The sequence below is a fragment of the Vibrio sp. Isolate33 genome (assembly GCF_022397895.1).
GTDB classification, from domain to species: domain Bacteria; phylum Pseudomonadota; class Gammaproteobacteria; order Enterobacterales; family Vibrionaceae; genus Vibrio; species Vibrio pomeroyi.
Genome location: NZ_JAKEUP010000001.1, coordinates 346,029 through 403,699 on the forward strand (window position 1 = coordinate 346,029; position 57,671 = coordinate 403,699).

Consider the following 57,671-nt stretch of genomic DNA (forward strand, 5'->3'; position numbering starts at 1 on the left):
CTGCTCTGGCGTTAATGTATATGTTCCATCACCGTTATCCGTGACTTCTACCGCGTCGCTTGCGCTAGTCACATTCACCACAGACAGCTCATCGCCTTCAATGTCTGTCGCTTGTGCTAAGAGTTCAGCTTCGGTAATGGTAATGGCTTGACCGTCTTCCGTAGTGAAAGACATGTCCGGAACATCTGGCGCATCGTTGATAGGGTTTACGGTTAGGTTCAGGTCGGCTGCGACTGTCTCAATCGCATCTGTTACATCGTAAGTGAACTCAATCTCACCAAAGAAGTCTGCGCTTGGTGTGATAGTGAAACTACCATCGGAGTTTTCTACGATAACCGCATTTGGATCGTTGGTCGCTAAGTTAACCGCTTCAAGGTTGTCGCCATCGACATCCGTTGCGTTCGCTAACAAGTCCTCTTGAGTAATGGTTATTGAGCCATCTTCATCAACCGCCGCTTCAATTGGACCGCTCACTTCAGGGCCTTCGTTGACAATCTCAACGTCAACTCTTGCAGTGCTTGGTGCGCTTGCTTGACCATCACTGATATCGAAGGTCAAGTTCACTTCACCATAGAAGTTCTCAGCAGGTTCGAAGGTAAATGTGTTGTCGCCATTGTCTGTTAGCGTACCTTGCGTTTGGTCTGCAAGTAATAGATTTTCGACATGGAGAATGTCACCATCGACATCTGTAGCGCCAGACAATAGGTCTTTCGCTTCGATGATCATGGAGCCGTTTTCAAGCATTTGGGTGTGTAGCGGCTCACCTGGAACTGGAACATCGTTAACAGGCACAACCGTTAGGTCTAGGTGCGTTGCCACTTCATCGGTACCATCGAACACCTTGTAATCTATGTCGATTTCACCATTGAAGTTTTCATTCGGCATGAAGGTAAATGTACCATCGCCATTGTCGACTAAGTCACCGTCATCACCACCGTAAGTGATGTCAGAAATGGATAGCGTATCACCCTCTACATCTGTGGTGTTCGCCAACAAGTCATCAGCGCTGAACGTGATACCTTGGTCTTCGTCTGTCGATAGAACAATTGGGCCAGAAACGATTGGCGCATCATTCACCGACTCGAAGTTGATGTTGATGATGTTGTCGTCAGTTAGCTCACCATCACTAACTTGGTAACCGAGCTCAATTTCACCGTAGAAATTTTCATCCGGTGTTACTGTCCAAGTGCCATCACCGTTATCTGTTAGTGTTGCATGCTCTGAATTTTCACCCACCAACTCTAGATTCTGAATATCAAGATCATCGCCATCAATGTCTGATGCCTGAGCTAGCAGTTGTTCTTCAGTAATCACAACAGAAGCAAACTGAGCTGAACCTTCAGTATCGATAGTGATATTAGGAAGATCAGCCGTTAGTTCGATTTCGTTGTCACCCGCATGGATGTTCAACTCAACCGTTTCAGTGATTTCAGAACCGTCTACACCAATCGATGTAAACACGGCTTCATCATGACAAGTTTGTGACACTGTCATGTTTTGCACAACATAAGTACCATTACCTTGCACTGTACCCAGTTCAAAGTAAGACACAGGTTGGTCAACGGTTAGCGTGTAGTCTGTCTCGAACGTACCACGGTCTTCTTTGTGGTAAGTCATCGAGTCAATCATGTCACCGTCTTCATTGAAGGCTCGAATTTCAACCTCAGTAAAGTGGCGCGACTCTTCCATGAACCAGCCACCCAAACCATCTAGGTGGAAGCTGATTTCATTGATGTCTTGACCTTCAACCGAGATAGTCAGTTTTTCATCACCACTCAAGCCTTGACGGTCGGTATCACCGATACCATGACCAATGTGCGTATTACCATTCCACGCACCAAGCGGATCATCGTTACTTTGAACCGTAACCGTTAAGTCGCCATCCGAGAACTCACGCGTGTATGGGTCAACTTCTGTGCCCCAGTCATCAACGCTCGCGTTATCATCGAAGGTACCAATTTGCGTGGTATGTGTGCCCTCAGCTAAAGCGTCTTCACTTGGTACAAAGCGCACTTCTGTGTCGGCAGGTACTTCTTGCCCAACTTCGAGTACTACCCATTCATTATCAAGATTTGCTTCGATGATGCCGTTTTCTGGCGCTTGATCCAGACGTAGTGCTGGCTCTTCACGAAGCGTCACACCAACCGTTTGGTCTTCTTGCGCTTGAATGAAGATCTCTTCGCCTGCTTCTGGCGCATCATTAACTGGATTAACGGTTAGATCGAGTGTGGTCAGAACTTCGTTGTCACCATCACTGATGCTGTATGTGAAGTCCAATTCGCCATTGAAGTTCTCTGTGTGCGTGATAGTGAATGAACCATCGTCATTCGCCACAATCGTCGCGTCAGGATCGTTGGTTTGAAGATTAGACGCCGTTAACTCATCACCTTCAACGTCGGTCGCATTTGCAAGTAACTGCTCTTGAGTAATAGTGATTGAATTATCTTCGTCGACTTCTGCCTGAATACCAGACGTTTCAGGACCGTCATTCACAGCAATAACATCAATGCCTGCTGTAGTAGTCGCCGTTGCACCATCTTCGTCAACGACAACAACATCTAATGAGATGTCACCGTCGAAGTTTTCATTTGGTGTGAAGGTGTATGTGCCATTACCGTTATCAACGAAGGAGCCATCGTCACCAGTGTAACTAACACTTGATAGTGAAACATCGCCTTCAACATCGGAAGAGTTCGCTAATAGCTGCTCATCACTGATAGTGATTTGGCCATCTTCTTGCACTGTGTAAGACGTTGAGCCCACAACTGGCGGATCATTCTCTGGCGTTACGCTAACATCAATAACAGCAGGTGTTGAACCTGCACCATCAGAGACATCGAATGAGAATTGAACATCACCATTGAAGTTCTCGTTTGGTGCAAAGCTGTATGTGCCATCACCATTGTCACTCAGTACACCGTCTGCACCTGTGTAAAGCACATTTTCAATCGATAGCTCATCACCATCAATATCCGATGCTCCAGCAAGTAGGTCTTCATCGGTAAACAGTAATGTGCCATCTTCTTCAATTGTGAACTGTTGATCTTGCGCTTGTGGCAAGTCATTCAGTGGATTAACAGTAATATCGAGACCAACTTGAACCTCACCACCATCGTTATCGATGATATCGAAGCTTAGGTCTAGGTCGCCGTTGTAATCAGCGTCTGGTGTAATGGTGTAGCTGCCATCCTCGTTTTGTTGAATGGTCGCGTTTTCATCCGTCGATAGATTAATCGCTTCTAGATTATCGCTATCGATATCGCCCGCTCGTGCTAACAATTGATCTTGTGTCAGCGTGATTGAGCTGTCTTCGTTAATCGTGTAAGCCAAGTCACCAGATACCGGTGGATCGTTAATTGGCAGTACATCAACATTAATGTGCGTTTCAACCGTCGCGCCACTTTCATCTTGAATAGTCACATCCAGTTGAACCTGACCATTGAAGTTTTCGTTTGGCGCGAAACTGCATGTGCCATCACCATTGACGGTAAAGATGCCGTCTGACCCGTCGTAGTTGATACCGACAAGCTCAACATCACCTTCAACGTCTGAAGCATTCACTAGAATCTGAGATTCACTGAACGTTAGAACAGAATCTTCATCAATGGTGTAAGACGTAGGCCCTGCAACAGGTGGATCGTTTACTTCAAGAACGGTAATGCCCGCGGTCGTTTCATCAATTGCACCCTCTTCATCTGCAACAATCACATCAAGGCTGATATCACCGCTGAAGTTTTCATTAGGAAGGAAGGTGTAACTGCCGTCGCCGTTATCTTGGAACACACCATCGGTGCCGCTGTAAGTCACGCTATCAACCGACACTGCACCTTCAATATCCGAAGAGTTTGCTAGTAATTGCTCATCAGAAATAGTGATCGCATTGTCTTCGTTCACCATGTACGAAGTGGAACCCGCAACTGGCGGATCATTCTCAGGCGTCACACTCACATCGATGTTTGCGCTAACCGTTTCTGTGCCATCAGAGACATCGAAACTGAAGTTCACATCACCATTAAAGTTCTCGTTTGGTGCAAAAGTATAAGTACCATCACCATGCTCTGTTAATACACCGTCACCACCTGTGTAGCTGATGCCTTCTACTGTGAGGTCATCGCCATCAATATCGGTGGCACCAGTAAGCAGGTCAGCGTCAGTGAATTGCAGCGTACCGTCTTCTTCAATGCTGAATTGTTGATCTTGTGGGACCGGCAAGTCATTAACAGGATTAACGGTTAAGTCGGCAGTAGCTTGAACCGTGTCAGTGCCATCTGTAATGTTGAATTGGATATCAACGTCACCGTTAAAGTTCGCATCTGGAACAATGGTGAAGCTACCGTCATCATTGACGGTTACTGTCGCGTTGCCATCAACCGTTAGGTCACTCGCCGTTAGGTCATCGCCCTCAACATCCGATGCTTGAGACAGTAGTTGTTCTTGGCTCAAGGTGATTGAACCGTCTTCGTTGACGTTATAAGCCAAATCACCCGATACTGGTGCATCATTGATTGGCAGAACATCCACGTTGATGACAGTATCAACTTCTGCACCGTCTTCATCACGAATGGTCACATCAAGTTGAACTTGGCCATTAAAGTTCTCATTCGGTGCAAAGCTACAAGTGCCGTCACCATTGACTGAGAAGATGCCATCTGGGCCGTCGTAGCTAATGCCGACAAGCTCAACATCGCCTTCAACATCAGAAGCGTTAAGCAGTACTTGTGACTCACTGAATGTAAGTACAGAGTCTTCATCAATGGTGTAAGACTTTGGGCCAGCAACTGGCGGATCGTTCACTTCAAGTACGGTGATACCCGCGGTTGTCGCATCTGTCGCACCCTCTTCATCTGCAACCACTACATCAAGAGCAATTTCGCCGTTGAAGTTCTCGTTTGGCGAGAAGGTGTAAGTACCGTTACCGTTGATTTCAAGAACACCGTCACTACCTGAGTAAGTCACGCTGTCTATTGATACATCTCCTTCGATATCAGAAGAATTCGCCAATAGTTGTGCATCAGAAATGGTAATCGAGTTGTCTTCATTCACCGTGTAAGACGTAGAGCCTGCAACAGGCGGATCGTTCTCTGGAGTTACGCTGACATCGATATTTGCAGATACGGTATCGATACCATCAGACACATCAAAGCTAAAGTTAACGTCCCCATTGAAGTTTTCATTTGGCGCAAAGCTGTATGAGCCATCACCATGGTCCGTCAGTACCCCATCCGTCCCTTCATAACTGATACCTTCAACCGTTAAGTCATCACCTTCAATATCAGTTGCACCGGTTAGCAGATCTGCATCAGTAAACTGCAGCGTGCCGTCTTCTTCAATGCTGAATTTTTGATCTTGAGGAACTGGCAAGTCATTGATTGGATTAACGGTTAGGTCTGCCGATGCTTGAGCCGTGTTAGTACCATCGGAGATATCGAAGCTGATATCGATGTCACCATTGAAGTTTTCATCTGGCGTGATAGTAAAGCTGCCGTCTTCGTTTTGAGTAACAGTTGCATCACCATCAACGGTTAAGCTGCTTGCTGTGAGGTCATCACCTTCAACGTCAGATGCTTGAGACAACAGCTGCTCTTGGCTTAAACGAATCGAACCGTCTTCATCGACCGAGTAAGCTAAGTCACCTGACACTGGCGCATCATCAACCGCAGTTACGCTGACATCGATGTTCGCAGATACAGTATCGGTACCGTCAGACACATCGAAGCTGAAGTTAACATCGCCATTAAAGTTCTCATTTGGCGCGAAGGTGTACGTGCCATTGCCGTTGTCGGTAAGAATACCGTCACCGCCATCGTAGGTAACGCCTTCAACTGAAAGGTTGTCGCCTTCAATGTCTGTCGCACCTGTTAGAAGGTCAGCATCGGTGAAGATTAGCGTCCCGTCTTCTTCAACACTGAATTGTTGATCTTGAGGAACTGGCAAGTCATTAATTGGATTTACAGTTAGATCGGCAGATGCTTGAACCGTATTCGTACCATCTGAGATATCGAAGCTGATATCAATGTCACCATTGAAGTTCTCATCTGGCGTAATAGTAAAGCTACCATCCACGTTTTGAGTAACGGTTGCGTCACCATCAACCGTTAGGCTGCTTGCTGTTAGGTCATCACCTTCAACATCGGATGCTTGCGACAGCAGTTGCTCTTGGCTCAAACGAATCGAACCGTCTTCATCTACTGAATAAGCTAAATCACCCGACACTGGCGCATCATCAACCGCAGTTACGCTTACATCAATGTTTGCTGAAGCCGTATCGGTACCGTCAGATACATCGAAGCTAAAGTTTACGTCACCATTGAAGTTCTCGTTTGGCGCAAAAGTGTAAGTACCATTACCGTTGTCGGTAAGAATACCGTCGCCACCATCGTAGGTAACGCCTTCAACGGTTAAGTTGTCACCTTCAATGTCTGTCGCACCTGTTAGCAGGTCAGCATCGGTGAAGATTAGTGTCCCGTCTTCTTCAACACTGAATTGTTGATCTTGAGGAACTGGCAAGTCATTGATTGGATTAACGGTTAGGTCAGCGGACGCTTGAACCGTATTCGTACCATCTGAGATATCGAAGCTGATATCGATGTCGCCATTGAAGTTCTCATCTGGCGTGATAGTAAAGCTGCCATCTTCATTTTGAGAGACTGTTGCGTCACCATCGACCGTTAGGCTGCTTGCTGTAAGGTCATCACCTTCTACGTCAGATGCTTGCGACAGCAGTTGCTCTTGGCTCAAACGAATCGAACCGTCTTCATCGACAGAGTATGCTAAGTCACCCGATACTGGCGCATCATCAACGGCTGTTACGCTTACATCAATGTTTGCTGAAACCGTGTCCGTACCGTCAGACACATCGAAGCTAAAGTTTACATCGCCATTGAAGTTCTCATTTGGCGCGAATGTGTAGGTGCCATTGCCGTTGTCGGTAAGAATACCGTCACCGCCATCGTAAGTAACACCTTCAACGGAAAGGTTGTCACCTTCAATGTCTGTCGCGCCTGTTAGCAGGTCAGCATCGGTGAAAACAAGTGTGCCATCTTCTTCAATTTCAAAGGTTTTATCTTCTGGTACAGGCGCGTCATTAATAGGACGAACTGTTAAATCGATGGCGCTGCTTATGGTTTCTTGGCCATCACTGATATCGAAAGTAAGGTCAAGTTCGCCATTGAAATCTGCGGAAGGAACAACGGTAAAAGTACCGTCGCCATTATCTTGAACCGTAGCGTCAGCACCGACTTGAACGTTTGAAGCGACCAGCTCATCACCATCGACATCACTTGCGTATTCGAGTAATTGTTCTTGAGTGAATGTGATGGAGCCATCTTCATCCATGATGTAAGCCAGATCTTGTTCCGCTTCTGGTGCATCATTTTCGCTTTCTACTTTGATTTTGAATGTTTCACTTACCGTCTCTGAATCAAAGTCATCTTCGACTTCACTGATGGTCTCTTCGTCCGAAGCTTGAACATCAACGGCGAATGTCTCTTCAACCGTTTGTGAATCTAAATCATCGCCCACTGGTTGTTCGTCAGAGCCAGAAGAATCCGCATTAGGTGCAACTGACGTTCTCGCTGCTTGGCCCTGCTCTTCATTACCTTCAGCATCTGAACCACCTACAGAAGCGGTACTCTCGCCACCACCTACAGCTTGTGCACCGGCACCTGAACCGCCGCCACTGCCTGCTGCACCACCTGCACCAGCGTCTGAAGCTGCACTGTCTACAACGTTTGATTGAGCAGCATCTGAATCACCGCCACTTTCTGCGGTGTCCTCTTGAACCGCACCACCTGAAGCCGCTGCTTCTTCTGAATTACCAGCGCCACTTGGGTTGTCTTCTAACGCTTGGTTAATTTCGTCTGCTGCGTCAGTGTTTTCAGCACCCGTCGCTATCGTAGACGCAATCGTATTCTGTTGGTTTTGTTGATTCTGCTGCTGGGAGGGTGTACCCGCGTCGTTCGTGTCCGTTTGTTCTACCGCGTCATTTAGATCTTCATTTTGGTTGTTTTGGTTATTTTCGCCTGCCATTACAGCCTCCGTTGCTACTAGCTAACTGATCGTATTTAGAGGCATTAAAGGACACCATTTTGGAAAACCAAGTTTTTATACAACATTTTTCATATTTTTATTTTTGTGCATAAAGAATCAAAAAAAATTTGAAAACTGTCTTTAAAGATCCTTAGTTATTGTGATTAAAGCAATTAAGGCAGTGGAATGATGATAGACATGACGAATTTGTTGCGTTCAATCGACAACAACCACAAAGGGCTGCAATTGCTATTAGGCGACTTTTATAAGGACTTTTCAGACGCTGCAATCAACATAGAGACGCTTCATAAGGGTAATCGTTTTGACGAGCTCAACAACTACTCAAAAAAACTGAAGACCATCTTAACCTTGCTGTGTGACCAAGACCTACCGCCCAAAATGGCCAAATTGGAACATTTAAGTAAACACGAGTTTCCTGCTCCAGAAGAGCTTTTAGAGGATGTAAAAACTGAACTACAAAACGTCAATCGACAAATCAATCACCTGTTGGATATTAAAGAGGTGGTTGATGAGAAGTCATCGAGGTAGGTCATGAGCAATAACCAAATAGAGCATCACCTCAGAAAAGCACTCGTATCCAATAACGAGGCGTCTAAGGTCACAGCGGATGACACTATCGTACTTGCGAGTGCCATGACGAGCGTTCATAAAACCTTGCTCATCATATTCCTACTTGCTTTGGTTGCTATCGCCGTGGCGTCACAGGCACGCATCGATATTGTGGTTTCTGTGCGTGGTGAATTACTACTGGAGTCTGACGTAGAGAAAGTTCAACACTTAGAAGGTGGCATTTTAGAAGAGTTATTGGTGAGAAAAGGTGAAGTGGTATACGAAGGCCAACCTATCGCGCGAATCCGCTCACTCGACCGTAATACTCAGCTCGATACCGTGAACACGGAGATCGTTCAGCTTGAGCTCGACAAGATTCGTTATGAAAGTTTGCGCGACATGCTGGAACCCAATTTCGCCACTTTCATTGAACAGTATCCAGAACAAGTGCAGACCAACATGAACACATGGCGACAAGAGTTCTCTAAGAACCGCTCAAACGAGGAGCTCATCACTCACGATATTAAGCACAAGAATTCCCTCATCAGTTCTATGCTGAAACGCCGCAAAAGTTCAGAAAATCAGCTGTCCCTGATTCGTAAACAACTCAACATCAAAAACACCCTCTATAAAGAAGAAATGGCCTCTTACGTCGACGTTCTCAATATGAAAGTACAAGAATCCAATATGGTTCGTGAGATTGAAAACCTTGATGAGTCAGTGATGAATGAACGCTTTCAGCTAGATAAGTTAGAAAAGCAACATCGAGATTTGGTTGAGAATCGTAACTCTGAATATCAAGCGCAAATCATTCAAGCGAATAAAGATCTTAAGCTAAAACGAATCCTACAACCGCAGCATTCTGACAAGGTTGACCGCCTGATCGTCTACTCACCAGTGGATGGTGTGGTCGACAAACTGCACTTCAACTTCCGCTCTGCGGTAATACCACCAGGCGAGAGTATCGCTGATATTGCACCAATCAATAATTCCTTACACGGTGAAGCGAAGATCCCACGTAAAGACATGGGCTTTGTTGAAATTGGCCAAGCGGTGAAAGTAAAAATGGATACTTATAACTTCGCAAAATACGGATTTGTCGAGGGAACCATCGCCTCAATCAGCCGTTCGTCTTATGAAGAAGAAGATGCCGAGTTCTATTTAGCAGAGATTGAAATTGACCAAAACTTTCTTGAGCGAGGAGGCACTCAATACAAGTTATCACCTTATATGGAGTTTACTGCCGACGTGAAAACGGGCTCACGCCGTGTGATCGAATACGCAGCGAAACCTGTGATGTCAGCCATCGAAGATGCGTTCGATGAGAGGTAATCAATGAGCGGAAAACCTTCTTACAATATTTCCGTACCTGCTTTGCGACTCAGCATCTTGTTTACCGTCGTACTGGCCGCTCTCGCTTTCTATCTATACTTTTCTTGGTCGAAAGTAGATTCTGTTGCACAAGTGCAAAGCGCCCCACTTCTCATACAAGCTCAAGAACTCAACCAAACCATAGAGCTTGATATCCAAACCTTGCAGCATTGCTTAAAAGCGAACAACTGCAGCAGCAATGAGTTGAACCTATCAACGCTGAAAAGTGAAATCGACGAGTTTCGATCATTGGCGTCATTAAACAAAACCGAGTTCAGTCTGGTTGGCGCAACCGAATACACACAACTTGAACTAGCGATAAATCGCTTTTCTGACAGCGCTAAAACACGCAACGACGTACTCGATTTATACCTGTCACTGACTAACAACTACCTGCAAATGGACGACAACTACCGCACCATGTTTAACAACCATGCCAGCGACCTGATGTCTGAGAAAAACGAGTTCTTTGTCTGGTTGTTTATGGTGGTCGTAATACTAACTGTGATTGCAGTTCTGTCGAACTTAGTGGCCATATTGAAACTAAAGAAATCCAGCTCCAATGAGCGCGAAATCGACTATGAATTCGATGCTTTGTATCAAGAGTTGAAACAGCTCGATTTACAAAGACTTGAAGAACTTCTCAATGAAGTGAGTATCAATCCAAAACAGCGCCAGATCTACTCTCACCTCAAGCTGATCTTCAGTAAATTGGAAGACCAAAAACGCAATAACGATCTCTATAAACAACTATACGCACTGATTGGCTACGAGATTCGCGGTATCACCAACACCATCAACGGCGGTGTTCAGTACCTAGTTCAAGAGACCGACGAAAGCGGTGTGTTAATGGCGAAGGACATTACCTCGGCTTCTAATACCCTATCGGAACTTGCAGAAAACTATAACCGTCTGATTTCTCAGGGAACGGAAAGCAAATCGAAAGAGTTCTCGTTGCTCAGCGTCTTATCAGAATTGATGATTCACATTAGCGCTAAAGTTCAGCGAAATGAAGGCGAACTCGACTGTTTTATCTCTGATAATTTACCGAACCGTGTTGCAGGCCAATCCACCAGCCTATTCTGGATTTTGTTTCTGCAGCTTTCGAATGCTATTCAACTCAAGTCGAATAAGAAGCTATTTGTCACGATTGAATCAGGTGCAGCTTCAGATATGGAAAACACCCGTGTCACCATCAACCTCAACTTCTTATCAACACTGGATGTCTCTGTTGCCAAGCTCAATAAACTTCACTGGAGCACACATAAAGATCACACGGCTAACACAGACGATTTAGCGAAAAGCGTTTTGAAAGATTACGGCTATTACGAAAGCCATTGGTTCCAATCGGGAGCGCAGGAACGCTTTCAGATTGAGCTCGACCTAAAAGCCAAGAACTTCCACACAGAGAAAACACGCTTCGATGGCAAGCGATTACTGCTGTGCGCGAATACTCAAGTTCGTATCGATGTAATGAAGAAAATGCTCAGCAATTTGGGGCTGGATATCACTGAAATTCGCACCGCTAATGAGCTGTTCTCAGCCGCGAAAACATTTGGTGAATACGATGCAATCATGCTGACCGATACCTTTGAACCCAACAAGTTGCCTTCACTCAGCAAGACGGTCAAGTCCCAGCTTAAGAATCACCCTAATACCAAGTTGTTGCTGTCGGTGACTAATACGCAGCAAGCGCAAGAGTGCCATAGCTTCGTCGATAAGATCATTAACTCCCCTGCGATTCCTTATGAGTTTATTCCAAACCTACTCACGATTATGGAAGCGGAAGCATCAGAAGAGCAGATGGAGAACAGTTCGTTCCTAATCGTAGAAGATGATCGAGTTCAACAAATCTTACTCAAACGAATTTTGACCAAACAAGAGTACGAACCAGACACAGTCGGTGACGGTGCTGATGCCGTGAAGCACTTCATGAATCAACGTTCTGACATCATCTTCATGGACTGCATCATGCCGGGTATGGGTGGTATTGAGGCAACAAAACGGATTCGCCAGTTTGAACAAGAAAACGAGAAAAACCCTTGTACCATCATAGGTGCAACCGCATTGACCAGCAGTAACGAACACCAGGCTTGTATAGAAGCCGGAATGGATTACGTGATCAGCAAACCTTATAAAAGCGACGAAATCATCAAGGTGATCAACAAGTATGTGGCGGTACAGAAACTTAACTAGCAGCATCATCGCTGCGCTTACATTAAGCACGACACCTTCAGCATCGGCGACTACCCTGCTTGAGGCGGTAGAACTCGGTCTGCAGAACAGCCTCTCCCTTCGCGCGAGTGATAAAGGAGTTGAAGAAAACGAATACAACATTGGTATCAGCCGATCTAAGTTTCTTCCCTCTCTCAATGGTGCTGCCGATACCACATGGAATGAAAATGAAACCTTGCTATCAAGTGTGCCTGATGAAACTTCAAGCTATAACTCGAACAGCTACAGCCTTTCTCTTTCCCAATCGATCTTCAATCTCGGCGATATTTTTAAATATGGGACGGCAAAACTCGACTTCAATATTGAAGAGATTAAACACGAGAACAAAATCCAAAGCACTATTTCAGAAATCGGATCTCAATACTTTGAGTATTTGAAAAACAACGCACAAATCAAAGCGACCAAGGTAGAGCTTAAGTCGTCTGAGACACGTGAGCATCAGATGCGACGCAATGTGGAGCTCGGCAATACAGCCGCCAGTGAGCTTTACGAAGTTATCGCTCAAAAAGAAGGTGTATCGAATCGATTGAGAACCTTACAGAAAGACCGCCGTGTCATTCTCAACGGGCTATCGATTCAGATTCAATACCCTATCACTCCGTCGCAAGATATTTACGAAAGTGTGCCTCTTAAAGAGATAAACGAAACCGAACAACGCTCAATCATGGATCAAGCGTTAAAGCTCAACAACGACTTACTAGTAGCCAAGAAAAACGTCGAGAGAAGCCGACGAAGCTTGAAAGAGAGCGGTTCGAACTTCTTACCTACCGTGTCGCTTTCCGCCAGTTATCGTCATGATGACGCCAATAACTACGACAAAACCGACATCACGGCGACAGGTGAGAGTAACTCAACAAGTGTTGGCTTAAACCTAGCGGTGCCGATCTTGTCCGGTGGCTCTGATTACTACGGTTATCAAAAATCATCAACCGCCATCGAGCGTACCGAACTGCTTTACCAAGACTCCCTTTATACAACACGTAACAGCGTGAATACCGCTGTGCTCAACATTAATGATTTCTCGCAATCTATCAGCAGTTACGAAAACATCATTCGCGCCAACTATGCGTCTTACAAAGGGATTCAAAGGGCTTACCAGCTAGGAACGCGTACCATCACCGATCTACTTGCCGCGGAAAGTAAATTGTTCAGCGCGTTAAGAGACTACGAAAGCGCACGATACGACTACATCATAGAGACCATTAAGCTTGAACAAACAAAAGGCGTACTCTCGATTAAATCTATCGAAAGCATCATGCAATTAATGAGTGATATCGAAGGTCGCGACAATCAAGAACTCGTGCCTAAACACCTTCTTTCAACGGATTCATTGAAGAAAGGAGGCCGTAATGCAAACTGAGCAGTTTTCTCAAAAGATCAATATGGCAGATAAGTGTTATCTGACTTTCTCTACAATAATTTCTACTTTGTTTGGCTTGGTGTTGCCCTTCTCTATTCTGATCATTTTTGACCGAGTATTACCCAACCAAGCACAAGACACCTTGTTCTTATTGTTCGCGATTATCTTGATTTCTATCTTCCTCGACTACCATCTGAAAAACCAGGAAGAGAAGATATCTTCTGTCATCATGAGGCAGTTTGAAACCAACCTAACCAACAAGGTATTCCAATCTATTTGTTTAGCGGAAATCTCTAAATTCCGTCGTTTAGAACCGGGCGAATACCTAGAACGAATCTCAACCATTCCTGAGTTGAAAACCTTCTTTGGTGGCGAATCGGTTCGAGCGCTGATCAACCTGGCTGTCAGTGTGATTACCATCCTCATTATTGGCCTAATCAACATATGGGCTGGTGTGACACTTCTGATTGCCTCTCTGATCTTAGCCATTTTCGCGTGGAGCCTTTCTAAACAGAAGATAGGTAGCTTACAAAATAAGTCAGATATCGAAGGCTTAACCACATCCAAAATCATTGAGATCATTTCTAGTCCGCTGGATATCAAAGCTCGAAACATGGAATACCGCGTTGAAAGCTTAATGACTCAAATGGTTGAAGAGCGTGAAGTAGAGAACATCAAATATGAGCAGATTGAATCGAACTTCGGCCTAATATTAGCGTTGATTCAACAGCTTTCTATTGCTTGTGTGGTTGTCGTTTTGGCGACGGCCGTAATCAATATGGAATCTAGCCAAGGCATCATGGCTGCGATCATCATGCTGACCAACCGTTACTTCGCACCCTACCAACAAGTAATGCGTACCGCGAGCCGATGGGAGCTAAACAAGCTCCACATACAACGTATCGCCGAACTTCTTGAACTGGCAGCGTCTGTTGAGCACCAGCATGAGACAACAGAGGTTGAACGGATTTCTGTTAAGTACTCGGAAAAGCAGCGTATCGAGTTCGAACTCGGCCAAGCTTATTTGCTGACAGGGAAAAGTGGTTCAGGTAAGACCCACCTTGCCAACTGCATTACAAGGCAGAACAGTGATAGCAAGCTGGACATCATGATTAACGACACGCCTCTCGATGATGTTAACTATAACGTTTGGCGTAACAGTGTGCTGATGGTCGATAAAACAAGTTCGTTCGTCGAAGGAACCATTATTGATAACCTAACCTGTTTCCGCCCAAGCTTGAACAATACTGCTTTTGCCTTATGTGAAACCATGAATATCAAGGCTCAAATTGATGGGTTGCCTGCAGGTTTCTATACCGAACTCAAAGGTCACATGCGTAACCCATTCTCACGTCAAGTTGGCTACGCGCTGTTATTAGTACGTGCTCTGCTCGCAAGTAAACGTGTATTGATATTCGATGACATTGATTGCGTCTTTGATGAAGAGTTTGCACGTGTTGTTCTCACCAGTACCGCCTATCGTGCCAACGATAAGATCTTAATCATCGCCAGTAACAAGATGGATAAACTTAACCACCGCCTCAAACGTGTCAAACTTACGGGAGGTGACCAATGAGTATCCTAGTTGACTTCAACAACGTGCCACAGCGTGTCTTAGATTTCGAAGCGAGCGGATATGATGAACGCTACAGTCAATCGCCTCTAATCCGCGGTTTGGCTTACACCTTGATAGCACTGGAATGGGAAGGTACGCCCGCTATACTCAGTGACGCTTTCATTCCGAAACCAAAAGACGGTGACAGTTTCACAGCAACCATCGAACGCCTTGGATACCGTTGTGACGTAACCAAATTAAAAACACTCGAAAACATCGATAAGCACCCTCACCCATGCTTTATCGAGATAGAAAACCTCAGTGCTATCTTCTTGGGTACCAAAGACGGAAAACTGCTTCTGTTTGATTACACGAACAACAACACCATTGAATATCCAATGTGTAAGAAGCCCTGCTTGTTGATTGCGATCAGCGAATATTCTCGTTTGTTCCGCGAACCACCGCCGGAGTCGCAAGACAGAAGTAACTGGATTAAATACGCTTTCTACCGCTACAACAATGAATTGAAGAGTCTGATTATTCTCAGTTTCGTAATCAGCATCTTAGGTGCGTTGCAGCCATTCTTCATCATGAGTGTCTATAACTTCGCACTGACTTCGAGCTCTCAAGCCACGCTCTATTGGCTCACCTTATTTGCCGTGATTGTCGGCTTCTCGGAATACTTCTTCAAGAAGATGCGAGTCAACATCATAGCCACTTCGGGTAAAGATCTCGCGGTACACATATCTCAAGCCGTAATATCGAAACTGCTTTGGCTGCCCTACGCAATGACCTCAACTGCAGGGGTTTCATCTCAGTTGGCTCGTTTGAAAGATATCGATACCTTTCGACGCTTAGTGACCGCAGAATCGACCCTTAGTTATTTTGATATGCCGTTTGTGATTGTCTTCATTATTGCAATTGCTCTGATGTCTGGTACCGCAGCACTTGTGGTGATGGGCGGCTTAATCTTGATGTTGGTGTTCTGTGTCTACTCTCGTTATATCTACTCACAAGCCACATCCAAAAGCTCACGCGCCAACGCTATGGTCTCTTACCAATGGAATGAAATCCTCCGTGGTATCAAGACCATTCAAGGCTTGCCGCTACTACGTGTCGTACAATCTCGATTTAGCGCGTCACACTCACAAAGTACTAGCGATGCCGAGAACGTTGCCGTTACCAACAGTAAAATTCAGGCTGCGGGCGGCAGTTTAATTCAGGTAATTGGTACGGCAAGTATCGTGACTGCCGTCATTGGCGTAATGGAAGGCACCTCAGATGCAGGTGCCATGCTCGCGACCGTTATTCTGGTTTGGAAAGCATTAGGCCCAATTATGGGCATCTATAATTCAATTTCTAAGTTTCAATCCATCAAGGCTTCATCCGCACAGATAAACAACTTGATGTCGATGAACGACGATAAGCTGACCTTAGAGAAAAGCCCACCGATTCGCCTATTCCAAGGCAGCATTGTGGGAAGTGGTGTCAGCCATCGTTACACAGGCGCAGCAACCGGATTAACCAATCTTGGTTTCAAGATACCGCCAAGTGCAAAAGTGGTGATTTGTGGCCCAACTGGCTGCGGAAAAACCACGCTCATATCGATCATCGCTGGTTTAGAAGACCGTTATCAGGGTGCTGTGTCTGTTGATGGCTATAACATCAAACAGTTCAACAGTTATCGCTATCGAACTTCAATTAACTACATCCCTTTCAATCTGCACATTTTTGAAGGCTCTTTGGAGACCAATTTCATTCTGCACAATGGGTTAATCCCTACTGAAAAGATGCAAGAGATGGTGAGCTTCTTCGAGTTAGATGAATGGCTACCAGATGGCTTGGCAACTCAATTAAGTGTCGACAAATGCAAAGGTCTTCCCAATGGCATTCAGCAAAAGCTGCGTTTGGCGCTTGGCTTAGGTAACTGTGAGCAATCTCTGATAATCATTGATGAACCCTTCAACGGGGCTGAAAATGAAAACGCACAGTACTTCAACCGTTTGTTCAGCGATAAGTTGCTGAATAAGACCGTCATTTTTTCGACCAATGATCCCGGTTTGATCGCAACTTCTAACATGAGTTTGGTTCTCGAACCTGATGGGAATTTGAAATATTTTGGCTTAACAGACAAATACTTAAACAGTTTAAGTTAAACACGACAACGCTTATTCACAAATTACTCGTTAGATAAATGGATGTAATTGACAAAAACATAAGTGAGAGAGATGATTCGACCTAGAATCACCGATAACAAGGAAGCAAATGTACACATTCGTTGCAGACAAGCTTGATGTAGCCTACTTATCCGCAATTCCTGAAAACCACCAACTTCAGGAGTGCGATGTACCTGAAGAAGAGATCGAACTCCGAGAGATCGTTGAGGTTTGGTATGAGTGTGCCTTCCTACCCGCTTTCAATCTTCAAAAAATCGATATCGAGAACAAAGCAGAACTGACCGTTGTGCAAATGCATGTATTAAGCAATGACACGAGTACACTCGCCTTTTTGCTCAAAAACAGAGTATACCGCGCGGCATTGAATAGAATGCTTGGTGTTTGGACGTTAGAACCTTCTGCGAAAACCGTGTTAGAACAACTTCTGTTTGAATTAAGTCTCGATAAAAAACGCCCCCATTAGCGCGTCTTTTAAGTTATTCATCAATAAGCATAAAAAACAAACCGACTATCAATCGCTATAATTTGCTACAAAGAGAACCTATTTCAAAATAAGCTCTGGAATCACAAGAACTTATACCCCTCCCACACTTCCACTAAATTTACAGTTTCAAAGTTTCCATATCGGCATTTTTATTCTACTGTTTTTATATAAAAACAGTTGGATGGATCCTTATATGGCGATTACGGTCTGGAATAACCTTTCAGTCAAACATAAACTCTTTGGCTTAGTTCTACTTCCCATTTCACTACTGCTCTTCCTTGCTGGCAGACAAGCTTATATCTTAACGACCCAGTTAACCGATTTTGAACGAACCAATCAGTTATCTGTGTATCTGCAAGATATTTCTGTCTTGTATCGGAGTACTCTGGCTTCAAGCCCTGAAGAATTCGCAACGCAAAGCAGTCGGGTAAAGGCAGAGTTAAAAACGCTGTCACCCATCATTTTTTTAGACGCTTCTGATGATATGAATCAACTGGTGGCAGACTTCAGTGAAGCGACCCTATCCACGATGGAAGCAACTGACACTTACGATAAATTGGACGCCCTTGAATGGCAGAGTGATTTATACAAGCAGCTGTTACTTGAGATAGAAAAAGTCCCATTCGAAAATACCAAGCGTGAAATTCAACAACACCTCACCGCATTACAACAACTCGAATGGTTGATGTTCTGGTCAAACGAAGAGTTCAAACTGGGTACCTCACTGATTGAGATATTCCAAACTAGCCAAGAATACGACCCAGAACTTGCTGAACAGATCGAAACCTTGAGTGAAAGACAACAACTGTTCCTTGAACGCTTTGTATCGTTGAATGCCAACGAACACCAAGTATCACTGATGGTTGAGGTATTTAGAAACGATGTGTTTGCTCAGAGCCAAGAGATCAGAAACGCACTACTTGATCTCAACGCTATTAGCCAACTGACGCCTCAAGAGGTTTCTATTGGATTAGAAGCGATGAGTGCTCGACTCAGCTTATTACAAAGCCTCGGTAATGTTATCAAACAAGAGTTCCAACAAGAGGTTGAGCAAGCGATCTCAGACGCACAAGTACAACGAACACTGTTTATCTCCATCGTTGCCCTACTCGCCACCATTGTTATGGGGTTAACTCTAAGCTTGGCAAGACAAGTCACCAACAACCTAGGCTTGGTACTTAAGTTCCTGAAAAGTGAAAACGATGAAAAACGCCCTTCTTTAGACAAGCTGATTCAGGGTAAAGACGAACTCAGCCTATTTGCTCAACAAGTCGAACGCCTAACCATTGAAAGAGAACACGCAAAGGAAAGGTTAACGCTTGCTAAAGAAGATGCAGAGCGCGCCAAAGAAGACGCGGAAGAAGCGAAAGACCACGCGATACAAGCCAGTAAGGCCAAAAGTAGCTTCTTGGCTAATATGTCACACGAAATTCGTACCCCATTGAACGGGGTTATCGGTATTTCAGAAATCCTGTCAGATACTCCACTTACCCCAACACAACGCGATTACGTCGATACCATTGAGACCTCATCTCAACTGCTACTCAGCCTTATTAACGACATTTTGGACTTCTCTAAGATTGAATCTGGCATGTTGTTGATCAGCCCACATTCAGCGTCGATTCGAGAATCCATTTACGACATCGCTTCGATTGTTGCGCCTAAAGCCAAAGAGCAGAAAATATCAGTCAACGTCGATATCAGCCCTGATACCCCTGCTCGTGTGATGATCGATGACCACCGCTTAAGACAGATCTTGATGAACTTTATGTCGAATGCAGTGAAGTTCACGGCCGAAGGTGGTGTAACGCTATCAATCAAGACTCTCGAACAGTCTGACGACAATGTCACCATTCGATTTGCAGTGCGCGATACCGGTATTGGTATCGACAAACAGCAACAGAAACAGATATTCGAACCGTTCGCTCAGGAAGATGATTCAACGACCAGACAATTCGGTGGTACCGGCCTTGGTCTTGCTATCAGTACTCAGCTTGTTGAACTTATGGGTGGCCAGATTCAACTCGATTCAGTCAAAGGTGAAGGCAGTTGCTTCTACTTCGACCTAGCGCTCCCTGTTGATTTACCACTTCCAAAACCGAGCACCGCAACGGCGAACATCTACATTCTGGGTAACGAGAACACGCTTTCTGAACGTATAGAAAGCGACCTTAACCTGTATGGTTTGAAAGTCACTCAACAAACGAACAGTGCAGACTCCATCAATGATCAAATCTCAGAAAAAAAACACGACAAACCAATCACGGTCATTTTTGCTGAAGACGATTCATTCCAAGCGAGTGACCATTCAGACAGTCTAGATAAGCTCCACAAAAGTGGCGCGACGATTTGTTTAATTCGCTCGTTCCTAAGTGACCCCGCCGATATTGGCCACTGCATTACAGCTCAAGTATCACAGCCCCTACTCGGTTTACGCTTGATAAAAGCAATTGAACTGTGTGATACACAAGGCTTAGCTGAGCTGTCAGAAGCCAACCAACAAACTACGACCATTCAACATAAAATTCTTATCGTAGAAGACAACAAGATCAACCAGAAGATTGCTGGGCTTCATGTTGGAAAAAGTGGCTTCGAGTTTGAGTTTGCGAATAACGGCCAAGAAGCCGTGGACATGTTTACCGCGAACCCTCATTACGCCGCGATTCTTATGGACTGCATGATGCCCGTTATGGATGGCTTTGAAGCAACAGGTAACATTCGCCGAGTTGAAAAAGCAACCAATGCCACGCGCCGTATCCCTATCATCGCCCTCACAGCCAGTGTGATTGATGACGATATTCAAAAGTGTTTCGACGTGGGTATGGACGACTACGTGCCAAAACCATTCAAGTTCGAGATGTTGAAAGAGAAAGTGCTTGCAGCTGTAGAAGCGATGCCACTGCCAGCTACGCATACTGCGCCAGCAGCATCAACAAGCTCAACGGTTACCCCTATTCATAGCGCACAAGCAGCCAAGCAAACACTACCAGAGCAAGCTGAGCTTAACGTCGTGCCGAGCAAGTCTGAGAAGATCCTTTTGGTTGAAGACAATCGCGTAAACCAGAAAGTTGCTTCAGTCATGCTCAAAAAGGCCGGCTACGCCTTCGAGATTGCGGACAACGGCCAAATAGCCGTTGATATGTATCAGAATGACAGCAGCTTCGACATTATTTTAATGGACTGCATGATGCCGGTGATGGATGGCTTCACCGCCACTAAGGAGATTCGAGAACACGAGAAAAACCTAGGCTTAAGCAAGACTCCTATTATCGCGTTAACCGCCAGTGTTATCGATGATGATATTCAAAAGTGCTTTGATTCCGGAATGGATGGTTACGTAGCGAAGCCCGTAAGAAAAGAAAAACTATTCCACCAAATAGAAAGTGCGACTTGTTAGGAGAAACCAATGGATTGGATCAAAACAATTAAAACACTCTCGAGCAGAGCGCTGTTACCAACAGTGATAGGGTTGTTAGGAAGCTTGCTTCTTCTCAGCCCCGCTCATGCTGCAGAAGATTACGCCATATTCTCTTTAGACTCAGGGTTTGAAGAGATATCAATCAACAAAGCGAGAAAGCTATATCGAGGTAAAACCAAACGTCTCAACGGCAAGCGTGTAGAACTCTCTGATTGGCCTGAAAACAGCGCCGAAAGAGAGGCATTTTATCAGCTTCTACTTGGGAAGAACGCCGCTCAAATGAACGCACACTGGGCTGGTTTATCTTTTTCAGGAAAAGCTCGTTATCCAAGAGAAATCAAAACGGCTTCAACCGACAGTTTAGTCGACTGGCTAGACGACAAACCAAACCGTATTGGTTACTCCCCACTCTCTTCGGTTCCTCAAAATGCCAACGTTCTCTACGTTGTAAGTTCGGAGAAATAATATGAAAAAAATAATTACGTCAGTGCTATGTGCTTCGATTGCCTCTCCGGCCTTTGCCATTATTGAACTTACCGATAACCTATCCTTAAGTGGTTTTGGTTCAACATCTTGGGCAACGTCAGATAACGACAACCCTTTAGTCATCAATCGCGGCTTTACCGATGAGAACTGCTACGACTGTGATACCACGTTTGGTGTTCAACTCGACTACTTCTACAACTCATTTAAAGCGTCGGTACAAGTTGTTAAAGCACCCCAGTTTGATTGGAGTGATCCACAGTTAGAATGGGCTTATCTCGGCTATGAGTTTAATGACTTCGATGTGAGTGTTGGTCGATTAAGACTTCCGCTGTTTCTTGCCTCTGAGTACTACTATGTCGGCCAAGCCTACATGACAGCAAGGCCGCCTACAGAGGTGTATAACGCTGTATTGGGTATTACCGCTTTCAACGGCATCAAAGTGAGTTGGACTCACGATGTAAGTGACGAAGCGACGTTATTGCTTACTCCGTTTTTCGGAATAAAAGACAACAATGAAGTCGATTTTAATTCAAGCACAGAGCTAGAGTTTGAAACCAATCGAATGTTCGGTGCCAACCTTCAGTTGAGTGGAGAAAATTATCGTTGGAACTTATCCTTCCTCGATTCAAACTTCGATCAAACAGTGAAAATTAAAGGGATTCCTCCTCTACCAAAGGAAGATAACCAACATATCCAACTTTGGTCGTTAGGCGCTGAGTACGAATTTGGTCAAGCAATACTGGCCAGTGAAGGTCAAATCAGTGATTTCTCCTCTTCAATGTACGCAAGTTTGGGTTACAGACTCAATTTGTTTACTCCATACGTGGTTTACGGCGCAGAGTTTGACTCTAATGAACATCTAACAGGTAATAGCTATTTGATTGGTGTTGATTACGACGTGTTACCTAACGTGTCCATCAATGGTGAGGTGCAGTACTTTGAAGCTCGTAAGACAAACGGTGCCTTTGTTGAAGATTTTAACGTTCAGACAGGCTTTGATGATAAGGACGCAGTTCTCTACACCATCATGCTGAGTTTCGTTTTCTAACCTAAATTAGAATGCCTTTATTAAAAACAAAGCCCAAGATAGTCGCTCTACCTTGGGCTTTTTATCGCTGTGAATTTTCAGTCCACCCTATTGAAACATAAACTGTAACTATCGTTTCAACAGTGAGTATTGAGGTGATTTTATTCCAATGTCAGAGCCGTCAGCATTGTGTCAAAAGGCTGCAAACCCGAGAACTTCACCGCCTCAATTCGGTCAATCTTAGAGCGAATAAACAGATACCTTAAACGGAGAACGCATGCGAATAGCTACTTTATCTTTAAGCTTAGTTTCAGCGGTCGGTTTCGCGGCCGAACCAAATCCTTTTCCAATTACGCCAGACGAAAGTGGCGAGAAGTTTATGGTAAGTGCGACAAACCCATACGTAAGCAGCACTGGGTATTCGATACTCAAGCTAGGTGGTAACGCCATTGATGCGATGGTTGCAATGCAAATGACCATGTCCGTTGTCGAACCGGATATGACGGGGATTGGTGGCGGCACTTTCGCGCTGTTTTATCAACAAGACAAAGACCAATTTCTCGCACTCGATGGACGCGATGAAGCGCCCTCTAGCGCGACTCCAGACATGTTTATGGAAGATGGTAAAGCTCTCAGTCGAAATGAGATTTTAGGACCACGATCTATCGCGGTACCGGGGACGCTTCGTTTGCTTTATAGCGCACATCAAGAATATGGAAAGCTGCCTTGGTCTGAGTTAGTTCAACCAGCGATTGAACTGGCGAGCAAAGGCTATGCGATGAACAGCTACACCTACGACATTGTGGTTCGTGAGCAAACTCGTTTGATTGAAGATCCAGAAATCAAAGCACTCTATTGGGATAACGATGAAATCAAACCAACAGGCACTTTAATGACCAATCCGAAGCTTGCCGACACATTGAACAATATTGCTCAACAAGGTGACAAATACCTTTATGGTGGCGAGTTTGGTAAACACATCGTTGAAACAGTCAACAGCCGTATCGATTCAGACCACGCTAAACTCTCCATTGAAGATTTTGAGCAATACCAAATGAAACAGCGTGATGTCATAGAGAGCGGTTACCGCGGAAACAAGATTGTGTCATTTGGCTACCCTGCCTCTGGTGGTGTGATGGTGGCTCAAAGCCTGGAAATGCTTGAAGCCTATGACTTAGCAGATATGTCCAAAACCGATGTGGAGCCGTGGCGATTAATGACCGAAGCGATGCGAATTGCAAAAGCCGATCGTATCGCTTATGCAGGCGACCCAGATTATGTTGAAGCACCAGAGAGCGCCCTACTCGACAAGTCTTACATTGATAAACGTCGTCAGCTGATCCCAGAAAATGGTATTGCTCAGACTAACCCGAAAGCCGGTAAGCTTTCCGATACCGACTACGCACAATATCAAGGCTTTGAAAGTCAGGATACCGGACACATCTCCATCATAGATAAAGATGGAAATGCAATTGCTATGACTAGCACAGTCGGAACGGGTATGGGATCTGGAGTGATGGTCGATGGTGTGATTCTTAATGCTCAAATGGCAAACTTCTCAACCAAACCAACCATTAACGGCAAACCGACTCAAAACGCCATCGAAGCTGGTAAGCGCCCTCGTTCCGCGATCACACCGTTAATGGTGATGGACAAAAAAGACGACCTGCGCTTAGTCGTTGGCTCTCCAGGTAGTTCGCAAATCCCAGGTTACGTACTGAAAACCGTGGTTGGTGTTCTCGATTGGGATCTGTCTGCTCAAGAAGCGATTGATCTGCCAAACATTCAATATGGCACCAAGATAGACCGAACTAAACCTTATGATCCAACAGGCTTGCTGGTTGAAAAGAAAACCTATGCAGAAATGTTGGTTCCGGAGTTCATGCAGCTTGGTTATCCAGTGCATGTCATTCCGGTGGTGAGTGGCTTGAACGCAATTGAAGTCAAAGATGGCAAGATCTACGGTGCAACAGATCGTCGTCGTGCATCCAGTTCAATGGGCGAATAATTGATTTTAAGGGTGAGCGGTTAAGCTCACCCATTTTGAAGCCTCTGGCTTGTGTCTTGTTCTAACGATACATTTCAAACAGAACTCCAAATACAAAAAAAGCCAGTCGAATGTTTCGACTGGCTTTTCAATAACTACTTTCCGTTTATCAACTCACTCAAATATTATGAGCTTGGCGCTACTCGCTTCTCTTTGAGCTGGTCAATCACATAGCCCGGCGCCACTTTTGAAAGCTCAACTAAGCATTCGTCTGTTTTCTCATTACCGTAGCGTACGTAAATGTCGCAGACTGCGTACAACTGTTCTGGAGAGCCCGATATCAGATACGCTTTTTCGAATGACTTGGTCGATTTATCGATGTCTAATTCTTCTTGTAATACCCCATTGAGGTACCAGTAATAGCTGTTATCTTTTGCTAACTTAGCTGCTACTTCAATTTCATTGGCCGCAGCGCTCTTATCTTCAAGGCGAACCAAAGTTAGAGATTTAGAGTAATGCAGAGCTGCGTTGTCGGGTACATGTTTCAAACCGCGATCCAATACATCGACCGCTTGTTGGTCTTTTTTCTGCGCTCGGAAATTATCAGCGTAGCTTAACCAAACTTGTGGCTCTTTTTGATGCGTTTTGATGAGTTCTAGATAAACCGTTTCCGCTTTATCCCACTCGTTGTGCCAGCGAAGTACATCAGCAAACAACAGTTGGTATTTTTCTGACTCTTGCGTCTCTAGGAAACTGATCAGCTCTTTTACTGGTGGTTCGATTTGCGCTTTTTGTTGTTCATCTAAGGCATTAAAGTCACGAATTAGATTCGATGTTGCCGTGTGGCGAACCATGGTATCGCTGTCTTTAAGCAACGGAGATACCAGTGCCCAACGATGTTCTAGTTGATAAGGTTCAGAGCCAATCACAGACGCTTCGCGAACTTCAGGGTCTTTATCTTTCAAGCCTCTAGCCACAGCCACCAGCGCGTTTTGGCTTGGGTAAGCTGCCAATTCTTGCAGTGCACCTGTACGGTTTTCAATAAACTGATTCTGATCTTGCGCCATGTAAGACAACTGTTGAATGCGGGTTTGAGTGTCCGTCATTTCAAGCACTTGATTGATATTTTGTGCTGGTGCATCAACGGTTTGTTGAACGCCATTAGCTGCCATCGCTGACGTTGAAATAAATAAAGCAACCGCTGTCGCTAAACTCTTCTTGATCATAGTATTACCTTAAGCTGGAGAACTTAGCCTGTCCCTAGACTCATATCTGATTAAATTTCGTTAGGATCGATAACTCTGAACCTAGAACTTGACTTATAACTTGATTTAAAACTTAGTCTCAAACGTCGTTTGTTTTGCCAGTTCAGCTCGACGCGCCATCATCACAGAATCACTGTACTTACCATGAGCAACAGGGTGTCTCATCGCACGCGCGATATACGCCATCGATTTATCAACATGAGAGAAGAACTTGTGCCAGCCCGCGCATAAATAGTTCAAGCCCGGCTCACCTGCACGAGTTTTGATAAAGCGATTTTTCGGACATTCGCCATGACAAGCAAACTTGTAGTCACATTGCTGACATTGGCTCGTCAGCGTACGTGATTTGGCGAAACCAAATTTCTGTTGTGGCGCACTATATGCTAGGTCATCCAACTTCTCGTGGTGGATGTTGCCAATTTTATATTCGGGGTAAACGTAGTGGTCACAAGAGAACACATCGCCGTTTGGCTCCATCGCTAAGCCTTTACCGCAGATCTCATTCAGGGTGCAAAGCGGGTTTGGGCGACCAATCCACGTTTCTAAGCTCGCTTCAAAATACTGAACAAATACTTTACCGATATCATGCTTCGCCCACTCGTCAAAGACAGCGATCAGGAAGTTGCCCCACGCTAAGTCCGACACACACCATGATTCCATGATCGAATCTTTGTGGCCCGGAATCAGACGCTTGTCACCTTGCTTGAGTTGCTCACTCACTTGAGACGTTTGCGGTGCAACGGTTCTAAAGGTTTTCTGTTCTACGATAGGAATAAACTGCATTTGTGGAGACTTCACCACATCACGTAGGAAACGATACACTTCGAGTGCATTTTGACTGGTCAGGTTATTCACACAGGTAAGCGTGGCGAATTTGACTTGGTGTTTGTGTAGCAGCTCGACAGCAGCCATCACTTGTTTGAATGTACCACGACCAGCTCGGTTGGTACGGTAAGCGTTGTGTAGCATTTCAGGGCCATCAATACTTAAACCAATCAGGAAGTTGTTCTTTGCTAAGAATCTACCCCAATCGTCATTCAATAATGTGCCATTAGTTTGTAGGTCATTTGAAATTAACACACCTTCGGGTTGATACTTTTTCTGTAGCTCAACCACACGCTCAAAATAAGCCAAACCTAACATGGTCGGCTCACCGCCCTGCCATGAGAAGATGATTTCAGGCGTATTTTGACCTTCGATGTATTGTCGGATGTAAGTCTCTAGCGTCTCATCATCCATTCTTGGAGAACTGCCTTTCTTGTACTCCAACAAATCTTGCTTACTTAGGTAATAACAATATTTACAGTCAATGTTGCACGCTGCGCCAATCGGCTTAGCCATAACATGCAGGCGCTTAGACGCTTTACCGTTATATTGTGGACCTTGAGTAATGTGCATGATTTACCTACCTATCTTAGTGTCTTGTTCCCATCATAATTCCGAATTAAGTCAGTGGCATGTTATACCCTTTATAACCTATAGGAATGACCAAAAACGTTAGAATTACACCCTATTTCGAACATTTGAGGCACGTGATGAAATTTATCAATTACAAACATTTAGCAGCAGTTAGCGGCGTCACCATGACTATTTTCCTAAGCGGCTGTGCAAGCGTGCCTACACACCCTATCGCTCAAAAAATTGACCAAGAGATGGTGTTGGTTGAAGGCGGTACATTCACCATGGGTTCAAACCTCCCTGAAGCAAGCAAAGCCGAGCGACCTGCACGAGATATAACTGTAGATAGTTTCTACATCGCGAAGTTTGAGGTGACTCAAGAATTGTTCGAATCGGTAATGGGTTCATCTCTCAGTTATTTCCAAAACCCGCAAGTTCCGGTCAATAACCTAAGCTGGCAACAAGCGAACTATTTCGTTGAACAGTTGAATGAACTAACGGGCGAAGAATACCGCCTGCCGACTGAAGCTGAATGGGAGTTTGCAGCGAAGGGTGGCAACAAAAGCAAAGGCTATACTTACAGTGGTTCCAACAACTTAGATGATGTTGCGTGGTACTCAGCAAATTCAAAAAATAGCGCGCATCCTGTCGGGCTAAAGAAGCCAAATGAACTAGGCTTATATGACATGACAGGAAACGTTGGTGAGTTTGTCATTGATGCTTTCGATGACACCTTCTACAGATTCGGTCCAACAGACAACCCAAACAATGCTAAACACAGTGACGTTGGTTTATCACATAAATCGGTGCGCGGTGGCAGCTTTGCTTATGACGAAGATGAATCTGAAAGTTACCGTCGTGATTTCGCAAGTCAGTCAATCACCATGTCGGACATGGGTCTGCGTCTAGTTAAAGATGCTGATTAGTGGGAAGCGCGAGCTAGCGGGCTTGCACCACTCATTGGCTATCGATAACCGATACTAAATCATGATTTGCGCTACCCAAACATTAGAATTCTGCGGCCACACTGAATAAGGACACCCTATGCAATACACCAAGCTTTCAGGACTTACACTCGCGTTACTCTGTGCTCTTCCTACATCGGCTGCAGAAAAGCCAGACCTTGTCCTCCAAATCACGGTTGATGGCCTACGCGCAGATTTAATCGAGCGATATAAGCATAACTTCGGTGAAGGCGGTTTCCGCTACTTAATGGACGACGGTACTTATTACACCAATGCCAACTACCAACACGGCAACACAGAAACCATTGTAGGACATGTGTCGCTTGCAACAGGCGCTCCACCGAGCGTACACGGCATGGTAGGTAATGTTTGGTATGACCGTAGCGAAGAACGTTTGGTGTATAACGTAGAAGATGGCAACTACGCCATGCTGACTTCGGGTGCGGGTGTCGACAAAGCTACCGAGATCGATCCAACACAGAAGACAGCACAAGGCGACGGTCGCTCTCCAGAGCCAATACTCGCCACTACCTTTGGCGACGAACTGATGATTTCCAATAGCGGAAAATCGAAAGTATTTGGTGTATCGGTAAAAGACCGTGGTGCGATCTCGCTTGCAGGGCACAGTGGTAAAGCGTTTTGGTTCTCTAAAGCGCAGTCTGAGTTTGTGACCAGTAACTATTACTACGACGAATACCCAGCTTGGGTATCTCGTTGGAATGAAAAAGCGATTGCCGCTCAATACTCTAAACAGAGATGGGAACTGTCGTTACCGCGTGACCAGTACACCCTGCAAGAACACAATATGGACTACAAGGTTAAGCTCGGTGATTTCCAACGCACCTTCCCTCACCCTTATGGCCCTGCGAGCTATAAATACTACAGCACGACATTAACCGTGAGCCCAGCTGGTGATGAGATCACAGAGAACTTTGCAAGTACACTCCTGATGCAAGAGAAGCTTGGTCAAGGTGATGCGACGGACTACCTATCGGTTAGCTTCTCTTCGAATGACTACGTGATTCACCTGTACGGCCCTGAAAGCTTAGAGACTGAAGACAACTTGATCCGCCTCGATAAGACGCTTGCCAAGCTTTTTAAAACCGTCGACAACCAAGTGGGTTTAGAGAACACGTTAATCGTCTTGTCTGCCGATCACGGTGTTCCTGAATCTTCACCTGCGGCAAATGCGCTAGGTTTCAGTCAAGCTCAGTACTTCGACAAAGACGCACTACTATCAAGTGGTGTAGAGAAACGATTAAAAGATGACTTTGGCTTAACCAAAGACGCAATTCGCTTGTATGCTCAGCCTTATATCTATCTGAATCACGACCTAATCGCCGAGAAGAAGTTGGATTTGGCGAAGGTACAAGAAACCATTGCCGATGAGATCGCCAAAGTGAAAGGTGTTGCGTTTGCGGTATCAAGCAGTGATATTGCGGCGAATCGAGTCCCAGATACTCACGTGATGCAGCTCATCAAAAACAACTACCACCCTGCTCGTTCAGGCGATGTGTATGTGGTATTTGATCCACGTAGCTACATTAACGATATGGAAGGGCTGCAAATTGCCTCGACTCATGGTTCTCCTTGGAAATACGACACGCACGTGCCAGTGATTTTCGCAGGCTACGATGTGGATGCTAAGAAGGTTTCACGTCCAATCACACCATACGATATTGCACCGACGCTTTCGAACAAACTAGGTATCACTCAACCAAGTGGTTCGATTGGGCAAGTATTGGAAGAGATTACTGACTAAGCACAGCTATTCAAGTTGTGAGCCAAACATGCTCGCAAAATATCTAACATAAAAGAGCCGCTTATTCCGTTCCATACGAATAAGCGGCTCTTTTTTAATGCAGGATGGATTGAATCGTGCTTAATTCTTACCTGAGTAACGAAACGCTTCTCTGGTGAGTTGATTCAACTGATCGTCATTCATCTTATTGTGCACCACGGTAATACGCCCTAAATAAACCAGCGGGACTTCCGCTTCTCTCTCTTCTAAGTGAAACTTGATCGCTTCAGCCGTCGCTACGCCAAGGTCATCACTCATACGCATTGGTGTTGCATCTAACTCATCAGAACGAATCTTCTCGATCTCTATCGCTGTGCCGCCCCAACCCGTGACATAAACTTCAGACAACATGTCAGCTTGGTTTAACGCATCAACCGCACCCATGGTCATTGCTGTGTTGGCATTATGAACCATGGTCACCTCAGGGAAATTACCAAGCACTAAGCGAATCCCATCAGCACCGCCGATTTTTTGATATTGCCCAAAGTGCTCATACACCGTTAACCAGTCACCTTTCTCTTCCACGCAATCAATGAAACCTTGTGAACGTTGAGTGTCCGTAATCCCCGGGATCCCTCGATTGGCAGAGAACTCGACTTCACTCCCTAGCTCTTGGACCACATGGTCACACAGCACCTCCGCGCCCATCGCGCTTGAGAAGTCAAACCAACTGTCTGGTTGATGTGTCCATTGTTCATTCGGTGTGTGGAATGCCCAAATAAAGGTTTTGAATTCTGTCGAAGCCGATAGCTTTTGAATGTTCTCCGCTTGTATTCCCAGTTCTGAAGGGCCAAAAATCACGAAGTCATAAGGTGTTTCCGCATTCAACACTTGATCCGTGTATTGAGTCTGCAATGAGTGCTCAATTTGTCTTGAAGTAAACTCGCTGATCTCGAATGGCAACTCTAAAGCGATCAACCTTTCCTTCAATGCAGTGTAATTTCTTGTCCAAAAGTCAGAAATATCTGCACTTGGGTAAATTAGGGCAATTCTGACCGGTTTCTCTACCGACATTGGCGCTAACAAAATCGGCTCGCCACTCACAGTCTCTTGAAATTTTTCGAGTTTCTTTACATCTGCGTCCGACCTTACCCCATCAGCAATTACGTCAAAAGGAAGGATAAAACAAGCTGTCAGTAGGGCTGGCAATACGTTTTTATAAATTTGACCCGGCATAACTGTTACCAAATGTTTGAATGTTTATTAACAATATTATAAATATAGAGCGATAATAATTTAAAGCGTTTTATAAGCCTCATGAATAAGACAGTGCATTTTGCGAGTTTGTTGCTCGCTACTACTTGCAACTCACCGAGTTTTGCGGGTAATCCTGAGAACGATTTTTTCCATTACGCAGAAGAAAAAGTGATGCGTGCGGTTTCCAATCAACGAACGTGGGATGGTCCAACACAAGGCCCAGCTGTGCGTCATGAAAAGAACGTTATTTTCGTTGCGTCTGATTTACGTAATGGTGGCGTCTATGGCGTTGGCAAAGGCATATCTGAAGCCATCTCTAACATCAATTGGCACCTTAGGTTCATTGATGGCTTGGGCTCTGAAGTGCGTCAAGGGGCAGCGATCCGAAAAGCGATTGGCTTTGAACCCGATGCCATTGTCTTAGGTGGCATTGATGCGGTTCGTCATAAAACCATTTTAAAACAAGCAGAAGATCTCGGGATTGTTGTTATTGGCTGGCACGCAACGGAACTTGTTGGCGGAAACCCAGAGATTGGCTTATACACCAACATCACCACAGACCCACTTGATGTGGCAGAAGTCGCTGCCCTACTCGCTATCGTCAATTCAAAGGGTCAAGCCAAAACCGTGGTGTTTACCGACCCTAATTATGAAATCGCGATGATCAAAGCCAACGCTATGGTTAACACCATCAAGCGTTGCAGCAGTTGCGATGTTCTTGAGCTTAACTACCTGCCGTTAGACAAAATTGCTGAGCAAATGCCCGCAACACTGAAAGACCTTGATAACAAGTACGACGATAAAATCACTCACATATTGGCCATCAACGATCTGTACATTGACTATGCTATCCCGTCTTTGGAGTCGAGCCTTGAAGAACTAAAAATGATCCCGCAGAACATCTCTGCAGGTGATGGTAGCAAAGCGGCCTACAAAAGAATCTATAGCGGACAATTCCAACTGGCGACCGTTCCTGAGCCTTTATATTTACAGGGTTGGCAGATTGTCGACGAGCTTAACCGAGCCTTCAATCAGATGCCTCCTAGCGGCTACTCTGCCCCTGTCCACCTCGTCACACCGAGTAATGTTGAAGAGCTCATCAGCCAGTCAGACAAAGGGATTTACGATCCTAAAAATGGCTACCGTGAAGCGTATCTGAGAATTTGGAAGCCGCAATGAAATTACGTCAGATAAACATCACCCAGCGACTCATCATGTCGAACCTGCTCTCACTATTGATTGTGAGCCTTGCGGTGATCATGGTGATTCGGTCTTTATATTATGTTGAGTCGACACTCAAAACTGAAACCTCAACGCACGTGTCTGATTTGATTATCAACTCTGAGATCAGCCGTCGCGTATTTACATTAACCTCTCGTGTGAAGTTACTGGAGCAAACTTTTCTGTTCAGTGAAACCACCTTGTCTGAAGAAGCATTCAACGTCGATTTTCAGCTCCAACGCTTGAGAGACTTATCGACCAATGAAGGTTTCTCGCAAAAGATCGACGCCTTTATCGATAACTTCCACCGCTTCTTAGGCAGTTCGCTGGCACTGAACCGAATCTTGAAACAGACCAACCAAATCGACGCGGCACTAGCCGAGCAACTGGATCAGCTCGAGTTTGCGATTGCCGACAGTAAGCTTAGGCACTTAGATCAGCCTAACTTCATTCGTTATAACAATGAATTAGATCTCATCAACATGTTGCGAGAGTCGTTTCTCACCTCGGGGAAAATGGTTGGTGATATACATAGCCGTATCACACCAGAAACAGAGAAAGTGTTGCTGATAGAGGTAGAAAAAGAACTCGATATCTTCTTACTTCACCTAGAAAACGTTGATATAGGAACGACAGCGGTTATCGCAGAGAAGAAGCGTATCCACCGTACTGTGAAGCGATACAACGCCGCGTTAAAACGGATTCGCGCTAATCTGGAACAACGTTGGTTGGTGATGGCTTCGCTGTTAGAGGCGCAAAGTGACTTGTTGGAGATGGTGGAGAACACCGAATCGCGCGTACAGAACCAAGCTCTAGAACTAACCGACCAACTTGAAGAAGAGATCGGTTTATCTCGATTGAACGCCATCATCATGAGCTTCTCGGCTTTTGTTTTATCCATGCTGCTGGTTAACCATGTGGTGAGACACCACATTCGACAACCACTCAATGCACTGCGACATGGCTTCGACCGTTTAGAATCCGGTAGCCTCAAAAACCCAATCAACTTGGGCCGAAGTGACGAGTGGTCTCACTTAGAGAAAGCCTATAACAACATGGCTTCAAGGCTGTCGGAGGCCTATCTCGACCTCACTGAGGAGAAGAAAAACTTCGACTTTCTTGCACACCACGATCCGTTAACCAATTTGGCGAATAGATTGTTAGCCACCAAGCAGTTAGATAAAGAAATTAAGCTCTCGAGCGAGAACAATGCGCCCTTTTTACTGTTTTATCTCGATATTGATGAGTTCAAAACAATCAATGATTCGTTAGGTCACGCACCTGGAGACAACTTGCTGGTTAACGTCTCTGACATCCTTAGCAATCTCGTCGGAGACAAAGGCTTTGTCGCTAGAATGGGCGGCGACGAGTTCTTGGTTGTGTATTCGAACGTTGGTTTAGAAGAAGGTGAACCCATCGCAGATCGCTTAAACCAAGCATTAAGAAAGCCTTACTATATTGATGATAACTCTATCTTCGTTTCAGCCAGTATTGGGGTATGTGAATACCCTACTCACGGTTTAGATCGTGAAACCTTAATCCGAAACGCAGACACAGCTATGTATCACGCAAAACGTAATGGTAGAGATCAATACAGAGTATACGCTGATGAAATGACCCATGAAGTCAATGATTTAATCGAAACCAACATGGGGCTTCATCAAGCCATTGCAAATGACGAACTGGAAGTCTTCTTCCAACCCAAAGTCGACTTGGATTCCCAAGAGATCATTGGTGCTGAGGCTTTGATCCGCTGGCGTCACCCAAAACTTGGATTGCTTCCACCTATCGATTTTCTTGAAGTCGCAGAGAAAAGTGACCTTATTATCGACATCGATAAATGGGTATTTAAGAAAGTGGCGAACCTGATCACCGAATGGCAACGCTCAGGTATCAACCTACAAGGTGTGATTTTCTCTATCAACTTCTCAGCAAGAATGTTCTATATGACTGACCTTGCAGAACAACTACAAGTCATACTCGATGAAACAGATTGTCAGCCACATCAACTGCTTCTTGAAATCACAGAACGAGACATGATGAGAGATTTCGAAACCTGTTCAAGAACCATAGAGGTACTTCATTCTAAAGGTTACAAGATTGCGATCGATGACTTTGGTACCGGCTACTCTTCACTGTCGGTGCTGAAGAATCTGTCTGCTGATTGCGTCAAACTCGATCGAAGCTTTATTGAAGACATTAACTCATCTAAGGTCGACTATGAGATCACATGTGCTGTATTGAAGTTGGCACAAATACTGAATTTCTCAGTGATTGCTGAAGGGCTTGAAACGCAGAACCACGTAAAGACTCTGCGCCAAATAGGTTGTAAATACGCGCAAGGCTATTTCTTCGCAAGGCCTTTGCCGACTGATGATTGGGTGTCTTATTTCTTGCTCAACTCAGAACAAACACAAAAAGAGGCCTAACGAATCTTAGCGGAGTGAATGACCCTATCGGTCGATCACTCCGTTTACCCAACTGAAGAGTTTACTGATTTTTCACCAGACAACGGCTGTCGTCAGGCAGCACCAAACTGATACTCGAAGGCATAACCTCAAAGCGAATCTGGTTAGAACGATAAGGTTCGCCGTCTAAGTTAATCGGCAATGATTGTGGGAAATCTATCTCCAACCAACGCGCTTGAGTGTGAACAATGTATTTGCCATCGTCAGCTGGGTGTTTAAGCTCTTCGATGACTTTTGGTAAGTCAGACGCAACGAATGCTTTGACCAAAGTAAGATCCATTAAACCATCATCAATAAGCGCATTAGGCGCAAGCTCTTGCCCACCACCTGCGAGGCGGCCATTACAAAACGCCCCGACCAGAATTTCGCCAGTAAAGGTGCCTTTATCTATGGTCAAGGTACCGCTGTAAGGTTTAAACCCTAGCGCTTTGACGACACCTGTTAACGTGTATGCGCCACCACCAAGAAAGTCTTTAAGTTCAACGGGCGTTTCGGCCGTCACTTCCGCACCAAAGCCTGCCGCAGCAACGTTCATGAAATAGCGATCATTAGCACGAACACTATCGACCGCGAACGCCTTCCCTTCTAAAGCAAGCGTAAACGCCTGAGCAATATCGCTTGGAATTCCAGTCGCGGTCGCAAAATCATTCGCTGTTCCCATCGGAATAATCGCCAGTTGCGGCCTCTCACTCGCACGAAACTGGTTAAGCGCATTCACGGCTTCATTTACCGTTCCATCACCACCAGCCACAATCAGCCGCTTCACACCATCGCATATCGCCTCACTGACTAAACGAAACATATCCGACGATTCCCAAGTGACTCTCACTTGCAGGTCGATATCCTTGTCCCTTGCCGCAAAGACTGCTTGTCTTAACTCGGGGATATTGGCTTTCTTTCCATTTAAAATCGCGCGAATACTGTCCATTGTTATGTCCTTTGGGGCTAACTTGATGTGTCCTTTGCTGCCGCTTTAATTTTAGCGCGCAACCACTTGTGGCTCGGTTCGTTAGTACGACTTGGGTGCCAAATCATACACATATCGAGGTCTTCCAGTTCGAATGGTAACGGCAGTGTTTTTACGGCGTACTTTTTAGCAAAACAACGCACCGATGAAATCGGTAACACGCCGATGTAATCAGAGCCTTCGATAACAGGTAGCATCTCTACAACACCCGCAGCACGATAGACTATTCTGCGTTTCTCTAGATCACTGTAGTGTTCAGAGCTCAATAAGCTTTTACGTGCATGCCAACGAGAAACAACCACATGCTCAAGTGACAGGAACTGCTCCATGTCGATAGTATCACCAACAATAGGATGGTCTTCACGGCACACCACCACCAGCTCCTCTGTAGAAATCACCTCATGCTTAAGCATGGTTCTTCCTTTTGGTGTCATATCGACAATCACATCGTGTCTTTGGAGCCTTAAATCAGACTCGTAATCTTCCGTAAACAGAGGGTGAACTTCCAGTGCGATACCGGGGGCAACCTGGCTGATTAGCTGCATCACTCTTGGCATCATTTCATAGCTCGCCGCCGAGACGCAGGCAATAGAAAACACACGACCAGAGGTTTTAGGATCGAAGTCTCTTGATGCGGATAAGGTAGACGTAAAGTTTTTAAGTGCCGCAGCCATAGCAGGATAGATATCAATAGCGAATGTAGTTGGCTCTACACCTGAAGTAGTTCGGTGAAACAGTGGCTCGTCATAGATATCTCTCAACCTTGCAAGCGCTTTGCTCACAGCCGGTTGACTTATATCCATGCGATTAGCAGCTCTTGATAAGTTCTGCTCTTCATAGATTGCAACAAATATAGGAATTAAATTGAGTTCGGTACTTTTCATACAGTTCCATATTAAAGAAGCAGGTTCCCTATAGTAGAGAACCTGCCGATTATGTTCGATGCGAATAACTAAAGTTTGCTACTTAGTTCTATCTTTTAAGTCTGGCAAGGCTTTAGGGATTTTCAAGCGGGTGAAAATTGAACGAGAATGGCTTGAGTTTGGTTGGTCACTAGGCAGGTTACGTAACCCTCTCCACAAACGAGCGAATACGTTTTTATCTTCACACCCTTGTTGAAGTGCTTCGCTGTCTTCCACCCAACGTTTTTGTCCATTCAACTTACCCAGTTGCGCTTTACCCAGTTCTAACTGAGTCGTTTCTGTTCGTAACTCACGATAGATAAAGGTTCTCAATGCAGACCAGTTACCTTGCTTAAGCAAACGACGGAATACCAACCAGCTCGGTGTTGGTCGGTTCTTGTAATAACGCTTCACAGAAACAACAAACGCAACACACAACACGAATGCTAAACCAACGCTGATAAAGACAGACATGTAAGCCTTGATGAAAGATTGGAGCGTGTGCTTGGCTTCAAACACCTCACCTTTTATGACAACGCTTTCAAGACGTTGATTCTTGCTGTCCCACCACTGGAATGAGAAGTCCGGTAAGGTAAATTCACCACCTTGTTGAATCACATAAACCGTTTCTTCCACTCGGCTAGAACGGTAATCACCACGTTCTTGTGTATCGTCTAAACGATTAGGTTGTGGGTAAGCTTGATATTGCTGAGTCGATTCATTGGACAACACATCTGGCAATAACACAGACAAGCTGTCTTTCGCTTTGATCGTCACGGTACGAGTAATCGCATCGCCAACTTTCAAGTTTTCATTCGAACGTTGCCATTGCTGTTCAACATCTACATCGGTTGCAGAAAACCAAGGCGATTCATCACTTAACAAACCTGAAGGTAATGAAGCTTCAAACTTAATGGGTTGCGTATAAAGCGTGCCACCAACGTTTGAACCATCAGGAGCTGACACTTGAATGCGTACAGGTACAGTAGGAATCACGAATTCGCCCGATGTCATCGGATAAAGCGTCACTTCCCAGCGTTGACGTGACCATGTCGTACCACCCACTCGTTCAGTGTAGTTCGTCGCAAGCTGATTTCGCTGCTTAGCAATAACATTCGGGATTTCGATGCTGCCAATTCGAGTGCCCCCGGTTAGCCAGCGTGGTGTCGCCACCTCAATGGTCAGAATCACTTGTTCATTAACGCTTACTTTTGCAGGCGTAATCTTGTCGCCAGACTTCGGTTTTTCACCTACCCAAGCAATCAGTTCGACATCACCACTCCTCTGCAGATCATAGATATCAGCCGCAGAAGCAAGAGTAGGCAAAACAGTGCTAAACAGCAGAACTAGCGACACAAACAAGGTCTTGGTTAATTTGAAACACTCTATGCGCCCAACCTCTGCTTGAACCGCTTCAAGAGCTAAATCATATCGACTCATTGTGTTTGCTCCTGTTTTGGTGACTGTTCTTGTTTTGACGACTGCTCCTGTTGCGATGTCTGTTCGAGCGAAGGCGCAGGATCTCTTAACTGAATTTGAAATTTCGATTTCAAGAAGAACTTAGGATCGGCTTCTACGCGCTTCAACCACTTGTCGGCAAGCTCTTGGCTACCCAAGATTTCATTGGCGTTAAGCGTTTCCTTGAGCATCAATTCCGCTACCGTTTCTTCTTCAGCACCATCACCCGTTCGCGGCTGATCGTCTTCGAGTTCTAAAGATTCTTCAGGGCCATCTGTGGTTCCAGATTGGCTTTCACTGGTTCGGTTAACCTCTTCGACAATCCCGCTAAGCACAGCAAGGTTATTTTCCACATCCGTTCTTAGTTCTGGTGAAAGATCCTCTTTCTCACTCAGTGATTTCAGTAGATCACGAGCAGCAAGGTACTCACGCTGTCTAGCCAACGCACTTGCGGCGTTATACAAACCATAATCGGTTTTGGTTTGTAAAAAAGCACTGTGAGCTAGCTTAAAGTCACGAGCATAGTAATAAGCTGCGCCCTTTCGCATTGGATCCTTAAAATGCTTGGCCGCTTCAAGGTATTCCTTTTGATTCAATAAACGTTGTCCTTGCTGATCAGGCGTTAGCCATAAATCCCACCACCATTGGGCTGTTTTATCCCAAACCGTCAGGGATTCTTCAACTACGGGTTTATCCGCGGTTAAGCTCACCGTTTTTGCCAAGGTGTGCGGAGAATACACGCTGCCTGAAATCAAAACGCCAACCACACACCATTGAACCAACCACCCTTTTCTAAACCACAACAACATGATGATCGCCATTGGAATAAGCAGACCGTATCCCATGTCTTTCCAAGGCATTGAAGACTCACCGTTAAGTTGCATGTTTCTTTCAACCGCTTTGTTGAGTTGTTGGATATCGGAATTATCAACGGTCACTTCGATAAGTCGTCCACCCGTCTTGCTCGCTAGGCTGCGCAATGAATCGAGATCGACTGGATTATCGCTCACCACATTGCTATTTCCTGCCGCCAGAATGAGCAGTTGATACGGGTTGTCGTTAAAGAAGCTTTCGAACGCCCTAATGGTACTTGGGTTCACACCATCTGATACCAGCAACACTGACGAGCCTAACTCACCAGACAATTGTTGATTGATGAGTGGCAATGCCTCTTCGGCTGATTTGCCGGATACAGGCATGATGTCAGGAGTGATAGCTGCCAGAAACGGTTCGAATACTTTGCTGTCTTGGGTCACAGGCATCGCAACGTGCGCACTGCCTGCATACACAACTAAACCTGTATTACCGCCTTTGCGCGCTGCGAGTAAGTCTCTAATTTTCTGTTTAGAGCGTTCCAAGCGACTTGGTGGTAAGTCCTTCGCCAGCATGGAGTCACTGTTATCAAGCACCACTAACATAGACGCTTTGTCTTCACCAAAGGGCGAAGCTTCACGCTGCCATGTTGGGCCTGAACAGATAATAATGGCAATCGTCACAATCACCATCAGTAACTTCAGTGGTAATTGCTTGCGCCAACCTGTCTCCCCAATGGTCAATGCATCGCGTAAATGTGCAGGAAGAATGTCTTTCCACGTCGGTTTGGTCTCTTCTCTCCAGCGAATCCACAATAGGAAAAACATCGGAATAAAGGCCAACAACCACAATGGTCGGATAAAGTGAAACTGGGTAAAAAACTGTTGCAACATGAGAGAATCAGGCATCGTTCTCTCCTTTCAAATTTTTCATTGAAGAAGCCAAAAGCGAGCGTCGGCGGATTGTTGCTAAACTAAACGCAGTCAAATACATCACAACAACAATGGCCATCAGGTAATGGTGTAATCCCTGTTTAGGACGATAAGTCGTACTCTCATACAACTGAGGCTCTAACTCACCAATTTGAGCATAAGCTTTAGTCAGTTCATCACGGTTAAGTGCTTCAAAGGATTCACCACCAGATTCTTGAGCGACACGGTGGATGGTCTCCATATCCAAAGCCACCTCGCCGACGGTTTGCGGATCACCCATAGCGATAACGTGAATACGAACACCTTTCGCCTTAGCCACTTTGGCGGCATCGATAGGCTCAACAAAGCTGCCAGTGTCATTACCATCGGTTAGCACAATCACTACTTTCTCTTTTGCGTTCGCATCAATGCTTGAATCTTGAACCGCAGCACTTTGCTTCTCACTTTGTTCAAACACCTTAATCGCTAGGCCAATGGCATCACCTAAATGCGTGCTTTGCCCTGCCATTGCCACGTCGGTTTGATTGAGTAGTTCAAGCCACACATCTTGGTCAGCAGTGAATGGCGTTTGTACAAATGCTGCATCACCAAACAGAATCAAACCTAATCGGTCGCCCTTTCGAGTTTTAGCAAAGTCAGCTAACACGTCTTTGGTTGCATCTAAACGCGAGATTTTATCCCCTTGTTTAGACGTAAAATCTTGTTCCGCCATTGAGCCCGACAAATCGACCACCACCATGACATCGCGGCCTAATTGTTCACGAACTTGCGGCTCACCTAAGATGGTTGGTTTAGCTAACGCGCAAACCACTAATACCCAAGTAATAATCAACGTGGTGCGCTGCCACCAGCTTGGTGTTAACTGGCTTGCACCCTCGGATGGCGCCTCGCCAATCGCTTCTACCAACTCACTGAAAAATGGCACCTTAATGGCCATTTGTTTGGTGCGATAAGCTGGTACAGCCAAGTAGACCAACAAAGGCAATGGTAACGCGATAAACCACAATGGATGTGCGAACTCAAAGCTGGCAGATAAACTATCAAACATTATCTTGCCCCCCTGTTGTCGCTTGTACATTCGGTTTTGTTTGTACATCGGGTTTATGAAGTTTTAACCACATCATCGCGGTTTGAATTACCTCTAAACGCTGTTCAAAGGTCAAACGTACTTTTGGGTCGATTAAGCTTTGCATCCACAGCCCCGAGACCTCATCGGTAAAGAAAGCATTGCTCTTTACACTCGTGCCAGCGTTAACAGGAAGATAAGCATTCAAGCGGTTTACATAGGCTTGACCAAACAACTTGGCATTGCCGCTGTCTAGATAACGAAGCACCACTTTGAGCACCTTGAAGGTTCGATCGGTTGAGTTCTTGTCTCGAGCATCCAATACCATGAGCTCTTTAAGTGCTTCTTTTCGATAACGATTATTCCACCACCTTAACGCCAAGCGATAAGCCAGATAGAGCACAACCAATATCAAGGCAACGCCAAGGATCTTCCAACCGATCGTTTGGGGAAACCAACTCACGCTGTCAGGAATCGTCACATCGCGCAGCTCGCGAAGGATATAAGTACTAGGAGGCGTATGTTCAACGGCCATTAGCGCCCTCCTACTAGCTTTTGAAGCTGTGAAATATGAGCACCAGACGTATCTAATTCGATATAAGGAAGGTTTTTCATCGCCATTAATTTAGCAAGAGATTGTTTTTGAAGTGCCGCTTTTTGAGCAAGGCTCTCACTCGCAAGGTTAACCTTAGATTGGCTATCAAGATTGAGCTGAAAACGACCATCACCCACCACCCAGTTTGCGCTAGCAAGATCATGAGGCAGTGATTGTTCTAAGGGGTCAGTCACCATAATGGCAAGGATGTCATTGTGTTGTTGTAGCTGCTTGAGTCGATCAAGGTGTTGTTCTTGGCAGTCACGCCAATCGCTAATAAAGATTAAGGTCGACTGTTTTAGCCTCATTCGCTTGATCAGTTCAATCCATTGACTGAACCCGACACCCTCGCTGTCACTCACACTCACACCTAAGCTTTGATTCGCCTTGGTAAGGTGTTTAAGTTGAGCGAGTAAATCAGATTGTGAGCGCTGTGCTTTGGTATGGAACAGCTTTTGATGTGAGGCTAAAACGAAGCCAACGCGGTCGCCATCCTTCAGTACTCGCCATCCACATAATGCTGCAACTTCGGCAGCCACAACGGATTTCATGGTGTTTTGAGAAGCAAAAAACATCGAGCTGCGCTGATCGACACAGATCATCACATTACGGTCTTTCTCTTCGGTATAACTGCGAACATGAGGCTTACCTGTTCGCATGGTGACTTTCCAATCAAGATTGCGAATATCATCACCCAGTTGGTAATGACGCAACTCCTCAAAGTTCAAGCCACGACCACGGAATAGAGAATTATGTCGCCCCGACAATACACTGCCCGCCTTTAGATGAGGCAACAGAGAAAACGACTCAGCTTGAGCCTGTATTCGCACTAACCTTGAATAATCGCAGTATAAGCGCGGGTCAAGGCCTTGCGATTTGGGAGCTTGTGTTGGCTTCGCCATGACGCCCCCTAATTATCCGATCTCAACATTATCAAGCAGTTCTTCAACCACTCTTTGATGATCAACACCATCGGCCAATGCGTCATAAGAGAGTGAGAATCGATGACCTAATACCGTAGGTAACATCGCACGCACATCGTCTAACGTGACATGGTCACGCCCTTGTAGCCACGCATAAGCGCGTGCACATTTGTCTAATGCGATTGAAGCACGAGGGCTTGAGCCAATTTCAATCCACTTTGATAGATTTGATTCTGGGTAACGCTCTGGCTTACGTGTCGCCATCACTAAGGCAACAATATAGTTTTCGACTAAATCAGACACCGCTATTTCAGGAAGCTGGCGACGCGCTTCAAGCACCAATTCAGGTTCAATGTGTTGCGGTGTGACTAGCTCTGAGATTGTTTCGCTGCCTAACTCTTCGCTGCGCACTAATCGAATGATGTCGCGTTCCGCTTCGTCTTCTGGGTAGTCGACCGTCACTTTCATGATGAAACGGTCCATCTGCGCCTCAGGTAGCGGATATGTACCTTCTTGTTCAACTGGGTTTTGAGTCGCCAACACCATGAACAAGTCAGGAAGGACGTGAGTTTGGCCGCCCACGGTTATCGTACCTTCTGCCATCGCTTCAAGCAGCGCCGCTTGTACCTTTGCAGGCGCACGGTTCACTTCATCGGCTAGAACAATGCTGTTGAAAATAGGACCCGGTTGGAAATGCAATTGCGGCTTGCCATCCAGCTCTTGATACACCTCGGTACCCGTCACATCTGATGGCAATAAGTCAGGCGTGAACTGAATTCGCCCAAAGCTTGTGTTCAATAAATTCGCTAGTGACTTAACCGAGCGTGTTTTCGCTGTGCCGGGAAGCCCTTCTAGAAGCACATGGCCATTGGTCAATAATCCGATTACCAGAGCCCGAACGACGTGACTCTGACCGATAACACTTTTCTCTGTCTGTTCAATCAGTTGGTTTATTGCTTGTTGCGCATGGTTCATAGGTCTTCCCTTAATTCAATCTGGCTGCGTACATCCTACTCACAAGCCCCATAACTAATAGTTATAAACGTGATAATTAGTTATATACACCATAAATTATAAGCGCATAGCCACGTCAATTCTGGTGCTTTATTTCAGCCCAGCTTTCTACTGACTAATTGCTTTCAATTGGTTAATCGCCTCCGGCGGCGCTACCTTACTCAATGATGAAACACATTGTTCAAACGTTTTTTCTACGCCCGGTTTTTGGTAATTCCGCGCTAAGATTTCACATTGTGCATACAGGTGTTGTGGATTGCGGCTGAATTGGTAAGCCTTGTGCAATGACTTACTTGCCGCAAGTACGTCCGACTTCTCTAAAGCCAAACCGTACACATACCAATATTGCGGGTCGGTTTGTGCGGTTTCTGCCGCTTGTTTTAGGTAGTTGGTTGCCTGTTTGTAATCTTTGACTCGCAGCATTGATAACCCAGCGCTGTATGGCAACACACTTGATTTTGGTTGCGCTTGAATGCCTTGTTTCAATGTCGCTAATGCCTTTGGCTCGTCGCCCTGTGCACGATACAAATCAGCCAAATTGGCGTAGCTGTTTTCGAAGTAAGGCTCAATCTCGATAGCACCTTGATAAAACTCAATCGCTTTGTCGTGCTGACCTAAATCTCGATAAACGTTACCTAAGTTCGTGCGGCCAAATCCTCTGTCTGCATTGAATTGTTGTATATCAATGTACTCTTCCAATGCAGGCTTGATTTGGTCTTTCTGCAGCGGATTCATTTCTCTCCAGTAACGTACTAGTGCACCTGCGGTTTCTGAACGAATCGACAATACAGGGTCTTTCAATAGTGGCTCTAGGATCTGCCAGCGATCAGTGAACGGGAAGCCGGACGAGCCTTGCACAACGCCCAAGCGAATCATCTCATCGTCGTGTTTCACCGCTCTCGCCAATGAGATAAGCGTGTTCTTGCCCGTGTTACCACCCAAGCGTTCTAAGCTCGAAGCACGAATGATATTGCTTAAGCTTGAGTCTTGAGCTGAATACGCCAATGCATCTTCTGCGCCTCTGTGCCCTATTGAATCCGCATAAAAGGCAACGGCAAAGTGTTGTTGGTTACGATACTTAGAATCTGGGAACCACTTACCTATTTGCTGATCGGCCCATTGATCAGTTTGGTCTTCATGACAGCTAGTACACACGTTTGGTGTTTGAATGTGTTGGCTGATATCAGGACGTGGGATATGCCAGCTGTGGTCACGCCTAGGGTCAACTTCCATGTACGTCGTTTCTGGCATGTGGCAGGTGGTACATTGCGAAGCTTCGGTATTGGCTTCATGGAACGTATGATTTTCAGGTGTGTATTCAGAGGCAATGTGACACTGGCTACACACGGCTTCTTCGGCAATTTTCAGTTCAGCAGTATGGGGATCATGACAGTTAGTACAAGTGACGCCTTTCTCTGCCATCACTGATTGTAAGAAAGAGCCATAGACGTAGTCTTCGTCGTAGATTTGGCCATCGTTGTGGTAAAGCTCAGGGGTAATCAAGCTCAGACGATACTTATCAAAAAATGACCCGTTTACGTGGTCACCGGTTTCATTCAACTGAGTGCGTCGACTGTGGCATTGAGCACAGGTTTGAACTTGATTGGTATGGATGATGTCTTTTGGCTGAAGGGTTGAGTTGCCCTCTTGGTAGATCCACTCTTTCACCGACTTCGACAAGTCGCGATCAAAACCATAATGCGCCGAGACTGAATCCTCCTTTCCACCACTCGATCTAGCTAGCTGGGCTTGCTCAACATGCTCGCTCGCTGGGCCATGACACGCCTCACAACCGACATTAATCTCAGACCAAGTGGTGTTGTAGGTATTACTTGCGCTGTCGTAGTTCTTTTCTAGGTTCGTTGAGTGGCAGTCTGCACACATGAAGTTCCAGTTCTGACCACTGTTGGTCCAGTAAAACTCATCAGTATTGGTGGTATCCGGATAGAGGTGAAACCAGCGTTGGCCGCCTTCATCCTCAGTACGAGAATCCCAAGCGAAAGGAATCAACTGTACGCGCCCGTCTTCAAACTCAACCATGTACTGTTGTAGAGGTTCAAAGGCAAAGGTATAGCTGATTTTATAATCTTTGAATTGGTCGTCTGGCCCTTCGATATTGACCCAAAACTCATTACCCTTGCGAAAAAAACGGTTGGGCTTTCCTTTATGAGTCACGGTTTGATCGTTGAAGTTGCCCAACACAGATTCATCGTCAGCGTGCTTCATCGCCATATCATGATGAGAACCTTGCCACGCTTCCACTTCTGCGCTGTGACAATCAATACAAGCTTCAGATCCGACATACGTCGCTTGAAAGTCGGCATGGGAAGCTTCCGCTCCAACGGATAAAGCCTGTTCATTGGCATTCGTATTGAAACTAAGCATCGACAACACGGGTAAAAATAACATTGCGGATAATACTGCAACTCGCTGGTGTTTCAATCCGTTCACTAGCAAGCACAACCATGCAGACATAACATTCCTTGTTTTTATACATCCTTATGCTTAATAAGGTAGACGCAAAAACAACGAATTTACAATTATTTAGTGGCAGTGAGCTTGATTGTTGTGACTCATATTCACGACTGGTATTTACTCATCGATATGCGCATAAAAAAAGAGCTCCTAAGAGCTCTTTCGTGTTAGCAGTTTCATCAAACTATCAGTTTCAATAAACCAAAGCTTACTTGTTATGGTTCTCTTGAAGTTTTTCCATAACCTGATCCAAGCTAAAGCTTGCTGCTTTTTGGCGTGGTGGGTATTCAGCAAATGTTTCTAAGAATTTGCCAACGTACGCTTGAGCAGGAACAAACATATAAGCATGGTCTAACAACCAGTCGTAGTATGTGTTCGATGTGATATCTGCATTTTCGTATGGGTCCATACGCAGGTTAAACAACTTAGGAAGACGTAACGTCACGAACGGTTCTGACCAAATCTGCATGGTACCCGTTGCACGCTGCTCCATAAACACCGCTTTCCATTGGTTGTAACGAAGCGCCGCTAAATCACCATCATCGGTAAAGTAGAAGACCTCATGACGACGACCTTTCTCTTCTTCTCCGGTTAGGTAAGGAAGGAAGTTATAACCATCCAGGTGAACCTTAAACGTTTTATCACCTGCAGTATGACCTTTCAGCAGTTTTTCTTTGATCTGATCATCACCAGCGGCTGCAACGAAGGTTGGCATCCAGTCCATGTGGTGCATAATTTCGTTAGAAACGCTGCCCGGTTCAATCTTACCTGGCCAACGAACCATTGCAGGTACACGGTATGCGCCTTCCCAGTTGGTGTTTTTCTCACCACGGAATGGTGTTGTACCCGCATCAGGCCAAGAGTTCATGTGTGGGCCGTTATCTGTTGAGTAGAAAACAATCGTGTTGTCTTTGATACCCAACTCATCCACTTGCTTCAATAGTTGGCCAACGTGGCGATCGTGCTCCACCATACCATCAGCGTAGTTACCAACGCCTGTCACACCCTTACTGTCCGCTTTAACGTGAGTTCTGAAGTGCATACGTGTTGCGTTCCACCAAACGAAGAATGGCTTGTCGGCTTTCACTGCGCGATCCATGAAATCAAGTGCGGCATCGAGCGTTTCTTCATCGACCGTTTCCATACGCTTACGTGTTAATGGACCCGTATCTTCAATCTTGCCGTCAGCAAAAGATTTGATAACACCACGCGGGCCAAACTTCTTTCGAAACTCTGGGTCGGTTGGGTAATCTTCATTTTCTGGTTCTTCTTCAGCATTTAGGTGATAAAGGTTGCCAAAAAATTCGTCAAACCCGTGCGCTGTTGGAAGGAATTCATCTTTGTCGCCAAGGTGGTTTTTACCAAATTGACCTGTCATGTAACCCATAGGTTTAAGCAGTTCAGCAATGGTTGCATCTTCTGCTTGAAGGCCAATATCTGCACCCGGCAAACCTACTTTACTTAAGCCTGTTCTCAGTACACTTTGACCTGTAATGAACGTAGAGCGACCTGCGGTACAAGATTGCTCCGCGTAGTAATCGGTAAACATCATGCCTTCTTTGGCGATGCTATCAATGTTCGGAGTTTGATACCCCATTAAGCCAAAGGTGTACGCACTGACATTAGATTGACCAATGTCGTCACCCCAAATGACGAGAATATTCGGTTTTTCTGCCGCGAATGTGGTGGTGGAAGCCGCCATCATCGCAGTACCCAAAATCGCTAATCGACGTTTGACGCCATATTTCGCTGTCATAGAAACCTCTTCGTTAGTTATTTGCATCCTGCCCTACAACGTATAGTCCATTTTTTGAACGATCGCGAGATTCGCTAAACTATTAATCTATTTGTCATTTTTCTTTATAGCGACGCGCACAACTAGACGATGGAAATTACGTATATAAACATGATAAGGATCACACATGACGTTAGAGGCTAAAATGAACAAATAACGCCAAAACCATAAGAATCAAAAGGTTATAATAACCCCATAACAATTAGTTATAACCACTATAAAAAGACACAACCGATTTTAGAGATTAATGTTTGCCCAACGATGTGTTGCTCTAACGCATTAATCTTTAAAGTGAATCGGAGTCCTTATGGGTACTAAAATTAATAAACTAGCATTAGGTGTTGGCTTATTAGCAGCTTCTTCAGCGGCAACAGCAGCAGAAAAACCAAACATTCTTGCTATCTGGGGTGATGACATTGGTGTATTCAACATCAGTGCATACAACAACGGTATGATGGGTTACGAAACGCCTAACATCGACCGTATTGCTAACGAAGGCGCACTATTTACTGACCACTACGGTCAGCAATCGTGTACTGCTGGTCGTGCTGCATTCCTAACGGGTCAAGAACCTTTCCGTACAGGTCTATTAACTATCGGTATGCCAGGCTCTGATCACGGTATCCCAGATTGGGCTCCAACTATCGCTGACCTTCTTAAAGAACAGGGCTACATGACTGCTCAGTTCGGTAAGAACCACATGGGTGACCAAGATAAACACCTTCCAACGAACCACGGTTTTGACCAGTTCTTCGGTAACCTATACCACCTGAATGCAGAAGAAGAGCCAGAGACATACTACTACCCTAAAGACCCTGAGTTCCGTAAGAACTTCGGCCCTCGTGGTGTAATCAAGTCTACTGCTGACGGTAAGATTGAAGATACAGGCCCTATGACGCGTAAGCGTATGGAGCACGCGGATGAGGAGTTCCTAGAAGAATCTCTAGCATTCATGGAAAAAGCAGTGAAAGCTGACAAACCATTCTTCATCTGGCACAACACAACACGTATGCACGTGTGGACTCGTCTACAAGAGAAGTACCAAGGCGCATCAGGTATCAGCATTTACGCTGACGGCATGTTAGAGCACGATGACCAAGTAGGTATCCTTCTAGACAAACTTGATGAGCTTAAAATCGCAGACAACACGATCGTAATCTACTCTACCGATAACGGTGCAGAGACAGTATCTTGGCCTGATGGTGGTGCAACTTACTTCCACGGTGAGAAAGGTACAACTTACGAAGGTGGTATGCGTGTTCCTCAGCTAGTTCGCTGGCCTGGTACAATCAAGCCGGGAACCAAGATCAATGACATCATGAGTCACCAAGACTGGATCCCGACTCTACTAGCAGCGGCTGGTGATGATAAAGTGGTTGAGAAGCTAGCTTCTGATAAAGGCGCGTCTTACAACGGTAAGAACTGGCGTGTACACCTAGATGGTTACAACTTCCTACCTTTCTTCGAAGGTAAAGAAGAGAAAGGCCCTCGTGACAGCATGCTTTACTTCTCTGCTAACGCTGAGCTAAACGCAGTACGTTGGAACGACTTCAAGATTTCATTCGCTGTAATGGACGGTAACATCGTTGATGCGGTGCGTTTCCAACCAAACTGGCCTCAAGTAGTTCACCTACGTGCTGACCCATTCGAAAAAGCACCACACGAATCTGGCATGTACCTACGTTGGATGGCAGACAACATGTGGCTATTCGTACCTGTAGGCGGCAAAGTACAAGAGTTCATGAACACACTACCTGACTACCCTATGCAGCAAAGCCAAGTGTTGAACCCTGGTAACTTCAACCAGAATGCTTACATGCTTCAAGGTAAACTTAAGCAACTAGAAGCGGCAGCAGCGCAAGCTAAATAAGCCACTCTAGACTAAACATGTAATACCGAAGCCGTGGTGACTGAATGCAGTGACCGCGGCTTTTCTGTATCTGATAGCTGTCTATTTCACTTACACTCTTCAATATCTAGCCTACTCTATCAAACCCAAGCGTCTATCTATTCATCCAAAACTCTTAAACACAAAGGCCACCAGCTTCCGGCTATGCCGACACCAACCTGCGGGTATGCCGACACCTCATCTTGCAACATCGAAATTATGAAACTAGATTTATAGTGATGCGCCTATCATTCTCAAGGCAAATGAGGGTGATTTCAGACGGATTCTGAGTTGCCATTACTATCAAATTTAGATGGAACTAACGCTATGAAAACTTCTCATTTGGCTGGAATAAGCATAACTGTCATTTGCGTTTCAATCGCCATACTGGTGTATGACGCATCCTCGTCAAACATGCACACTTCATTCGAGCACAAAGAAAGTCACTCTCATCAAAGCGATCACGACGACTCTCACGCTTCAGCGGATACTTCTCATTTTGATACACAAGACCCTAAACAAGCGGCATTTTCAGACCAACAAATTTTCCCTATTCCGAATTCGACCGATATCGATAATGAACTTGCCAAAATAGGTTGGGCGTTATTCAAAGACCCTAATTTGTCATCCAATCGAAGTGTCAGCTGCGAGAGTTGCCACAGCTTGCAAACCAACGGCGCAGAAGTGATTCCGGTATCGATTGGGGTAAATGGAGCGGGAATGCGTAATTCACTCACGGTTTTTAACGCTGTATTTAACTATCGATTCTTTTGGGATGGTCGAGTAAATAACCTTTCCGATCAAATTGATGGCCCAGTGCACAACGTCGACGAGATGGATTCTAACTGGCAACACATTACTGACTATGTCTCACGTTCTGAGGCTTATATCAACATGTTTGAAGACCAAGCAACGCCGATTAACACAGCCACGATTAAGGCAGCCCTCATCGAATTCATGCGTGGCTTAACAACGCCCCATTCCCTTTTTGACCAATATTTACGAGGCGACCACTCCGCACTTTCAGATGCAGCAAAACGAGGTTGGGAAACCTTTCAAGAAGAAGGTTGTATTCGTTGTCACCAAGGCACCAACATTGGGGGCGGCATGGTCATGCGATTTGGTTATTTTGGATTGTCCAAAACAGGCTCAGAACGAAGTGAAGATCAGGGACGCTTCATGTTTACGGCTCAACCTCAAGACAAACACCTTTTTCGTGTGGCGAGCTTAAGAAACGTCGCGATAACAGCTCCCTATTTCCACGATGGTCAAACCGCCACGCTAGAAGAAGCAATTAAAATCATGGGTGAAAGCCAACTTGGAAAAACCTTTGAAGAACAGACCATCAACGACATTAAAGGCTTCCTCGAAACCCTCACTGGTAACCGCCCTCAAATGTTAGTGGAGTTTGAAAATGAATAAAGTCAGGCTCATCTTTCTACTGTTTATCTCGCTGTTTATCGGCTTGATCAGTTTCATTATGTTGACCTACTCAGAGCATGAGAAGGTCACAGAATATGGGGAATCGGTTCGGGAGCTTGGGCATGAAGTGCTAGAAATGCGCGACCAAATAACCAATGCGGCTCTCGCAGGCATTTCTAATCCGTATAAAATGTCAGCAAACTTGGTCACTCTTGAAAAAGAACTACAGGAACTCAGAAATAGCTATCAAGGGAAAAACATTCACTCTGCTTTCTTCCAAGACTTACAAACCACGCAGTTACTTGAACATTTCCACAATGCTTCAATGTCGAATGTTGATACATTAGACAACCTTGTTGGACTAAGTGTGGCTCGCCAGTTCATTCTGCAATCCCTCACTCTACAGCTGACAGACTCAAAGAATAGCCCAGAGAATACTGGATCTAACTCCGATTCAAACATCAACATTCAAAGTGAGCTTTTAGCAAGCGTGCTGTTTTCTGGTACCCAAATTCAGTATCAAGACACCAATTCAGATTTAGCGAACTTGTCTCAAACGTTTACCGAACTGAATCAACAACAAAGCCAGTTGCTGTCACAGATCCTTTCCGTGCATAGCATGGAGTACCTTGAACAGATCGAACATCAATTTACCGACGTTCAAGACCTGTTAAAGGGCATCATAGTTAAACTTATCATCACGTTAGCGCTCCTAACCGTCGCCTTTTCATTCGCTCTCTTTATCCTGCGTGTGTTTGAGCTAAAACGAAACAACCTCTCCTATCAAGAAGCGGCAGACAAAGCGGAAAAAGCGAGTGAAGCTAAGTCTCTATTCCTCGCGACAATGAGCCACGAATTACGAACCCCGATGAATGGCGTGTTAGGTATCGCACAAATCATTAAGGAAGATTCTCAAAGCGCCGATACTCGCAAACAAGCGCAGATCATCATCGACTCTGGGCAACACCTCGTCACCATATTGAATGACATTCTCGATTTCTCTAAAGTTGAACAAGGGAAAATGGAGCTCGAATATAGCCCGTTCTCAGTAACAGACGTAGTTACACACCTCGACAAAACCCTAACACCACTCGCGACGGATAAAGGCCTCACCTTTACCATAAAGGATAGTATCCCGACCAATATCCAGTTAATTGGCGACCCTGCACGTACCCGTCAGATCCTATTTAACTTGGCAGGCAACGCGGTCAAATTTACTGAATCAGGCAAGGTAGAAGTTGAATTCTTAATAGCGCCAACCACTCCACCAAGCGTGAACATTTTGGTCACGGATACTGGTATCGGCATCGCTGAAGACAAGGTCGACCATATATTTACAGCCTTTGAACAAGCCGAACTGTCCACGACACGTAAGTTTGGGGGAACTGGATTAGGATTATCGATTGTGAAGCAGTTAGTCGAGCTGATGGGCGGCACCATTTCAGTGTTCAGCCAACTGAATGTGGGCACGCAATTCACTATCTCTTTACCGTTAGAAATGCACGAACTTGAAGACAAAGTCGTCGACCAAATACCAACGAAAGTGAATGAAACGCTAGATGATTTCTCAGTATTACTGGTGGAAGACAACAAGATAAACGCAATGGTTATTAGGAAGTTCTGTGAATCTATCAACTTGACGGTAGAAAACGCCTACGATGGTTTACAGGCCTTAGATAAACTGGCGTCAAACCAATATGATTTGATCATAATGGATAACCACATGCCTAACATGAGCGGTATTGAAGCCATTCAAAAAATCCGGAACGAACTCAAACTCACCACGGTCATTTTTGCTTGTACCGCCGATGTCTTCAAAGAAGCGCACGATGAGTTCATCGTCTCAGGGGCTGATTTCGTACTCACCAAACCATTGCAGAAAAACAGCTTACAAAACGCGATCAATGAGTTTCACCATCAGTTTGAGGTTAACCGACATAAATTGGCTAACGCACATGAGCTTTCAGACAAGGATGACAGCAACATCACCATGTTAACGCGTCACCCTAAGTTCAAACTACCACTCACAGAAGAAGAGATTTCGCGCAGCAAGTTACTCACAAACGACAAATTGGAGATGGACGATAAACTCGAATGCTTAACGTCACTGGTCGATGAGCTAGAAAATGAAATTGATGAGTTGATTGAACTCTTCTCTAGCGCCCGAACAGATGATCTATGCAGAACCCTGAAAGCAGTCAGAGCAATCGCTTCAAGGTTTGAAATGACAGAAATGCTTGAGCTCGCGACTTCAGCCGAGCAGATCACGGAACATCACGTCATGCCAGAAGCGGAATTGCTTCAACAGTTGATCAACCGCTTAATGGTCAACAGCCACCAAGCAACCCGCTTAATCAATAAACTCAATCAGCAACGCAAAACCGGCTAAGTGAGGTATCAGATGAAATGGCAATGGAATTTACCCAACACTGGTCCGCATCTGTTCTTAGCCCTTGGTGCGACCATCATTTTCTCGGTCGATTATCATGTCCCGTTAGGCATTGCGATGGCCGTGCCTTACGTTACGATTGTCTTGCTTGCATCGACAACACGAGAGCCGTTTTCAGCCATTATGTGGGCGATCGTCTGCACCATTCTCACCCTACTCGGCTACTACTTATCCCAAACAGCCAGCGAAACTTGGTTTGTCGTGTTGAATCGCGTTATCACCATTTACGCCATCTGGGTGTCAGCGTTCATTCCTATTTATATCAATCTACAAGCGCCTGACTCTTTGGAGGACGTCGATTCGGATGGTGTCCCAAGGGAAATGTTGAGTAAGTCATTAGAGGACTCTAAAGACGCCATTATTGTCACTGATGACCAAGGACGAATTAAATGGGTCAATCCCGCTTTTACACACAGTTCTGGGTTTACTCTCGAAGATGTACTTAAAAAGAATTTGACTGAGATTCAACAAGGCAAAGCGTCCGACATCGTTAAAATCAGGCAGAAGTCAGAGGCACTGAATCGACGAGATCGATACGAATCTGAAATACTGCAATACCGTAAAGATGGTACGTCATATTGGGTCAAAGAGTCCATTTCTCCAACTTTTGAAGAGATAACCTTGGTTGGTTTTGTCTCAGTTCAGCGAAATATCAAAGGACGCACCGATAAACCCGACAACACCACTCATAGTGTGACTCAAAGTAAGCCAGAAAATCACACGACAGAAACGCCTTTTAACAAGACCAGTGAGAACAAAAGCAAGACAAGCAAAACTAAAACAACGATTTCTAAAGACTCGAGTGATGATGCTGAGCCACCAGCAAACCTAGCCGAAGACGGTACCACTTCGATATTGATCGCCGAAGATAACAACGTGAATAGCATCATCCTGACTAAGCTTCTTAACCAACTCGGTTATCAAGGCATAGACCACGCCGAAGATGGCTCAAAAGCCGTAAATATGGCATTGGATAAGCATTACGACATCATATTGATGGACCACCACATGCCGAAGATGACAGGCTTGGATGCGACCAATGTTCTACTAAAAGAACACAAGCTACCCACCACGATCATTGCCTGTACCGCTGATGTCTCGAAATTAGTACAACAACAGTTTCACGACTTGGGCGTTAAAGGCGTTATTCATAAACCTATTGATAAACACATGCTCGCAGAAATATTGGATGAAAGCACTCAACAGAGTTCGACACCATCCAATAACTCAACAAACAAAGGCGTTGCCTGAAGAAAATTTACTCTATTTCACCGAAAAAAGCACAACTTCAACGTGCAAGATTTAGCCTTACGTTAAGTTTCGGTGAATTTTGCCAAATCGAGACAAGGTAACTTGAAATACTTCGTTCTGCATGAGACTGTAAAAATATCTCACTAAAATAACTGTATGATTATGAAAACATTACAATCCATCGCGCTGCTTTCCACAATTATCGCAGCACCACACGTGTTAGCTGACGTGACAATTGAAGTTCCTTCTAGCGTAGATGTCTTAGCGGTTAACGAAGCTAAGCCAGATCTTGACGGTAGTCTTTTCTCTTCTCATAAAACGCTAACCGTTCCAGACGGTCAGAACCAGATCGTATTCCAATATCAATTGGCTTTTGATAAAGGTAACGACCGTGAATTCGTTGATAGCGACGCAATCATTGCTACTTTTAGCGCAGCTGACGCCGCATTGACGTTCGATATGCCGAAGTACCGCAATACCGCTGAAGCGAAGAAAGGTTTTGAGAACCTTGATTGGAAATTGGTTGATGAAGACCAAAACGCAATTAGCGTTAAGCAAGATAAGCTAGTGAAAGATGGTATGCAGATTGGTCGTAAATACCCTCAAGAAGCTAAAGAGTACAACAAGAAAGGTGGCATTGCAGCTCTAGCAATGGGTACAGCAGCAGGCGCTACAGCGGCCGTTGTTCAACCAGTAACGCTACCAGCAAAAATCGACGCTAATGCATCAAACACTGCAGAAGAAATGCTTTATTTCTGGTACGAGAAAGCTGACGCTGAAACCAAGCAGAAATTCAAAGAATACGTGAACAAGTAGATCGATTTATCGCTCGTTCAAGCAAAAAAAGCTGGCACATTGTGGCCAGCTTTTTTGTATCTGTTTCAATGAATAAGTGTTCCCGCTAAACCAACTCAACAGAGAATGCTTCCCCATCAATTTTTGTTGGCCAGCCTAATAAGCCATATTCAGCAGCCAGTAAATGTGCACAACGGCTTGATACTCTGGTTTTAATCCAGTCGCCTATCCCACATACCTTGTATTCCAAAACGGCCATTTTCATAACAACTTACCCCATTTAAATCTAAATTTATAAATACAGAGTGGAAGTTATAGATATAGTGGATTCATGTATGTTCCAAAAGGAACACAACACTGCAGTTTACCCATAAAGTTGTACATGTTCTGTTCTCAATCATCAAAGCAGGGATTACTTGAACAAAATGATTGAGATAGCTGAGATGGGTTAGACGACTAAGGCTTTATATCTTCGACGGGGTTTCGCATCATCAAGTTCATTGGCGAAATTCGTTCATAAAGTCCTTCGATATCCGTAATGAAGACCTTGCCTCTTTGAATGGTCACCAAACCCGCTTGTTCAATACCCTTCAGTACTTCATTTAACCGCGACCTTGAGATCCCGGTAATCGTGCTCAATTGAGTCTGCGACACATTAATACTGACCGTTGCACCTGTTATGTTCGTTTGGCGAGCGGCGAGCTCTAAGAGCACATAGATCGTTTTCTGTTCTTTCTCGTGAATCGATGAGAGATAAGCCTGCATCCAGATAGACTGAGCTCGGGTACCGCAATGAAGCAGCCATTTGAAGACCATACATTGCTCTTCAGCCAATTCTAATACCTTATCGGATGGGAAAAGTATCATAGAGATGGGTTCAACCTCTTCTGCAACAGCAAATAGGTTGTATTCGGCGTGAATCGTTAAGGCCCCCATCCAATCGCCCTTTCCGATGACTCCACCAGAAAGGCTCTTCATGTTCTCGGTCGAAAAGCAGATTCCCGCAGAGCCACTAAGAATATAGAAAACACCAGGTAGGTTTTGAAACTTTTGTGTGATCTCAAGGCTGTGGATACCCGTTTTGAAAACGGCAATCTCAACTAAGCTATCGATCAACTCTTGTGGCAACTCACACGGCCACTGTATTTGTTCACTGATTGTTGGTTCTAGCAACGGTTTAATCCTCCTCCGACAATCGCTGTACAAGGTTAACGTTGTATACCCAGATCTTTAGAGATCTCCTTTAAATGTAGTTCATCCTCTCGGAGGTAAGAGGTTTTTGTTTAAATAAAATCTTATATCTTAGTAGCTTAAGTCATTTACTTAGTTTGCGAATCGTGCGCAGGCGAAACAAAAAACGACCAGCAATGGCTGGTCGTTTCTATTTTTTGTGAGGGATAGATTACAGATCACTTACTTGTTCAAGATACGCTTGAACGACATCTCGATATTGCTGCTTCAATGACTCTTCAATAAAGCTCGCTTCGATGGCATTCAAAGTAAACTGCGCCAACTCTTGCTGCGTCATCTCATGAGCTTGGCTCACTGCGTTGAAGTTATCCGACATGTAGCCACCAAAGTAAGCCGGATCATCAGAGTTAATCGTGACAGCCACACCCTTTCTCAACAGCTCGACAATGTTGTGGTCTTCCATGACATCAAACACTCGCAATTTGATGTTAGATAATGGACACACGGTCAGCGGCATTTTCGTCTCAATCAATTCGGCGATCAAAGCGTCATCAGTCATGCACTGCACACCATGATCGACACGGCTCACACTGAGCATCTCGATCGCATCGACGATGTTTTGAGCAGGTCCTTCTTCTCCGGCATGAGCCACAGTCAGAAAGCCCGCTTGTTTAGCTTGTTGGAATACGCGTCTAAACTTCTCTGGTGGGTGCCCTAGCTCT

General features: G+C 45.2%; 37 protein-coding genes and 1 pseudogene (2 of these 38 cut by a window edge). 21 read left to right on the top strand and 17 right to left on the bottom strand.

Annotation, left to right across the window (positions count from 1 at the left end; all coding sequences use genetic code 11):
• Positions 1-8,028, bottom strand: the beginning of a protein-coding gene (locus L1D37_RS01425; RefSeq protein WP_239846611.1) for a tandem-95 repeat protein. Its footprint begins 13,497 nt before the window's first position; 8,028 of the gene's 21,525 nt are visible here — the first part of the coding sequence; its start codon is at positions 8,026-8,028; its stop codon lies beyond the left edge, outside the window.
• A gap of 186 nt (positions 8,029-8,214) precedes the next feature.
• On the opposite strand from L1D37_RS01425, the gene L1D37_RS01430 reads away from it, so the two are divergent.
• The 11 genes from L1D37_RS01430 to ggt all read left to right on the top strand — a co-directional run bounded on the left by L1D37_RS01430 (position 8,215) and on the right by ggt (position 24,719).
• Entirely contained in the window at positions 8,215-8,577 is a 363-nt protein-coding gene (locus L1D37_RS01430) for a hypothetical protein (RefSeq protein WP_116870123.1), read from the top strand.
• Between the two features lie 3 nt (positions 8,578-8,580).
• Positions 8,581-9,930 carry an HlyD family type I secretion periplasmic adaptor subunit gene (locus L1D37_RS01435; RefSeq protein ID WP_239846612.1) on the top strand — a complete coding sequence of 450 codons (1,350 nt, stop codon included), beginning with the start codon at positions 8,581-8,583 and terminating at the stop codon, positions 9,928-9,930.
• A gap of 3 nt (positions 9,931-9,933) precedes the next feature.
• Positions 9,934-12,165, top strand: coding sequence for a response regulator (locus tag L1D37_RS01440; protein ID WP_239846613.1), 2,232 nt, complete (start codon positions 9,934-9,936; stop codon positions 12,163-12,165).
• Positions 12,140-13,564: a TolC family protein gene (locus L1D37_RS01445; RefSeq protein ID WP_239846614.1), complete on the top strand. Its 1,425-nt coding sequence runs from the start codon at positions 12,140-12,142 to the stop codon at positions 13,562-13,564. Before L1D37_RS01440 ends, L1D37_RS01445 begins: the two co-directional genes overlap by 26 nt.
• Positions 13,554-15,140, top strand: a complete 1,587-nt coding sequence (locus L1D37_RS01450; protein ID WP_104210895.1) for an ABC transporter transmembrane domain-containing protein — start codon at positions 13,554-13,556, stop codon at positions 15,138-15,140. Before L1D37_RS01445 ends, L1D37_RS01450 begins: the two co-directional genes overlap by 11 nt.
• A complete protein-coding gene (locus L1D37_RS01455) occupies positions 15,137-17,275 on the top strand; it encodes an ATP-binding cassette domain-containing protein (protein ID WP_239846615.1) in 2,139 nt (712 codons plus the stop codon). The genes L1D37_RS01450 and L1D37_RS01455 overlap by 4 nt, the downstream gene beginning before the upstream one ends.
• Positions 17,276-17,384: 109 nt before the next feature.
• The gene (locus L1D37_RS01460; RefSeq protein ID WP_176679772.1) at positions 17,385-17,759 is read left to right on the top strand and encodes a hypothetical protein; all 375 of its coding nucleotides are present in this window, start codon (positions 17,385-17,387) and stop codon (positions 17,757-17,759) included.
• A 214-nt stretch (positions 17,760-17,973) separates the two neighbouring features.
• Entirely contained in the window at positions 17,974-21,177 is a 3,204-nt protein-coding gene (locus tag L1D37_RS01465) for a response regulator (protein ID WP_239846616.1), read from the top strand.
• A gap of 9 nt (positions 21,178-21,186) precedes the next feature.
• A complete protein-coding gene (locus L1D37_RS01470; protein WP_239846617.1) occupies positions 21,187-21,663 on the top strand; it encodes a hypothetical protein in 477 nt (158 codons plus the stop codon).
• Position 21,664: 1 nt separating this feature from the next.
• Positions 21,665-22,732, top strand: coding sequence for a sulfate ABC transporter permease (locus L1D37_RS01475; protein WP_239846618.1), 1,068 nt, complete (start codon positions 21,665-21,667; stop codon positions 22,730-22,732).
• Between the two features lie 256 nt (positions 22,733-22,988).
• On the top strand, positions 22,989-24,719 hold the full coding sequence (ggt, locus tag L1D37_RS01480) for a gamma-glutamyltransferase (protein ID WP_239846619.1): 1,731 nt from the start codon (positions 22,989-22,991) through the stop codon (positions 24,717-24,719).
• Positions 24,720-24,883: 164 nt separating this feature from the next.
• Here ggt and L1D37_RS01485 read toward each other — a convergent pair whose 3' ends face one another.
• Positions 24,884-25,924: a hypothetical protein gene (locus L1D37_RS01485; protein WP_239846620.1), complete on the bottom strand. Its 1,041-nt coding sequence runs from the start codon at positions 25,922-25,924 to the stop codon at positions 24,884-24,886.
• Positions 25,925-26,029: 105 nt separating this feature from the next.
• Positions 26,030-27,361: an anaerobic sulfatase maturase gene (locus tag L1D37_RS01490; RefSeq protein WP_048663474.1), complete on the bottom strand. Its 1,332-nt coding sequence runs from the start codon at positions 27,359-27,361 to the stop codon at positions 26,030-26,032.
• Positions 27,362-27,498: 137 nt separating this feature from the next.
• Here L1D37_RS01490 and L1D37_RS01495 point away from each other — a divergent pair, with 137 nt between their 5' ends.
• Together L1D37_RS01495 and L1D37_RS01500 are read left to right on the top strand one after the other, a co-directional pair.
• Positions 27,499-28,287 (top strand): SUMF1/EgtB/PvdO family nonheme iron enzyme, encoded by a 789-nt coding sequence (locus L1D37_RS01495; protein ID WP_239846621.1) that lies wholly within the window; start codon positions 27,499-27,501, stop codon positions 28,285-28,287.
• A 118-nt stretch (positions 28,288-28,405) separates the two neighbouring features.
• Positions 28,406-30,088: an alkaline phosphatase family protein gene (locus tag L1D37_RS01500; RefSeq protein ID WP_239846622.1), complete on the top strand. Its 1,683-nt coding sequence runs from the start codon at positions 28,406-28,408 to the stop codon at positions 30,086-30,088.
• Between the two features lie 120 nt (positions 30,089-30,208).
• On the opposite strand, the gene L1D37_RS01505 is transcribed toward L1D37_RS01500, so the two are convergent.
• Complete coding sequence (locus tag L1D37_RS01505; protein ID WP_239846623.1) at positions 30,209-31,303, bottom strand: substrate-binding domain-containing protein; 1,095 nt, start codon at positions 31,301-31,303, stop codon at positions 30,209-30,211.
• A gap of 81 nt (positions 31,304-31,384) precedes the next feature.
• On the opposite strand from L1D37_RS01505, the gene L1D37_RS01510 reads away from it, so the two are divergent.
• Complete coding sequence (locus tag L1D37_RS01510) at positions 31,385-32,503, top strand: substrate-binding domain-containing protein (RefSeq protein WP_239846624.1); 1,119 nt, start codon at positions 31,385-31,387, stop codon at positions 32,501-32,503.
• A complete protein-coding gene (locus tag L1D37_RS01515) occupies positions 32,500-34,974 on the top strand; it encodes an EAL domain-containing protein (RefSeq protein ID WP_239846625.1) in 2,475 nt (824 codons plus the stop codon). The genes L1D37_RS01510 and L1D37_RS01515 overlap by 4 nt, the downstream gene beginning before the upstream one ends.
• A 61-nt stretch (positions 34,975-35,035) precedes the next feature.
• On the opposite strand, the gene yegS is transcribed toward L1D37_RS01515, so the two are convergent.
• From yegS to L1D37_RS01565, 10 genes are all read right to left on the bottom strand, one after another.
• Positions 35,036-35,941: a lipid kinase YegS gene (gene yegS, locus L1D37_RS01520; RefSeq protein ID WP_239846626.1), complete on the bottom strand. Its 906-nt coding sequence runs from the start codon at positions 35,939-35,941 to the stop codon at positions 35,036-35,038.
• A 17-nt stretch (positions 35,942-35,958) separates the two neighbouring features.
• Positions 35,959-36,864, bottom strand: coding sequence for a LysR family transcriptional regulator (locus L1D37_RS01525; RefSeq protein WP_132787977.1), 906 nt, complete (start codon positions 36,862-36,864; stop codon positions 35,959-35,961).
• A gap of 78 nt (positions 36,865-36,942) precedes the next feature.
• Positions 36,943-38,322 carry a BatD family protein gene (locus L1D37_RS01530; RefSeq protein ID WP_239846627.1) on the bottom strand — a complete coding sequence of 460 codons (1,380 nt, stop codon included), beginning with the start codon at positions 38,320-38,322 and terminating at the stop codon, positions 36,943-36,945.
• Complete coding sequence (locus L1D37_RS01535) at positions 38,319-40,061, bottom strand: VWA domain-containing protein (protein ID WP_239846628.1); 1,743 nt, start codon at positions 40,059-40,061, stop codon at positions 38,319-38,321. Before L1D37_RS01535 ends, L1D37_RS01530 begins: the two co-directional genes overlap by 4 nt.
• Complete coding sequence (locus L1D37_RS01540; RefSeq protein WP_239846629.1) at positions 40,054-41,133, bottom strand: VWA domain-containing protein; 1,080 nt, start codon at positions 41,131-41,133, stop codon at positions 40,054-40,056. The genes L1D37_RS01535 and L1D37_RS01540 overlap by 8 nt, the downstream gene beginning before the upstream one ends.
• Positions 41,126-41,686, bottom strand: a complete 561-nt coding sequence (locus L1D37_RS01545) for a DUF4381 domain-containing protein (RefSeq protein WP_239846630.1) — start codon at positions 41,684-41,686, stop codon at positions 41,126-41,128. Before L1D37_RS01545 ends, L1D37_RS01540 begins: the two co-directional genes overlap by 8 nt.
• On the bottom strand, positions 41,686-42,648 hold the full coding sequence (locus tag L1D37_RS01550; RefSeq protein WP_048660288.1) for a DUF58 domain-containing protein: 963 nt from the start codon (positions 42,646-42,648) through the stop codon (positions 41,686-41,688). The genes L1D37_RS01545 and L1D37_RS01550 overlap by 1 nt, the downstream gene beginning before the upstream one ends.
• A 12-nt stretch (positions 42,649-42,660) precedes the next feature.
• Positions 42,661-43,644: a MoxR family ATPase gene (locus L1D37_RS01555; RefSeq protein WP_239846631.1), complete on the bottom strand. Its 984-nt coding sequence runs from the start codon at positions 43,642-43,644 to the stop codon at positions 42,661-42,663.
• Between the two features lie 147 nt (positions 43,645-43,791).
• Positions 43,792-46,158, bottom strand: a complete 2,367-nt coding sequence (locus tag L1D37_RS01560; RefSeq protein WP_239846632.1) for a tetratricopeptide repeat protein — start codon at positions 46,156-46,158, stop codon at positions 43,792-43,794.
• A 208-nt stretch (positions 46,159-46,366) separates the two neighbouring features.
• Complete coding sequence (locus tag L1D37_RS01565) at positions 46,367-47,914, bottom strand: arylsulfatase (protein ID WP_048660294.1); 1,548 nt, start codon at positions 47,912-47,914, stop codon at positions 46,367-46,369.
• A gap of 346 nt (positions 47,915-48,260) precedes the next feature.
• Here L1D37_RS01565 and L1D37_RS01570 point away from each other — a divergent pair, with 346 nt between their 5' ends.
• From L1D37_RS01570 to L1D37_RS01595, 6 genes and pseudogenes are all read left to right on the top strand, one after another.
• Positions 48,261-49,823 (top strand): arylsulfatase, encoded by a 1,563-nt coding sequence (locus L1D37_RS01570; protein ID WP_239846633.1) that lies wholly within the window; start codon positions 48,261-48,263, stop codon positions 49,821-49,823.
• A 345-nt stretch (positions 49,824-50,168) separates the two neighbouring features.
• On the top strand, positions 50,169-51,263 hold the full coding sequence (locus L1D37_RS01575) for a cytochrome c peroxidase (protein WP_239846634.1): 1,095 nt from the start codon (positions 50,169-50,171) through the stop codon (positions 51,261-51,263).
• Entirely contained in the window at positions 51,256-53,652 is a 2,397-nt protein-coding gene (locus L1D37_RS01580; protein WP_239846635.1) for an ATP-binding protein, read from the top strand. Before L1D37_RS01575 ends, L1D37_RS01580 begins: the two co-directional genes overlap by 8 nt.
• A 12-nt stretch (positions 53,653-53,664) precedes the next feature.
• Positions 53,665-54,363, top strand: a pseudogene (locus L1D37_RS23985) (PAS domain S-box protein); the annotation flags it as partial.
• A gap of 42 nt (positions 54,364-54,405) precedes the next feature.
• Positions 54,406-54,963, top strand: a complete 558-nt coding sequence (locus tag L1D37_RS23990) for a response regulator (protein ID WP_345779416.1) — start codon at positions 54,406-54,408, stop codon at positions 54,961-54,963.
• Between the two features lie 162 nt (positions 54,964-55,125).
• Positions 55,126-55,779: a DUF2057 family protein gene (locus L1D37_RS01595; RefSeq protein WP_239846636.1), complete on the top strand. Its 654-nt coding sequence runs from the start codon at positions 55,126-55,128 to the stop codon at positions 55,777-55,779.
• Positions 55,780-55,864: 85 nt separating this feature from the next.
• Here the strand turns inward: L1D37_RS01595 and L1D37_RS01600 are convergent, their stop codons facing one another.
• From L1D37_RS01600 to L1D37_RS01610, 3 genes are all read right to left on the bottom strand, one after another.
• Positions 55,865-56,023, bottom strand: coding sequence for a hypothetical protein (locus L1D37_RS01600; protein ID WP_176679797.1), 159 nt, complete (start codon positions 56,021-56,023; stop codon positions 55,865-55,867).
• A gap of 191 nt (positions 56,024-56,214) precedes the next feature.
• The gene (locus tag L1D37_RS01605; RefSeq protein WP_239846637.1) at positions 56,215-56,931 is read right to left on the bottom strand and encodes a Crp/Fnr family transcriptional regulator; all 717 of its coding nucleotides are present in this window, start codon (positions 56,929-56,931) and stop codon (positions 56,215-56,217) included.
• Positions 56,932-57,160: 229 nt separating this feature from the next.
• Positions 57,161-57,671, bottom strand: partial view of an adenosine deaminase gene (locus tag L1D37_RS01610; RefSeq protein ID WP_239846638.1) — the 3' portion only. Its footprint extends 503 nt past the window's final position; the window shows 511 of its 1,014 coding nt (coding positions 504-1,014); the start codon falls outside the window, past its right edge — the gene reads right to left on this strand; the stop codon is at positions 57,161-57,163.

Excerpts from the sequence above, each read along its gene's own strand:
- L1D37_RS01530 (WP_239846627.1), bottom strand. The coding sequence starts at position 38,322 with ATGAGTCGATATGATTTAGCTCTTGAAGCGGTTCAAGCAGAGGTTGGG.
- L1D37_RS01560 (WP_239846632.1), bottom strand. The coding sequence starts at position 46,158 with ATGTCTGCATGGTTGTGCTTGCTAGTGAACGGATTGAAACACCAGCGA.
- L1D37_RS01595 (WP_239846636.1), top strand. The coding sequence starts at position 55,126 with ATGAAAACATTACAATCCATCGCGCTGCTTTCCACAATTATCGCAGCA.
- L1D37_RS01565 (WP_048660294.1), bottom strand. The coding sequence starts at position 47,914 with ATGACAGCGAAATATGGCGTCAAACGTCGATTAGCGATTTTGGGTACT.
- L1D37_RS01575 (WP_239846634.1), top strand. The coding sequence starts at position 50,169 with ATGAAAACTTCTCATTTGGCTGGAATAAGCATAACTGTCATTTGCGTT.
- L1D37_RS01510 (WP_239846624.1), top strand. The coding sequence starts at position 31,385 with ATGAATAAGACAGTGCATTTTGCGAGTTTGTTGCTCGCTACTACTTGC.
- L1D37_RS01430 (WP_116870123.1), top strand. The coding sequence starts at position 8,215 with ATGATGATAGACATGACGAATTTGTTGCGTTCAATCGACAACAACCAC.
- L1D37_RS01555 (WP_239846631.1), bottom strand. The coding sequence starts at position 43,644 with ATGAACCATGCGCAACAAGCAATAAACCAACTGATTGAACAGACAGAG.
- L1D37_RS01455 (WP_239846615.1), top strand. The coding sequence starts at position 15,137 with ATGAGTATCCTAGTTGACTTCAACAACGTGCCACAGCGTGTCTTAGAT.
- L1D37_RS01580 (WP_239846635.1), top strand. The coding sequence starts at position 51,256 with ATGAATAAAGTCAGGCTCATCTTTCTACTGTTTATCTCGCTGTTTATC.
- L1D37_RS01505 (WP_239846623.1), bottom strand. The coding sequence starts at position 31,303 with ATGCCGGGTCAAATTTATAAAAACGTATTGCCAGCCCTACTGACAGCT.
- L1D37_RS01600 (WP_176679797.1), bottom strand. The coding sequence starts at position 56,023 with ATGAAAATGGCCGTTTTGGAATACAAGGTATGTGGGATAGGCGACTGG.
- L1D37_RS01540 (WP_239846629.1), bottom strand. The coding sequence starts at position 41,133 with ATGTTTGATAGTTTATCTGCCAGCTTTGAGTTCGCACATCCATTGTGG.
- L1D37_RS01525 (WP_132787977.1), bottom strand. The coding sequence starts at position 36,864 with ATGAAAAGTACCGAACTCAATTTAATTCCTATATTTGTTGCAATCTAT.
- L1D37_RS01515 (WP_239846625.1), top strand. The coding sequence starts at position 32,500 with ATGAAATTACGTCAGATAAACATCACCCAGCGACTCATCATGTCGAAC.
- L1D37_RS01440 (WP_239846613.1), top strand. The coding sequence starts at position 9,934 with ATGAGCGGAAAACCTTCTTACAATATTTCCGTACCTGCTTTGCGACTC.
- L1D37_RS01460 (WP_176679772.1), top strand. The coding sequence starts at position 17,385 with ATGTACACATTCGTTGCAGACAAGCTTGATGTAGCCTACTTATCCGCA.
- L1D37_RS01550 (WP_048660288.1), bottom strand. The coding sequence starts at position 42,648 with ATGGCGAAGCCAACACAAGCTCCCAAATCGCAAGGCCTTGACCCGCGC.
- L1D37_RS01470 (WP_239846617.1), top strand. The coding sequence starts at position 21,187 with ATGGATTGGATCAAAACAATTAAAACACTCTCGAGCAGAGCGCTGTTA.
- L1D37_RS01485 (WP_239846620.1), bottom strand. The coding sequence starts at position 25,924 with ATGATCAAGAAGAGTTTAGCGACAGCGGTTGCTTTATTTATTTCAACG.
- yegS (WP_239846626.1), bottom strand. The coding sequence starts at position 35,941 with ATGGACAGTATTCGCGCGATTTTAAATGGAAAGAAAGCCAATATCCCC.
- L1D37_RS01500 (WP_239846622.1), top strand. The coding sequence starts at position 28,406 with ATGCAATACACCAAGCTTTCAGGACTTACACTCGCGTTACTCTGTGCT.
- L1D37_RS01445 (WP_239846614.1), top strand. The coding sequence starts at position 12,140 with ATGTGGCGGTACAGAAACTTAACTAGCAGCATCATCGCTGCGCTTACA.
- ggt (WP_239846619.1), top strand. The coding sequence starts at position 22,989 with ATGCGAATAGCTACTTTATCTTTAAGCTTAGTTTCAGCGGTCGGTTTC.
- L1D37_RS01490 (WP_048663474.1), bottom strand. The coding sequence starts at position 27,361 with ATGCACATTACTCAAGGTCCACAATATAACGGTAAAGCGTCTAAGCGC.
- L1D37_RS01465 (WP_239846616.1), top strand. The coding sequence starts at position 17,974 with ATGGCGATTACGGTCTGGAATAACCTTTCAGTCAAACATAAACTCTTT.
- L1D37_RS01545 (WP_239846630.1), bottom strand. The coding sequence starts at position 41,686 with ATGGCCGTTGAACATACGCCTCCTAGTACTTATATCCTTCGCGAGCTG.
- L1D37_RS01570 (WP_239846633.1), top strand. The coding sequence starts at position 48,261 with ATGGGTACTAAAATTAATAAACTAGCATTAGGTGTTGGCTTATTAGCA.
- L1D37_RS01475 (WP_239846618.1), top strand. The coding sequence starts at position 21,665 with ATGAAAAAAATAATTACGTCAGTGCTATGTGCTTCGATTGCCTCTCCG.
- L1D37_RS01495 (WP_239846621.1), top strand. The coding sequence starts at position 27,499 with ATGAAATTTATCAATTACAAACATTTAGCAGCAGTTAGCGGCGTCACC.
- L1D37_RS01450 (WP_104210895.1), top strand. The coding sequence starts at position 13,554 with ATGCAAACTGAGCAGTTTTCTCAAAAGATCAATATGGCAGATAAGTGT.
- L1D37_RS01435 (WP_239846612.1), top strand. The coding sequence starts at position 8,581 with ATGAGCAATAACCAAATAGAGCATCACCTCAGAAAAGCACTCGTATCC.
- L1D37_RS01535 (WP_239846628.1), bottom strand. The coding sequence starts at position 40,061 with ATGCCTGATTCTCTCATGTTGCAACAGTTTTTTACCCAGTTTCACTTT.